The organism is Streptomyces sp. NPDC048590 (genome assembly GCF_043199535.1).
GTDB lineage: Bacteria > Actinomycetota > Actinomycetes > Streptomycetales > Streptomycetaceae > Streptomyces.
On record NZ_JBICWC010000001.1, the window covers coordinates 1 to 57,671 of the forward strand.

The 57,671-nt window shown below is 71.3% G+C and carries 39 protein-coding genes, 2 rRNA genes and 1 pseudogene (1 of these 42 running past the window's edge); 21 read left to right on the top strand and 21 right to left on the bottom strand.

Translation table 11 applies throughout. From position 1 onward, the window contains the following. Positions 1-73: ribosomal RNA gene (locus ACGFNN_RS00005) — 23S ribosomal RNA — on the top strand; the annotation flags it as partial. A gap of 77 nt (positions 74-150) precedes the next feature. Beyond that, positions 151-267: ribosomal RNA gene (rrf, locus tag ACGFNN_RS00010) — 5S ribosomal RNA — on the top strand. A gap of 108 nt (positions 268-375) precedes the next feature. Here the strand turns inward: rrf and ACGFNN_RS00015 are convergent. The 7 genes and pseudogenes from ACGFNN_RS00015 to ACGFNN_RS00045 form a co-directional block, all read right to left on the bottom strand. After that, positions 376-602 (bottom strand): annotated as a pseudogene (locus ACGFNN_RS00015) (IS5/IS1182 family transposase); the annotation flags it as partial. A gap of 39 nt (positions 603-641) precedes the next feature. Next, complete coding sequence (locus ACGFNN_RS00020; protein WP_393551364.1) at positions 642-986, bottom strand: hypothetical protein; 345 nt, start codon at positions 984-986, stop codon at positions 642-644. 134 nt (positions 987-1,120) lie between these two features. Then, the gene (locus tag ACGFNN_RS00025; RefSeq protein ID WP_393551366.1) at positions 1,121-2,431 is read right to left on the bottom strand and encodes a DUF58 domain-containing protein; all 1,311 of its coding nucleotides are present in this window, start codon (positions 2,429-2,431) and stop codon (positions 1,121-1,123) included. Between the two features lie 10 nt (positions 2,432-2,441). After that, positions 2,442-3,461, bottom strand: coding sequence for an AAA family ATPase (locus ACGFNN_RS00030; RefSeq protein ID WP_393551368.1), 1,020 nt, complete (start codon positions 3,459-3,461; stop codon positions 2,442-2,444). Continuing rightward, the gene (locus ACGFNN_RS00035; RefSeq protein ID WP_393551370.1) at positions 3,458-4,687 is read right to left on the bottom strand and encodes a DUF4350 domain-containing protein; all 1,230 of its coding nucleotides are present in this window, start codon (positions 4,685-4,687) and stop codon (positions 3,458-3,460) included. Before ACGFNN_RS00035 ends, ACGFNN_RS00030 begins: the two co-directional genes overlap by 4 nt. Next, a complete protein-coding gene (locus tag ACGFNN_RS00040; RefSeq protein ID WP_393551372.1) occupies positions 4,684-5,376 on the bottom strand; it encodes a DUF4129 domain-containing protein in 693 nt (230 codons plus the stop codon). The genes ACGFNN_RS00035 and ACGFNN_RS00040 overlap by 4 nt, the downstream gene beginning before the upstream one ends. Before the next feature lie 4 nt (positions 5,377-5,380). Further along, on the bottom strand, positions 5,381-6,583 hold the full coding sequence (locus ACGFNN_RS00045) for a glycerophosphoryl diester phosphodiesterase membrane domain-containing protein (RefSeq protein WP_393551373.1): 1,203 nt from the start codon (positions 6,581-6,583) through the stop codon (positions 5,381-5,383). Between the two features lie 140 nt (positions 6,584-6,723). Here ACGFNN_RS00045 and mtnA point away from each other — a divergent pair, with 140 nt between their 5' ends. The 7 genes from mtnA (at position 6,724) to ACGFNN_RS00080 (ending at position 15,353) form a co-directional block, all read left to right on the top strand. Further along, positions 6,724-7,878, top strand: a complete 1,155-nt coding sequence (mtnA, locus tag ACGFNN_RS00050) for an S-methyl-5-thioribose-1-phosphate isomerase (protein WP_393551375.1) — start codon at positions 6,724-6,726, stop codon at positions 7,876-7,878. A 4-nt stretch (positions 7,879-7,882) separates the two neighbouring features. Beyond that, positions 7,883-8,572, top strand: coding sequence for a two-component system response regulator MtrA (gene mtrA, locus ACGFNN_RS00055; protein WP_187282414.1), 690 nt, complete (start codon positions 7,883-7,885; stop codon positions 8,570-8,572). Between the two features lies 1 nt (position 8,573). Further along, entirely contained in the window at positions 8,574-10,607 is a 2,034-nt protein-coding gene (mtrB, locus tag ACGFNN_RS00060; RefSeq protein ID WP_393551377.1) for an MtrAB system histidine kinase MtrB, read from the top strand. Further along, positions 10,597-12,462: an LpqB family beta-propeller domain-containing protein gene (locus ACGFNN_RS00065; protein ID WP_393551379.1), complete on the top strand. Its 1,866-nt coding sequence runs from the start codon at positions 10,597-10,599 to the stop codon at positions 12,460-12,462. Before mtrB ends, ACGFNN_RS00065 begins: the two co-directional genes overlap by 11 nt. Before the next feature lie 200 nt (positions 12,463-12,662). Next, positions 12,663-13,376: a ComF family protein gene (locus ACGFNN_RS00070; RefSeq protein ID WP_393551381.1), complete on the top strand. Its 714-nt coding sequence runs from the start codon at positions 12,663-12,665 to the stop codon at positions 13,374-13,376. A 328-nt stretch (positions 13,377-13,704) separates the two neighbouring features. Beyond that, positions 13,705-14,394: a ribosome hibernation-promoting factor, HPF/YfiA family gene (gene hpf / locus ACGFNN_RS00075; protein ID WP_362672572.1), complete on the top strand. Its 690-nt coding sequence runs from the start codon at positions 13,705-13,707 to the stop codon at positions 14,392-14,394. A 206-nt stretch (positions 14,395-14,600) separates the two neighbouring features. Then, the gene (locus ACGFNN_RS00080; RefSeq protein ID WP_362546951.1) at positions 14,601-15,353 is read left to right on the top strand and encodes a response regulator transcription factor; all 753 of its coding nucleotides are present in this window, start codon (positions 14,601-14,603) and stop codon (positions 15,351-15,353) included. Positions 15,354-15,409: 56 nt separating this feature from the next. Here the strand turns inward: ACGFNN_RS00080 and ACGFNN_RS00085 are convergent, their stop codons facing one another. Both ACGFNN_RS00085 and ACGFNN_RS00090 read right to left on the bottom strand, forming a co-directional pair. Then, on the bottom strand, positions 15,410-16,585 hold the full coding sequence (locus tag ACGFNN_RS00085; RefSeq protein WP_393551384.1) for a winged helix-turn-helix domain-containing protein: 1,176 nt from the start codon (positions 16,583-16,585) through the stop codon (positions 15,410-15,412). Positions 16,586-16,595: 10 nt separating this feature from the next. Beyond that, a complete protein-coding gene (locus ACGFNN_RS00090) occupies positions 16,596-17,183 on the bottom strand; it encodes a GNAT family N-acetyltransferase (protein WP_393551386.1) in 588 nt (195 codons plus the stop codon). 241 nt (positions 17,184-17,424) lie between these two features. Between ACGFNN_RS00090 and secA the strand changes: the two genes are divergently transcribed. Beyond that, positions 17,425-20,244 carry a preprotein translocase subunit SecA gene (gene secA / locus ACGFNN_RS00095; protein WP_393551388.1) on the top strand — a complete coding sequence of 940 codons (2,820 nt, stop codon included), beginning with the start codon at positions 17,425-17,427 and terminating at the stop codon, positions 20,242-20,244. A gap of 562 nt (positions 20,245-20,806) precedes the next feature. Here the strand turns inward: secA and ACGFNN_RS00100 are convergent. After that, a complete protein-coding gene (locus tag ACGFNN_RS00100) occupies positions 20,807-21,223 on the bottom strand; it encodes an Rv3235 family protein (RefSeq protein WP_362546936.1) in 417 nt (138 codons plus the stop codon). Positions 21,224-21,506: 283 nt separating this feature from the next. Here ACGFNN_RS00100 and ACGFNN_RS00105 point away from each other — a divergent pair, with 283 nt between their 5' ends. From ACGFNN_RS00105 to ACGFNN_RS00115, 3 genes are all read left to right on the top strand, one after another. Further along, positions 21,507-22,013, top strand: coding sequence for a DUF6912 family protein (locus ACGFNN_RS00105; RefSeq protein WP_393551390.1), 507 nt, complete (start codon positions 21,507-21,509; stop codon positions 22,011-22,013). An 82-nt stretch (positions 22,014-22,095) separates the two neighbouring features. Beyond that, on the top strand, positions 22,096-22,770 hold the full coding sequence (locus ACGFNN_RS00110; protein WP_393551392.1) for an HAD family hydrolase: 675 nt from the start codon (positions 22,096-22,098) through the stop codon (positions 22,768-22,770). Between the two features lie 465 nt (positions 22,771-23,235). Continuing rightward, positions 23,236-28,266 carry an NAD-glutamate dehydrogenase gene (locus ACGFNN_RS00115; RefSeq protein WP_393551394.1) on the top strand — a complete coding sequence of 1,677 codons (5,031 nt, stop codon included), beginning with the start codon at positions 23,236-23,238 and terminating at the stop codon, positions 28,264-28,266. Between the two features lie 87 nt (positions 28,267-28,353). On the opposite strand, the gene ACGFNN_RS00120 is transcribed toward ACGFNN_RS00115, so the two are convergent. Further along, positions 28,354-29,154 (bottom strand): ABC transporter ATP-binding protein, encoded by an 801-nt coding sequence (locus ACGFNN_RS00120; RefSeq protein WP_393551396.1) that lies wholly within the window; start codon positions 29,152-29,154, stop codon positions 28,354-28,356. Beyond that, positions 29,147-30,088 carry an ABC transporter permease gene (locus ACGFNN_RS00125; protein ID WP_393551398.1) on the bottom strand — a complete coding sequence of 314 codons (942 nt, stop codon included), beginning with the start codon at positions 30,086-30,088 and terminating at the stop codon, positions 29,147-29,149. The genes ACGFNN_RS00120 and ACGFNN_RS00125 overlap by 8 nt, the downstream gene beginning before the upstream one ends. 150 nt (positions 30,089-30,238) lie before the next feature. Between ACGFNN_RS00125 and ACGFNN_RS00130 the strand changes: the two genes are divergently transcribed. Beyond that, positions 30,239-30,844 carry a TetR/AcrR family transcriptional regulator gene (locus ACGFNN_RS00130; RefSeq protein ID WP_362546918.1) on the top strand — a complete coding sequence of 202 codons (606 nt, stop codon included), beginning with the start codon at positions 30,239-30,241 and terminating at the stop codon, positions 30,842-30,844. On the opposite strand, the gene ACGFNN_RS00135 is transcribed toward ACGFNN_RS00130, so the two are convergent. Further along, entirely contained in the window at positions 30,834-34,211 is a 3,378-nt protein-coding gene (locus ACGFNN_RS00135; RefSeq protein WP_393551400.1) for a CDP-glycerol glycerophosphotransferase family protein, read from the bottom strand. The genes ACGFNN_RS00130 and ACGFNN_RS00135 overlap by 11 nt on opposite strands. Positions 34,212-34,310: 99 nt before the next feature. Here ACGFNN_RS00135 and ACGFNN_RS00140 point away from each other — a divergent pair, with 99 nt between their 5' ends. The 6 genes from ACGFNN_RS00140 (at position 34,311) to ACGFNN_RS00165 (ending at position 45,518) form a co-directional block, all read left to right on the top strand. Then, positions 34,311-36,335, top strand: coding sequence for a CDP-glycerol glycerophosphotransferase family protein (locus ACGFNN_RS00140; protein WP_393551402.1), 2,025 nt, complete (start codon positions 34,311-34,313; stop codon positions 36,333-36,335). 74 nt (positions 36,336-36,409) lie between these two features. Further along, on the top strand, positions 36,410-37,120 hold the full coding sequence (locus tag ACGFNN_RS00145) for a methyltransferase domain-containing protein (RefSeq protein ID WP_393551404.1): 711 nt from the start codon (positions 36,410-36,412) through the stop codon (positions 37,118-37,120). An 11-nt stretch (positions 37,121-37,131) separates the two neighbouring features. Further along, complete coding sequence (locus ACGFNN_RS00150; protein WP_393551406.1) at positions 37,132-37,977, top strand: TylF/MycF/NovP-related O-methyltransferase; 846 nt, start codon at positions 37,132-37,134, stop codon at positions 37,975-37,977. Positions 37,978-38,080: 103 nt separating this feature from the next. Next, a complete protein-coding gene (locus ACGFNN_RS00155) occupies positions 38,081-41,533 on the top strand; it encodes a CDP-glycerol glycerophosphotransferase family protein (RefSeq protein WP_393551408.1) in 3,453 nt (1,150 codons plus the stop codon). Continuing rightward, the gene (locus tag ACGFNN_RS00160) at positions 41,530-44,376 is read left to right on the top strand and encodes a CDP-glycerol:glycerophosphate glycerophosphotransferase (RefSeq protein WP_393551410.1); all 2,847 of its coding nucleotides are present in this window, start codon (positions 41,530-41,532) and stop codon (positions 44,374-44,376) included. Before ACGFNN_RS00155 ends, ACGFNN_RS00160 begins: the two co-directional genes overlap by 4 nt. Continuing rightward, positions 44,373-45,518, top strand: a complete 1,146-nt coding sequence (locus tag ACGFNN_RS00165; RefSeq protein ID WP_393551412.1) for a glycosyltransferase — start codon at positions 44,373-44,375, stop codon at positions 45,516-45,518. The genes ACGFNN_RS00160 and ACGFNN_RS00165 overlap by 4 nt, the downstream gene beginning before the upstream one ends. A gap of 19 nt (positions 45,519-45,537) precedes the next feature. On the opposite strand, the gene ACGFNN_RS00170 is transcribed toward ACGFNN_RS00165, so the two are convergent. From ACGFNN_RS00170 to ACGFNN_RS00200, 7 genes are all read right to left on the bottom strand, one after another. Beyond that, positions 45,538-47,763 carry a CDP-glycerol glycerophosphotransferase family protein gene (locus tag ACGFNN_RS00170; protein WP_393551414.1) on the bottom strand — a complete coding sequence of 742 codons (2,226 nt, stop codon included), beginning with the start codon at positions 47,761-47,763 and terminating at the stop codon, positions 45,538-45,540. Between the two features lie 165 nt (positions 47,764-47,928). Then, positions 47,929-48,846, bottom strand: a complete 918-nt coding sequence (locus tag ACGFNN_RS00175) for a carbohydrate ABC transporter permease (RefSeq protein WP_393551416.1) — start codon at positions 48,844-48,846, stop codon at positions 47,929-47,931. Beyond that, entirely contained in the window at positions 48,843-50,222 is a 1,380-nt protein-coding gene (locus ACGFNN_RS00180) for a carbohydrate ABC transporter permease (protein WP_393551418.1), read from the bottom strand. Before ACGFNN_RS00180 ends, ACGFNN_RS00175 begins: the two co-directional genes overlap by 4 nt. Before the next feature lie 4 nt (positions 50,223-50,226). Continuing rightward, a complete protein-coding gene (locus ACGFNN_RS00185; protein ID WP_393551420.1) occupies positions 50,227-51,585 on the bottom strand; it encodes an ABC transporter substrate-binding protein in 1,359 nt (452 codons plus the stop codon). Positions 51,586-51,891: 306 nt separating this feature from the next. Continuing rightward, positions 51,892-52,683, bottom strand: a complete 792-nt coding sequence (locus ACGFNN_RS00190; RefSeq protein WP_393551422.1) for an ABC transporter permease — start codon at positions 52,681-52,683, stop codon at positions 51,892-51,894. After that, complete coding sequence (locus ACGFNN_RS00195; RefSeq protein ID WP_393551424.1) at positions 52,680-53,771, bottom strand: ATP-binding cassette domain-containing protein; 1,092 nt, start codon at positions 53,769-53,771, stop codon at positions 52,680-52,682. The genes ACGFNN_RS00190 and ACGFNN_RS00195 overlap by 4 nt, the downstream gene beginning before the upstream one ends. A gap of 152 nt (positions 53,772-53,923) precedes the next feature. Continuing rightward, a complete protein-coding gene (locus ACGFNN_RS00200; RefSeq protein ID WP_393551426.1) occupies positions 53,924-54,331 on the bottom strand; it encodes a VOC family protein in 408 nt (135 codons plus the stop codon). 126 nt (positions 54,332-54,457) lie between these two features. Between ACGFNN_RS00200 and ACGFNN_RS00205 the strand changes: the two genes are divergently transcribed. Further along, positions 54,458-55,363, top strand: coding sequence for a LysR family transcriptional regulator (locus tag ACGFNN_RS00205; protein ID WP_393551428.1), 906 nt, complete (start codon positions 54,458-54,460; stop codon positions 55,361-55,363). Positions 55,364-55,394: 31 nt separating this feature from the next. Here the strand turns inward: ACGFNN_RS00205 and ACGFNN_RS00210 are convergent, their stop codons facing one another. Beyond that, on the bottom strand, positions 55,395-57,671 hold the 3' portion of the coding sequence (locus tag ACGFNN_RS00210) for an FHA domain-containing protein (protein WP_393551430.1). Its footprint extends 975 nt past the window's final position; only the last 2,277 of its 3,252 coding nucleotides appear in the window; the start codon falls outside the window, past its right edge; it ends in the stop codon at positions 55,395-55,397.

A 57,671-nucleotide genomic window follows, 5' to 3' on the forward strand; every position in this document is an offset into this window, starting at 1 on the left:
GTTGATAGGCCAGATGTGGAAGCCCGGTAACGGGTGGAGCTGACTGGTACTAATAGGCCGAGGGCTTGTCCTCAGTTGCTCGCGTCCACTGTGTTAGTTCTGAAATAACGAACGGCCGTGTTTTTGCCCGGTGTTCAAATTTCATAGTGTTTCGGTGGTCATTGCGTTAGGGAAACGCCCGGTTACATTCCGAACCCGGAAGCTAAGCCTTTCAGCGCCGATGGTACTGCAGGGGGGACCCTGTGGGAGAGTAGGACGCCGCCGAACAATTATTCCGGGAAAGCCCCGTGCCCTTGTGGCACGGGGCTTTTCTGCGTTCACGACCTACCCAGGCCGCCTCCCCGGATCCGCATGATGGTGAGTGCCGACGCAGTGGGCCAAGACGTGCTCGACGCGGGCGCGGACCTGCATGTGGGACTTGTTGTGTTCCGGTGCCTTGCAGTCGTTGCGGTTGCCGGCGAGCGGCCAGCCGACCACGACGACCAGGCGGGTGTCGGCGTCGATGACGACCTGATGGTTGTGTGGTCGCGGGTGAGGACCAGAGTGCCGTCCACGATGAGCACGGTGTTTTTGGAGAGCTGCTTGCGGGGCCGGAGGGTGAGCTCAGCAAGGCTCTGGGGCCGTGATCGCACCCTGCGTGATCATTCCACTGTCTCAGTTTCACCCTGCTCGAACGCGATGCGGCAGCGTTCTACCTGGTCGGCCACCTGCTCCATGTACCAGCGCATGACCTCGTATGGAACAACGCGCTCGTGAGGGCTCCAGACGCGGACTGTCGGCTGCAGGTCCGGGTCCTCGTCCGGGACATGTGTCACCAAGAAGGCAGCGCCGGGCAAGTGGGATGCCGTGGCGTCGGCGTTCGCGGTGCCCGTGGCAGCCGCAGGCACAGCCTCGCTCAGCTCCACGGCCCAAGCGTCGTCGGGCAAGGCGTAGTGGAACAGGACGGCGTAGTGACGACCTGCGTGTTCTTTGAGTTCCCATGGCATCTCGGCAGGCTGCCACAGCTGCCCTGCTTGAGGCTCACGGAGTCCCGGCTCTCTCACCGGGTGCATCCTGGCCAGGGTTTGCGGCACAGCCCTTACCCTGCCCGGCGGTCACACCGACGGATCGGGAGGGCCGATCAGAGGCTGCCGGCAGCCTTGAGAGCGAGGTAGGCGTCGGCCACCGCAGGGGCCAGGGCATCCGGTGACGCGTCGACCACAGTCACACCGAGGCGACGCAGCCGATCCGCTGTCCGCAGACGCTGGGTCCGTGTCTGTGTTGCCGCGGCAGCGTTGTACACCGCGTCCACGGTGCCCCGGGAGCGTGCCATCGCCTCGACGCGCGGGTCGGAGACCGCAGCCACCATCACCGTATGGCGCTTGGTGAGCAAAGGAAGGACGGGCAACAGCCCTTCCTCCACGGGAGCCGCGTCCAGGCTCGTGAACAGGACGACGAGCGAACGTCGGGGCGCGCTCGTCAGCACGGTGGTGCTGAGTCCGCGGGCGTCCGTCTCGACGAGTTCGGGTTCGAGCGTGGCCAGTGTGCCGGTGAGCACCGAGCGGACATCCCCTCCGGTGCCGCCCTGGACGTGGGCTCGAAGGCGGTTGTCGTAGGCGATCAGGCCCACTCGGTCACCCGCTCGGCCGGCCAGGGTCGTGAGCAGAAGTGCGGCGTCGATGGAGGCGTCCAGCCGGGGAACATCGCCGACCCGACCGGCAGACGTGCGACCGGTGTCCAGCACGACAAGGATGTGGCGATCGCGTTCCGGCCGCCAGGTGCGTACAGCCAGGTCCCGGTGTCGTGCGGTTGCCCGCCAGTCGATGGACCGGGTGTCGTCCCCCGGTACGTAGGCGCGGAGGCTGTCGAACTCCGTGCCCGCGCCACGGCTGAGCACACTGGTACGGCCGTCGAGCTCACGCAGCCTGGCTAGCCGGGAAGGCAGGTGCTTACGGCTCGAGAAGGGCGGAAGTGCCCGGACGGTCCAGGGAACGCGATGGCTGCCCTGCCTGGCCGCGAGACCGAGAGGACCGAACGACCGCACAGTGACTCGGTCGGCCTGACGGTCGCCCGTCCGTGAAGGGCGGAGCTGGGTGACCAGACGACGGCGCTCACCCGCCGGAACACCGAACTGGTGACGAGACATGGCTTGCTCACCCTCCGTCGTCCAACTACTGGGCGGCCAGCTGTCGCGAAGGACCGCACGGAGAGGGCGGCGAGAGGGATTGGCGACGGTGAGCCGCACCGTCGCGGCGTCACCGAGTCGAACAGATGTGTCGCCGGATCGGGTGAACTGGAGCGTACGCACTGGTGCAGCCAGGGCGTAGTCGCACAGAATTGCCAGTGCGAGGGGTACATCGATCGCGAGTATGCCGGTCCAACTTGGGACCAGGACACCCACGATGAGTGACCCCAACGCAGCCACCAGGGCGGCCCGTCCGGTGAGGGCCATGGTCACCGCCTCACCGGGGGACAGGGACGTGGGCGAGGGCGGCGGTGATGACGGAGTCTGTGGTGACTCCTTCCATCTCCGCTTCGGGCCGTAGCTGCAGACGGTGCCGGAGCGTGGGCAGGGCGAGGGCTTTCACATCATCCGGGGTGACGTAGTCCCGGCCTGTGAGCCAGGCCCAGGCTCGGGCTGTCGAGAGCAGGGCGGTGGCGCCTCGAGGGGAGGCACCAAGGCTGAGTGAGGGGGAATCACGCGTGGCACGGCAGATATCAACGACATAGGCCGCGATCTCGGGTGACACAGAGGTCTTGGCTACGGCGGCCCGGGCGGCTTCGAGGTCGGCAGGGCCGGCCACGGCCCGGACGCCGGCGGCTGTCAGATCGCGTGGGTCGAAGCCATCCGCGTGACGGGTGAGTATGTCGATCTCGTCCTCCCGCCGGGGCAGAGGCACCGTCAGTTTGAGCAGGAAGCGGTCAAGTTGGGCCTCGGGCAGGGGATAGGTGCCTTCGTACTCGACGGGGTTCTGTGTGGCTGCGACCAAGAAGGGGTCGGGCAGTTCCCGTGGGATTCCGTCGATGGTGACCTGGCGCTCTTCCATGGCCTCCAGCAGGGAGGACTGTGTCTTCGGAGGAGTGCGGTTGATCTCGTCGGCGAGCAGGAGGTTGGTGAAGACCGGACCGGGCTGAAAGGAGAATTCAGTGGTGCGGGCGTCGTAGACGAGCGACCCGGTCACATCGCTCGGCATGAGGTCGGGGGTGAACTGGACACGTTTGGAATCCAGATCCAGGGAGGCGGCAAGTGCCCGGACCAGGAGCGTCTTCGCGACTCCGGGTACGCCTTCCAGGAGGACGTGACCTCGGCAGAGCAGGGCGACCACCAGCCCGGTGACGGCGGGGTCCTGGCCGACCACAGCCTTGGCGATCTCGGCACGCAGTGCTTCCAGAGATGCCCGGGCAGCGGCTGAGTCCATCGAGTCCACAGAGGACCCCGCGGGTGCGGCAGTCGCGGCGGTCTCGGGGGTCGGTGCGCTCATGAGGCGCGTACCTCTCTTTCGAGGGCGTCTAGTTGGTTGGTCAGAAGGACGAGCGCGGCATCATCGGCCGGAGCTGGACCGAAGAGGAGGGAACTGTGGCCGGTGCCCGTGGTGCCGAGTCGGGCGGCGAGCGCGGGGATAAGGGCCTCGGGGGAGTCCGCGTCCCTGGAGGGCAACCCGACGAGAGATGAGAGCCGCGATCGCGCGGCGGAGCGTAGTACCGCAGCGGCGCGCTCACGTGCGTTCGTTCTGCGGTAGAGGCGGGCGCGTCCTTCGGTGGACTCGGAGGCGCGGATGACTACGGGCAGACGCTCCGTGATCAGCGGACCGAGGCGCCTGGCGCGCCAGACGGCGGCCAGCACCGCAGCGAAGGCGAGTTGCAGCGTCCCCCAGATCCAGCCCTGGGGGATGAGGCTGATGAAGCCGCTTCCTTCTTCGGCTTCGTCGCCGCTGCCCCGGCCGTCGCCGCCGGTGGCCGAGGGATCATCGAACGAGGGGAGGTACCAGACGAGATGCGGTCGGGATCCGAGGAGTTGCAACGCCAACGAGGCGTTGCCCTGCTGATCGAGTCGGTCGTTCTGAAGGAGGTCGGGAGAGCCGAGCAGCACGCTGTCACCGGTTCCGGTTCCGGTTCCGGTTCCGGGCAGGACGAGAAGCGTGGAGAGCCCGCGGTCCGGGTAGCAGGCGGTGGCGCCGGGTGCGGCAGTCTTGTAGCGGATGCCGCCTATGTCGACCGATCCGGCGTGGCGTGCCATGGGGAGTTCGCAGAGTGGCCGGCGGGCGGTTACCGCGCCCCGCGATCCCGTCCGGACACCGGGGGCGAGCCGGCTCAGGGAGGAGCCGTCCGGGGCGATGAGGACGGTCCGGTTCGGGGAGTCCGCGGTCGCCGTGCGCAGACGGCGCTGCTGCTGGGCGGTGAGCATGTTGGGGCTCGTCACCAGCAAGGTGGTACCGGGACCCGTCTCGGCGGCGGCCTCGTCGAGGGTCGTGACGATCTCGACGGCCACTCCTCGGTCCTTGAGGAGCTCGGCGACCGCCCGGCTGCCGTGGGGATCCGCGGAGCGTGGATCGAGCCGGCCGTACTGACCGCCCGAGCGGATGGCGGCGAAGGCAACGCCGGCGATCACGATGACGAGGACCGCGAGCAGGGGACCCCTGACGCGGAGCCATGTCTGGTGCGGTGTGAGGGACTGCGACGTTGCGGAGACCTCGGTGGCCGCGGTCATCGTTCCTCTCCTCCGGCCGTTCCCACGGCCAGGAGAGGCCGGGCCGATTCAAGGTCCTCATCGAGGGCGCACAATGCCCGGTACGCGGATTCGTCGGCGGTGCGGCCACCGTACGTGACGTCGTCGAAGAGTCGGGCTGAGGAGCGGAGCCGGTCGGCGTACGCGGGTATCAGGCGGCCCGCCTCCGCTGCCGCCTCGTCCGCGGTGCGGCCGGGACGGGGATCGAGTACGGCCCTGTCCTCCAGGGCGCGGACGAGGGCTCGCATCCGATCCTGGCACGCCTCCGTCCAGCGGCGGGCCGCGGCATGCGCGGCTGCTGCGGCCCGGTGTTCGGCCGCGCTGAGGGCCGTGCCGCCGCGGACGGGTCTTTCCTTCCTGGCCGGGCGCTGCGGGGTGCCGAGTCTCCACCACAGGGCGGCGCCGAGACCGATGACCGCCAGGGCGAGCACGACGAGCCCGGCCGTTCCGCCGGGTGCTGCGTCGGCGGCGCCTGTGAAGAGATCGCCGATCCACTGCCAGAAGCGATCGATGCCGCGTTCGATGAGATTGGGATCGTGCTCGTGGTACCTCGGATCGGCGAGTTCGTCCCGCGCCGCTTCACGGGCGGGGACCCGCGGAGTGTCCACGGGTATGTCCCCGGCCGCTTTGAGGAATCGTGCCGCTGTTGTGGTGCCCCCCGCCCCCGTCACCGCATCAGTTCCCGGGGGCGCCGTAACCGGGCACGCCGGCGGCCCTGGCGAGGTCCAGGTCGAGCGCCTCTCGGCGGATGCGCTGGTCGATGTAGAGCAGTGCCGTCACGCCGGCGGTGAACGGGTAGGCGAGCGTGGAGACGATCACTTCCCCGATGCCCGTCACGATGAGGAACGGCCATCCGAAGCTCGTGGTGTCGCCGTTCAGGATGCCGCTCAGGCCGTCACCGTCCAGCGCGATGGCGGCGGCGCCGAACGGGATGGTGATGATCAGCGTCATGACGATGACCAGCAGGTAGGTGAGGGCGAGGATCCCGAAGGTCCTCCACCAGTTGCCGCTGACCAGCTTGGCGGACCGGCGCAGCGCGGCGAGCACGGACTGGCGTTCCAGCATCAGTGCCGGTGCCGCGAGCGTGAAGCGGATCATCAGCCAGAGAACGACGACCAAGGACGCGAGGGAGCCGAGGAACTCCAGCACCGTCCCCGCAGTCCCGCCGACGGCGAGTCCTGGTACCAGGCCCACAGCCATGATCGCCGCGCTCATGAGGCTCAGCAGAAGGGTCAGCCCCAGCAGGGGAAGGATCCGGGGGCGGGCCTCGGACCAGGTTTCGGAGAGCGTCGCCGGCCGGCCCAGTACGGAGCGGCTGACCACCACGGTGAGTACCGAGGCGGTGAACAGTGTGGCGATCATCGCGATGACCGTGCTGGGCGCGGAGGTGGCCAGTTGCGACTGGAGGGAGTCGGTTGCCTGGCGGATCGCCTCCGCGCCGGTGGCGTTCGGGTCGACGCGCTTCTGTTCGGGCAGGAGGTAGCGCTGCACCAGCACGATCACGATCTGGGCGATCACGGAGACGGTGAGGCTCACTCCGAGCACCGTGCGCCAGTGGGCACGCATGGTGGACACGGAGCCGTCGAGGATCTCACCGACCCCCAGGGGCCGCAGCGGAATGACGCCGGGCTTGGCGGCCATGGGTGCGCGGCCCCAGCCGGGCCCCTGGGGTTGTCCTCCCCAGCCCGGTGGGGGCGGCATGCCCGGTCCCCGGCCGGGTGCGCTCGGAGGGGACCACTGTCCCGGGGGCGGCTGCGCGGGGGACCACTGTCCGGTGGTGCCGCTTCCGTCCACGGGCGGGGAGGGCTTGGGAATGCCTGTCCCCTGGTCGTCGGAGGGGGCGGATCCGGGCGAAGCCCAGCCCGGAGAGTCGTTCATCGTCGCTCCTTCACGGTCCTGCCCGCTCATCGGGGCGGGCAGGTTGCCAGCCATCGTGCCACGCGCCGGTTCCGCGCGGGCCTGGCACTCCATCTCCTTCCTGCCTACCTGTGGGGCGGTTCAACGGGCAGACTGGGCGGATGGCTGATCAGGACCTGCGAAAGCCGATGGACAGCGTGCCCCCGGACCTCTCCGTACTCCGATGGGACGAGTCGCCGGGAGGACCCGCGGTGGTGCTCCTCGACCAGACGCGGCTGCCTTCGGAAGAAGCCGAGCTGGTGTGCGCCGATGTGCCGGCGCTGGTGCGGGCGATCCGGATGCTGGCGGTTCGCGGTGCGCCTCTGCTGGGCATCGCCGGGGGGTACGGCGTCGCGCTCGCGGCCGCGCGGGGGGAGGACGTCGGGGCCGCGGCGGAGCTGCTGGAGCAGGCGCGGCCCACCGCTGTGAATCTCGGCTACGGGGCCCGCCGGGTGGCCGGGGCCTACCGTGCCGCGGTGGACGGCGGGTCCGATCCGGACGCCGCGGCCGCTGCTGCCCTGGCCGAAGCCAGGGAGCTGCACAGGGCGGACGCGGCGGGCAGTGAACGCATGGCACGGTACGGGCTGCAGCTGCTCACGGAGCTGCTGCCCGGAGGCGGCCGCGGCGGGCACCGGCTGCTCACCCACTGCAACACGGGTGCGCTCGTGTCCGGCGGCGCGGGTACGGCGTTCGCGGTCGCCCTGAGGGCGCACCGGGAGGGCGGGCTGCGGCATCTGTGGGTGGACGAGACCCGGCCTCTTCTCCAGGGTGCCCGGCTGACGGCCTACGAGGCCGGGCGGCACGGGATGCCTTACAGCGTGCTCGCGGACAGCGCGGCCGGTTCGTTGTTCGCGGCGGGTGAGGTGGACGCCGTGCTGATCGGGGCGGACCGTATCGCTGCGGACGGCTCGGTGGCCAACAAGGTGGGGAGCTATCCCCTGGCGGTGCTCGCGAAGTACCACCATGTGCCCTTCGTGGTGGTTGCACCGACGACCACGGTCGATCTGGAGACGGTGGACGGGGCATCGATCGTCGTGGAGCAGCGCCCCGCGAGCGAAGTGACGGAGATCACATCCACGCCGGGTGCTCCGGTCGGGCACGGTGGGGGCCGTACGGTCGTCGCACCCCTTGGAGCCAAGGCGTACAACCCCGCATTCGACATCACGCCGCCCGAACTGGTCACGGCGATCGTCACGGAGGAGGGTGTCATTTCCCCGGTCACGGGGGTCGGACTGGCCGAGCTGTGTGCCAGGTCATCGCAGGTAACGATTAGCTAATGGGATGATGTCGTTTATGAAGGGACGCGTCCTTGTCGTCGACGACGACACCGCACTGGCCGAGATGCTCGGCATCGTGTTGCGTGGAGAAGGTTTCGAGCCGTCGTTCGTAGCGGACGGCGACAAGGCACTGGCCGCATTTCGTGAGGCCAAGCCGGATCTGGTGCTGCTGGATCTCATGCTGCCCGGACGGGACGGCATCGAGGTCTGCCGGCTGATCAGGGCCGAGTCGGGTGTGCCGATCGTCATGCTCACTGCCAAGAGCGACACGGTGGATGTGGTGGTGGGCCTCGAATCCGGGGCCGACGACTACATCGTCAAGCCGTTCAAGCCGAAGGAGCTGGTCGCCCGGATCAGGGCGCGTCTGCGCCGGTCCGAGGAGCCTGCGCCGGAGCAGCTGACCATCGGGGATCTGGTCATCGACGTGGCCGGGCACTCGGTGAAGCGGGAGGGGCAGTCCATCGCCCTGACCCCGCTGGAGTTCGACCTGCTGGTCGCTCTCGCCCGCAAGCCGTGGCAGGTCTTCACCCGCGAGGTGCTGCTCGAGCAGGTGTGGGGCTACCGCCACGCCGCCGACACACGCCTGGTGAACGTCCACGTCCAGCGGCTTCGCTCGAAGGTGGAGAAGGACCCGGAGCGGCCGGAGATCGTCGTGACGGTCCGAGGTGTCGGCTACAAGGCCGGACCGAGCTGACATGACCCTGGGCAGCGCTGCTCCGCCACCCGGGGGGACCGGGGCCCGTGCGGAGCGGGCTGCCGGTCCGGCCCGGAAGCCGTCCCGTCTCGGTCGCCTGCCGCGGGGTGCCCGGTTGTTCCATGACCGGACGCCCGGCGGCCCTGTGCCGCGGCTGCTGATGCGCTGGATCCGTGGGCCGCTGCTGCCCGCCGTCCGGCTGTGGCGACGGAACCTGCAGTTGCGCGTCGTCGCGGGCACCCTCCTGATGTCGATCGCCGTGGTGCTGCTCCTGGGCTTCGTCGTGATCAACCAGGTCCGCAACGGCCTGCTCGAGGCCAAGGGGAACGCCGCCCAGACGCAGGCCGCAGGCGGTTTCGCCGTGGCCCAGGCGAATGCCAACGCGCCACTGGTCCCCGGGGACCAGACCGAGGAGGGCGCCGACGGCATGACCGCCAACACCTCCTGGCGCACCGAGCTCGTCGACCAGCTGGCCAGTGGCGGGACCAACGCGTTCAACGTGGTCGCGCTCAGCGACGACTCCGTGGGACAGGGCACCAGCCGTGCCCCGCGTGGCTCGGGCAGCGTGGAGGCGTCGAGCATCCCTCAGCGTCTGCGCGACGACGTGGCGCAGGGTGCGGGGGCCTTCCAGACGTACTCGTTGATCCGCTACTCGTACGGCAAGGATCCGGAGCCCGGGCTGGTCGTGGGCAAGCGGCTCTACGACGTCGACCACAATCCGTACGAGCTGTACTACCTCTTCCCGCTCACACAGGAGGAGAAGTCCCTCACCCTGGTCACGACGACGCTGGCCACCGCCGGCCTCTTCGTGGTCGTGCTGCTCGGAGCCATCGCCTGGTTCGTGGTGCGGCAGGTCGTGACACCTGTGCGGATGGCCGCGGGGATCGCCGAGAGGCTTTCCGCGGGCAGGCTCCAGGAACGCATGAAGGTCACCGGGGAGGACGACATCGCTCGTCTCGGTGAAGCCTTCAACAAGATGGCACAGAACCTGCAGCTGAAGATCCAGCAGCTGGAGGAGCTCTCCCGCATGCAGCGCCGTTTCGTCTCGGACGTCAGCCATGAGCTGCGCACCCCGCTGACGACCGTGCGGATGGCCGCCGATGTCATCCACGAGGCCCGGGTCGACTTCGACCCCGTGACGGCCCGGTCCGCGGAACTTCTCGGGGACCAGTTGGACCGCTTCGAGTCACTCCTCTCCGACCTGCTGGAGATCAGCAGGTTCGACGCCGGGGCAGCCGCGCTGGAAGCCGAACCGATAGATCTGCGGACAGTCGTCCGGCGGGTCATCGGCGGAGCCGAGCCGCTCGCCGAGCGGAAGGGCACCAGGATTCTGGTGGTGGGCGACGAGCAGCCCGTGGTCGCGGAGGCCGACGCGCGACGTGTGGAGCGGGTCCTGCGCAATCTGGTCGTCAACGCCGTCGAGCACGGCGAGGGCAGGGACGTCGTCGTGCGGATGGGGGTCGCCCAGGGGGCTGTGGCCGTCGCTGTCCGGGACTACGGCGTGGGACTCAAACCGGGGGAGGCGACCCGGGTGTTCAACCGTTTCTGGCGGGCGGATCCGGCACGGGCGCGTACCACCGGCGGTACTGGCCTGGGACTGTCGATCGCGGTCGAGGACGCCCGGCTGCACGGTGGCTGGCTGCAGGCCTGGGGTGAGCCGGGAGGCGGTTCGCAGTTCCGGCTGACTCTGCCGCGTACCGCGGACGAGCCCCTGCGCGGGTCGCCGATACCGCTCGAGCCCGAGGACTCCCGACGCAACAGGGAGGAACGCGAGCGGGCGGAGACCGGGGCGCCGGCGGCGCCGGCTTCCCTCGGGGCGACTGTGCCGAACCAGGCGGGTTCCGCCGGGCGTCCGCCCCTCACGGTGCCGTCCCACAGCCCGGCGGGCCCCCGGACCCCGGCGTCGGTGCACCCTGCCGCGCTGCCGGGCAACGGAGCCCGGGTGGTTTCGCGACCGGCCCCGGACCGTCAGGCCGGAGGCGCCGTCCCCCAGACGCAGGACCCGGAGCAGGAGGACACCACTCGTGGACACTGACCGCCGTCGGGGCGGCCCCGGCCGGGCGGTGCGGTTGTCCGCCCTGCTCGGCTGCGGCGTCGTGGTGCTCGCCGGGTGCGGAGCGATGCCGGTCACCGGTGACGTGAAGCCGGTCGAGGCCTCGCAGCCCGGTGATTCCCAGGTCCAGGTGTACGCCGTTCCGCCGAGGGAGGGCGCCGCGCCCATCGAGGTCGTCGACGGCTTCCTGGAGTCCATGACCAGCGACGACCCCGATTTCCGGACGACTCGCCAGTACCTGACCGCGGACGCCGCCCGCAGTTGGCAGCCGGGCCGGGGCACCACCGTGCTCTCGAAGGCCCCCAACCGCAACGGGCCCACGATCCGGGACAAGGGACGAGGGACCAGCGAGACGACCTACACGCTGACCGGTGAGCAGGTGGCCGCTGTCGACGAGCAGAGTTCGTACCGTCCCCTGGCCCCGTCGGAGTACTCGCAGGTGCTGCACCTGGTCAGGGAGAAGGCCGCGGACGGCAAGCTGGAGTGGCGCATCGACGTCGTGCCGGACGGGCTGGTGCTCGGACAGTCCGACTTCAAGCGGCTCTACCGCTCCGTGAACAAGTACTACTTCGCAGCCGGGCGGGAGGACGAGGAGCCCGCGCTGGTGACCGATCCCGTCTATGTCCGGAACCGGACGGATCCGGTGACCCGGATGGACACGGCCACCCAGACGGTCCGGACCCTGCTCGAGGGCCCGTCGAACTGGCTGCGCCCGGTCGTGGATTCCAGCTTCCCGGCGGGTACGGCGCTGAGGCGCGGGGTCACCTCGCTGGCTCCGGACGACCAGAACGTCCTCAAGGTGCCCCTCAACGAGAAGGCCGAGAGAGCCGGGCAGGACGCCTGCCGGAAGATGGCGGCCCAGGTGCTCTTCACGCTGCGGGACCTGACCTCGGCCCGGGTCGGCCAGGTCGAGCTCCAGGGGAAGCGGGGGCCGCTGTGCTCCCTCGGGGCGGACGAGGCCGAGGAGTTCTCGGCCGACAACGGTTCGGACGGCCCCGACAGCCAGTACTTCGTCGACGGCAAGGGCCATGTCCAGCGACTCCTGGGGAGCAACAAGGGCGGCGGGGATCCGGAGCCGGTGACCGGTCCGCTCGGAAGCGGGCCGGTGGCCATGGGCGCGGTGGGCGTGGCGCGGGACGAGCAGCAGGCCGCCGCCGTCTCCGTGAACCAGCAGCAGCTCTACGTGTCCTCCCTGACCGAGGAGAGCGAGCTCGCGGCACCCGTGGTGACCAGTCGCGGGAAGAGGGCGGAGGACCGGTTGTCCGCGCCGAGCTGGGACGGACGGGGAGATCTCTGGGTCGCCGACCGTGACCCGGCGGACCCCAGGCTGCTGCGTCTGGCGGACGGTGTCGGTACGCCCCAGGAGGTCTCGGTCCCGGGCCTCGACGGCGGGCGGATCGAAGGGATCCGGCTGGCGGCCGACGGGGTGAGGATCGCCCTGCGGGTGTCGAAGGACGGACGGAGCACGCTGAGCATCGGCAGGGTCGAGCGTCACGGCTCAGGGGAGTCCGAGAAGGTCTCGGTGGTGGACCTGCGGCAGGCGGCTCCTCAGCTGTCCGACGTGACCGCTGTCTCCTGGTCGGGTCGGAGCCGTCTCGTGGTCGTGGGCAAGGAGGAGGGCGGAGTGCAGCAGGTGCGCTACGTGCAGACCGACGGATCGACCTCGTCCTCGGGAATCCTGCCGGGCATCAACCAGGTGACCGCGATCGCCGCGGCGGACGACGAGCAGTTGCCGCTGATGGCGGACACCGAAGGCGACGGGATAGTGAAGCTCTCCCCCGGCAACAACTGGCAGACGGTCCTCAAGGAGGGGTCCTCGCTGGTCTACCCCGGCTGACGTCCCGGCTGACCGGCGGTTCCGCTCCGGCCACCGAGCCGCGCCGGGGTAGGCCGGACGGTGGCTCGTACGGTCCTGAGGTGTCGCACGTCCGCGCTCCGGGGGCAGGTGGGGCCGGCTCTCCCGGCCTGCCGGCTCGCCTCTCCGCCGGGTTTTCCACAGGGGTGGCCGGTCGGGGGCCTCAGGGGCAGAGTGAAGGTGTGCGGGGCTGGTGGCGTGAGATCACGGGGCTGGTGCTGCCGGCCGTGTGCGGCGGCTGCGGCAGCCCACGTGTGGAGCTGTGTGCCCGGTGTGCGGCCGACCTGGCAGGTCCTCCCTGTCGGGTGAGACCCGCGCCCGAACCCAGGGGTCTTCCCGCGGTCCACGCGGTGGCGCCCTACGAGAACGCCGTACGCGCGATGCTGCTGGCCCACAAGGAACGAGGGGCACTGGGGCTCGCCCAGGCCCTCGGCGGGGCACTGGCGGCCTCCGTACGCGCCGGGCAGGGCCGTATGGACGCCGGGGTTCCGTTGCTGCTGGTCCCGGCCCCCTCGGCGCGACGGGCGACCTCGGGTCGGGGCCATGATCCGGTCCGGCGGACGGCCGTAGTGGCCGCGGCGGTCCTGCGCCGGTCCGGCACTCCGGCGCGGGTGGCGGCGGTGCTGAGGCAGCGCAGGGGCGTCGCCGACCAGGCCGGGCTCGGAGGCCGGGAGCGGCAGATGAATCTGGCCGGTGCCCTCGACGTGGTGGACGGTGCCCGGGGGCTGCTCCGGGGCGGGCGGATCGTTCTTGTCGACGACCTGATCACGACCGGGTCCTCGCTGGCCGAGGCAGCGCGGGCGGTGCGCGCCACGGTGCCGGGCGAGGGGGCGGAAGGGATCCGGGCGGCCGTTATCGCGGCATCACCGTCCGCTTTCGAATCAAACCGGAGCTGACAGAAAACTTTCATCTTTGCAGGTGGTGAGCGGGTAAAGGGCCCCGATCGGAGGTACGCGTGAGTAGCGGGTGCCGACACGGCGGTGGGCAGGCTATGTTCGGTGGAGAGGAGCGGTGAATTCCGCACTTCGATGAATGCGCCACCAGGTTTCGGGCAGGTAACTCACCGCACGCCGGAAGCAGGGAAATCGGTGGGGTGGAAACCCCGCCGACGGGGGAGGAGGAGGTGACAGTCACCGAGTCCGCGGCTCCGGCGATCACCGGAGCCAGGTGCAAAAGGGAGATGCTCCGCCGCCGAAGCGGAGCGATCCGGGAACGGAGTTCTGCGTGGACATCGTCGTCAAGGGCCGCAAGACCGAGGTGCCCGAGCGGTTCCGCAAGCACGTGGCCGAGAAACTGAAGCTGGACAAGATCCAGAAGTTCGACGGCAAGGTGATCAGCCTCGACGTCGAGGTGTCCAAGGAGCCGAATCCCCGTCAGGCCGACCGTGCGGCTCGGGTGGAGATCACGCTCCGCTCGCGTGGTCCGGTCATCAGGGCGGAAGCGGCAGCAGGCGACCCGTACGCAGCGCTGGATCTGGCGACAGACAAGCTCGACACGCAGCTGCGCAAGGAACACGACAAGCGCTACAGCAGGCGCGGCAGCGGAAGGCTGTCCGCGGCGGAGGTCGGGGAGGTCGTCCCGGACGCCGCCTCGTTCAACGGCGACGGGGAGCTGATCCCCGAGGAGCCGGAGAACGCCGTGCCGACCACGAGGATCGGCTCGCTCGAGGTACAGGGCGAAGGGCCGCTCGTGATGCGCGAGAAGACGCATGTCGCGGCGCCGATGACGCTCGACCAGGCGCTCTACGAGATGGAGTTGGTCGGTCACGACTTCTATCTGTTCGTCGACTCCGAGACGAAGGAGCCCAGTGTCGTCTACCGGAGGCACGCCTATGACTACGGCGTCATCCACCTGAGGACCGACCCGCTGGCCTCGGACGAGGCGGGCGGCGCGGGCGGTGCGCTCGGCGGCTGACGCCACCCGTTCGCAAGCCGGTACACGGCCGGTACACGGTGCCCCTGGGCGTGTTCGCACGCTCCAGGGGCACCGTGTGCGACCGCAGGGGCACCGATTCGGCGGTCAGGCATGAAAGCATGGCGTCCCAGGCCAATCAGTGCTCTGTGCGCTGCCGTTGGCGGACAGCCTGTGACCGCAGGCAGTGGCCTTCAGGGGGAGGAACGATGGCGGACACCTTCGGACCCGTGCGCGCGACGAACGATGCCGGCAACACCGCTGGTGCGGATTCCGCCGTGGACGACGGCGGATCCCGTGGGGAGCCCATCCGGGTGCTCGTCGTGGACGACCACGCGCTCTTCCGCCGAGGGCTCGAGATCGTCCTCGCCCAGGAGGAGGACATCCAGGTCGTCGGTGAGGCCGGGGACGGGGCGGAGGCGGTCGACAAGGCCGCGGACCTGCTCCCCGACATCGTGCTGATGGACGTACGGATGCCCAAGCGGGGCGGCATCGAGGCCTGCACGTCCATCAAGGAGGTGGCCCCCAGCGCGAAGATCATCATGCTGACGATCAGCGACGAGGAGGCCGACCTCTACGAGGCGATCAAGGCGGGCGCGACCGGCTATCTGCTCAAGGAGATCTCGACCGACGAGGTGGCCACCGCCATCCGCGCGGTGGCGGACGGGCAGTCCCAGATCAGCCCCTCGATGGCGTCCAAACTGCTCACCGAGTTCAAGTCGATGATCCAGCGCACCGACGAGCGCAGGCTCGTGCCCGCGCCGCGGCTCACCGAGCGAGAGCTGGAAGTGCTCAAACTCGTGGCCACGGGCATGAACAACCGTGATATCGCCAAGGAATTGTTCATTTCCGAGAACACGGTGAAGAACCACGTCCGCAACATCCTGGAGAAGCTGCAACTGCACTCCAGGATGGAGGCCGTGGTCTATGCCATGAGGGAGAAGATCCTCGAGATCCGGTAAGGGCTGTCCTGTAGCCCTCGGCGGGGTCACAAGGACAGCCCCCGACGGGGCGGCCTTCAGGCGAGGGCGCGGGCGATCTCCGCGGTGAGCGGCCCGCGCAGCTCGGGTGCGTCGACGCGTTCGAGCCGCACATCGGTGCAGCCGACCCAGGACGCCGCCTCCGCGAGGGCCTGAGCCATCGGCGTCAGCGACTTCGGGCCGTCGAGCGAGACCTGGCGGGCGACCAGCGTGGTGCCCTCCCTGGCCGGATCGACCCGGCCGCGCAGCCGGCCTCCGGCCAGCAGAGGCATGGCGAAGTATCCGTGGATCCGCTTGGGCCGGGGGACGTAGGCCTCCAGGCGGTGGGTGAAGCCGAAGATCCGCTCCGTGCGGGCGCGTTCCCAGATCAGTGAGTCGAACGGCGACAACAGGGTCGTGCGGTGGCGTCCGCGCGGCTCGGAGGCCAGGGCCTCGGGATCCGCCCAGGCGGGCTTCGCCCAGCCCCGCACCGAGACCGGGACCAGCCCGGAGTCCGCGACGACGGCGTCGAACTGCTCAGCCTTGAGGCGGTGGTAGTCGGCGATGTCGGCGCGGGTCCCCACCCCCAGCGACCTGCCCGCCAGCGCGACCAGCCGCCGGAGGCACTCGGCGTCTTCCATGTCGTCGTGGAGGTGGGCGTCGGGGATCGCACGTTCCGCCAGGTCGTAGACCCGCTTCCAGCCACGCCGCTCGGTGCACACCACCTCGCCGTACATCAGGGCGCGCTCGACGGCGACCTTGGAGGCCGACCAGTCCCACCACTCGCCGCCGTTCTTCGCGCCGCCGAGCTCGGTCGCGGTGAGAGGGCCTTCGGAGCGCAGCTGCGCGACGACCTTGTCGTACGCACCGGCGGGCAGGTCGTGGTTCCAGTGCGGACGCGCGCGGTAGGCGCGGCGGCGGAACGCGAAGTGCGGCCACTCCTCGACCGGCAGGATGCAGGCGGCGTGCGACCAGTACTCGAACGAGCGGCCGCCCGACCAGTACGCCTCGTCAACCGTGCGCCGGCCCAGCGCGCCGAGCCGGGCGTACGGCACGAGTTCGTGCGACCTGGCCAGGACGGAGATGGTGTCGAGCTGGACCGCACCGAGATGACGCAGCACGCCGTGCACCCCGCCCTTGCGGTCGGGCGCGCCGAGGAGCCCTTGGGCGCGCAGGGCGATCCGGCGGGCCTGGTCGGCGGAGATCTCCAGAACGGGTGGCTGCGCAGACGTCATGGGCGAAACCCTAGGGCGTGCCACTGACACCGGGCGCCGGCCGGCGGGGGTGGGTGCCGGGCAGCCCGAGGTCGCCGGGGAGCAGGGCGCCGGTCCAGGTGTCACGCCGTATCCCCTTGTTGAACAGTGCGGCCCGCTGGTCACCCTCCATGCGGAAGCCCGCGCGCAGGGCCACCGCCCGGGAGGGGGAGTTCCCGATCTCCGCACGCCACTCCAGGCGGTCGGCGCCGAGGCGGGTGAAGGCCCACCGGGCGGCGGCGATCAACGCCTCCGTCGTGAATCCGGCGCCGCGGTGCTCCTTCGCCGTCCAGTAGCCGACCTCGTAGGTGCCCAGGGTCCTGCGGTTGACGCCGAGCGCGCCGACGAGCTGCCCGGCGTCCTTGAGCAGGACGGCGAAGTTGTACATGGAATCGTCCTGCCAGCCGCCGGGGGACAGCTTCTCGGTGAAGAGCTCGGCGTCGGTACGGGTGTACGGGGACGGAACAACCGTCCAGCGCTGGATGTCGGGATCCTGGCAGGCGGTGTACAGCCCGTCCGTGTCCTGTGCAGCGAAGGGCCGCATGAGCAGGCGTTCGGTGGTGAGGGTCGTCGGTTCCATGAGGGGATTCTGGCGAGCCCGCGCCGGGGGAGCGAGCACTTTTCGGTGCTCCCCGGCACCTTCCGAGCGCTCCGGACGTTGTCCAGGGAGGGTACGGAGGGGAGAACGCGGCAGCAGCCCTCCCGGCGTGGTGGTGTCCTCGCTTACGATGGCCGTTGCGGTGGGGCCCACCTGCCGTGCCCGCGCCAGAGTCCATCACACGACCCAGTGCCAGGCCCGACCGGCAAGGAGACCAGCCTCAGTGTCCGTCTTCCACAAGCTCATGCGTGCAGGCGAAGGAAAGATCCTGCGCAAACTGCACCGCATCGCGGACCAGGTCAGCTCCATCGAAGAGGACTTCGTCAACCTCTCCGACGCCGAGCTGCGGGCGCTCACCGACGAGTACAAGGAACGGTACGCGGACGGCGAGAGCCTGGACGACCTGCTCCCCGAAGCATTCGCGACGGTCCGTGAGGCCGCGAAGCGAGTCCTCGGACAGCGCCACTACGACGTACAGATCATGGGCGGTGCCGCCCTGCACCTCGGTTACGTGGCGGAGATGAAGACCGGTGAGGGCAAGACCCTCGTCGGCACCCTGCCCGCGTATCTCAACGCGCTGTCCGGCAAGGGCGTGCACCTGATCACGGTCAACGACTACCTGGCCGAGCGCGACTCCGAGATGATGGGCCGGGTGCACAAGTTCCTCGGTCTCGAGGTCGGTTGCATCATCGCCAACATGACCCCGGCGCAGCGCCGCGAGCAGTACGCCTGCGACATCACGTACGGCACGAACAACGAGTTCGGGTTCGACTACCTCCGCGACAACATGGCGTGGTCCAAGGACGAGCTCGTCCAGCGCGGCCACAACTTCGCCGTGGTCGACGAGGTCGACTCGATCCTCGTGGACGAGGCGCGTACGCCGCTGATCATCTCCGGCCCCGCCGACCAGGCCACCAAGTGGTACGGCGACTTCGCCAAGCTGGTCACGCGCCTCACCCGGGGTGAGGCGGGCAACCCGCTGAAGGGCATCGAGGAGACCGGCGACTACGAGGTCGACGAGAAGAAGCGCACCGTCGCCATCCACGAGCCCGGTGTCGCCAAGGTCGAGGACTGGCTGGGGATCGACAACCTCTACGAGTCGGTGAACACCCCGCTCGTGGGCTACCTCAACAACGCGATCAAGGCCAAGGAACTCTTCAAGAAGGACAAGGACTACGTCGTCATCGACGGCGAAGTCATGATCGTCGACGAGCACACCGGCCGTATCCTCGCCGGCCGCCGCTACAACGAGGGCATGCACCAGGCCATCGAGGCGAAGGAAGGGGTGGACATCAAGGACGAGAACCAGACGCTCGCCACGATCACCCTGCAGAACTTCTTCCGCCTGTACGACAAGCTCTCCGGCATGACCGGTACGGCGATGACCGAGGCGGCGGAGTTCCACCAGATCTACAAGCTCGGCGTCGTGCCGATCCCGACCAACCGGCCGATGGTCCGGGCCGACCAGTCGGACCTGATCTACCGCACCGAGGTCGCGAAGTTCGCGGCGGTCGTCGACGACATCGCGGAGAAGCACGAGAAGGGGCAGCCGATCCTGGTCGGCACCACCTCGGTCGAGAAGTCCGAGTACCTCTCCCAGCAGCTCTCCAAGCGCGGTGTCCAGCACGAGGTCCTCAACGCCAAGCAGCACGACCGGGAGGCGACCATCGTCGCCCAGGCCGGGCGCAAGGGCGCGGTCACGGTCGCCACGAACATGGCCGGCCGAGGCACGGACATCAAGCTCGGCGGCAACCCGGACGACCTCGCCGAGGCCGAGCTGCGGCAGCGCGGTCTCGACCCCGTCGACCACGTCGAGCAGTGGGCGGCCGCGCTGCCCGCCGCTCTGGAGAAGGCCGAGCAGGCCGTCAGGGCGGAGTTCGAAGAGGTCAAGGAGCTCGGCGGGCTGTACGTGCTGGGGACCGAGCGGCACGAGTCGCGCCGCATCGACAACCAGCTGCGTGGTCGTTCCGGTCGTCAGGGTGACCCGGGCGAGTCCCGTTTCTACCTGTCGCTGGGCGACGACCTGATGCGGCTGTTCAAGGCGCAGATGGTCGAGCGCGTCATGTCGATGGCCAACGTCCCGGACGACGTCCCGATCGAGAACAAGATGGTGACCCGGGCGATCGCGTCCGCGCAGTCGCAGGTGGAGCAGCAGAACTTCGAGACGCGTAAGAACGTCCTGAAGTACGACGAGGTGCTCAACCGGCAGCGCGAGGTGATCTACGGCGAGCGCCGTCGCGTCCTGGAGGGTGAGGATCTGCAGGACCAGATCCGTCACTTCATGGACGACACGATCGACGACTACATCCGCCAGGAGACGGCGGAGGGCTTCGCGGAGGAGTGGGACCTCGACCGGCTGTGGGGCGCATTCAAGCAGCTCTACCCGGTGAAGGTCACGGTCGACGAGCTGGAGGAAGCCGCCGGCGATCTCGCCGGGGTCACGGCCGACTTCATCGCCGAGTCGGTCAAGGACGACATCCACGAGCAGTACGCGGAGCGTGAGAAGACGCTCGGCTCCGACATCATGCGTGAGCTGGAGCGGCGTGTGGTGCTGTCGGTCCTGGACCGCAAGTGGCGTGAGCACCTCTACGAGATGGACTACCTCCAGGAGGGCATCGGCCTCCGTGCCATGGCGCAGAAGGACCCGCTGGTCGAGTACCAGCGTGAGGGCTTCGACATGTTCAACGCCATGATGGAGGGCATCAAGGAGGAGTCCGTCGGCTACCTGTTCAACCTGGAGGTCCAGGTCGAGCAGCAGGTCGAGGAGGTCCCGGTGGCCGAGGGCGAGCCGGCTTCCCTGCAGAAGCAGGACGCCCAGGTCGCGGCCGGCGCGGGGCGCCCGGAGATCCGTGCCAAGGGCCTGGACGCTCCGCAGCGTCCCGACCGGCTGCACTTCTCGGCACCCACGGTGGACGGCGAGGGCGGTGTCGTCGAGGGAGACTTCTCCAACGGTGACGGCGCGCGCCCCGAGGGCGACGGCATGACGCGTGCGGAGCGCCGTAAGGCGCAGAAGAGCACGGGCGGTCGCCGCCGGAAGAAGTAGCGCCCGGCGCATGAGGTGAAGCGTCCTGGCCCTGACACCACTCGGTGTCAGGGCCAGGACGCTTTTCCGGTCGTGCGGCGCCGCGCGGGCGCCTGCCGCCCGGGTTGTGCGGGGCTGTGTCGGCCTCTGCGGGCCTGGGCGGGGCGGACGGTCGAACTGGCCGGTGACAGGCGCCCCGGGCCGCTGGAGTGTCCTCGTACGGCTCTGGTGAGGGCTTCCTCCGATCGGGAGGGAACCTCACCACCGCCCGGGGCGGCCGGCGGACAGCACCCCCGGCCCGGCTGGGCGCGGCGCCCTGCCGGGGACCACCGGGACCGGTCCGCCCGTCCCGCCCGTCCATGCGGAGGGTCCCGCCCCGTCCAGGCGAAGAACTGGCGGGACGCACGGCCGGTGCCGCTCAGGGGCCGCGAAGGGGGCTGCCGCTCCGGACCACCCCGTGCCCTGCCCGAGTGCCCGCACGGCCGCCGCGGAGGGGGATGTCCGGGATCACCGGGATCTCCTCCGGCCTGCCGTTCCGTCGTGGACCGCTGCTGACCGCTGCTGACCGCCGCCTACCGGCCCGCTACCGGTGCGCCGGCAGCCGTTCGCCGCCGAGGTCGACGGCGGCGCACCGCCAGCGCAGGTCCGCTCCCTGCTCCAGGCGGAAGGCCATCGCGCTGACCCGGTCGCCCGTCGCGATGCTGGCGAAGGCCTCGACCACGCCGGTGGCGGGCTGGGTGCAGTGGCAGGCGCGTACGACCGGGCGCCTGCCGCCCGGGCCGAGCGGGGTGTCGGGTGCCAGCTCCGCGAGCTGGTCGTAGGCCTCCCCGATGGTGTGGCCGAGCATCCAGTGGACCGGGCGCTGTCCGCTGAGTACAGCGAGCAGGCGTTCGGCGAACCACTGGTGCGGCCGCAGGGGCCGCCGGTGCCGCTGCGCAGGTACGGTGCCCGGCCTGGTGCGGTCACGTCGTCCGGCCGGCCTCGTCCTGTCCGTGCTCATGCTCATCGCCCCCGTGGCTGATGTCCGGAGCCCGGTCGATACCGGGCGGTAACTTCTGCTGGGGATCTTCTACGGGTCCGGTACTCGGAGCCGCAAGCGGCGATGGGGCCGATGGGGGCGGCCGTGGAGATCACCTATCCGGGTGCCGGACCCCGTGGCCGCACGGCGGAGGCGGGGGTGACGGCCGTCGCCCGGTGGACGTGGGAGGGCCTCACGGCGACCCCGAAGGAGGGATGTCGCACGTATCCTGAGGACGTCCTCGACTACGAAAGCGGTCCCAGTCATGCGTGTGTACGTCCCCCTGACCCTTTCCGGTCTTGCCGCGGCGCACGGAGCGGGCGAGGTGGGACCGGGGCCCCTGACCGCCTACGCGGTGACGCCCGGTCTGCGCGAGTGGTACGTCTCCGACGACATCGAGGAACTGGAGTACGCGGCGCTCAGCCGCGCCGCCTCCGCCTCGCTGCGCATGATCGCGGGAAGGCCCGATGAGGCCCGGCGGCGGGTCGTCGTGGCCGTCGACGTGCCGGACGGGGCGGCGGTCGCCGAACCCGGCCAGGTCCTGGATGCCTCCTCGCTGGGCGAGGTCCGCATCAGGGGCGCGGTCGCGCTGGCCGAGGCCGCCGCCGTGCACGTGGACGCCGACGACGCGGAGAAGGACGTCGCCGCGGCGGCCGCGGCGCTCGGGGCCGCGGACCTCGGTGACGACGACGCCCAGTTCACCGTGGACGGAGCGGACGACCACGAGCTGCTCTGGTTCGGCATCCAGGAGATCCCCGGCCTGATCGGCTGAGCGGGAGCCGCCGCCGCGCGCTCGGAGCCCGGTGGGGCGGCCGTCCCGGGATGCTGTCGTACCGGGCGAGTATTTTCTACTCATGGCGACATCCGGCAAGAAGCACCGCACCCACCTGGTCTGGGACTGGAACGGCACCCTGCTCGACGACATCCACGCGGTGCTCGGGGCCTCGAACGCCGCCTTCGCGGAGGTCGACCTGCCGCCGCTCACGCTGGAGCAGTACCGCGAGACGTACTGCGTGCCGATACCCAGGTTCTACGAGCGCCTCCTGGGCCGTGTGCCGACGGACGCCGAGTGGGAGCGGATGGACGGCCTCTTCCACCGCCACTACACCGAGCAGCGGGCGGCCTGCGGGCTGACCGAGGGGGTCGAGGAACTGCTCGTCCGGTGGGGGACCGGCGGCAGGAGCCAGTCGCTGCTCAGCATGTACGGCCATGACCACCTGGTCCCCGTGGTGCGCGGCTACGGCATCGAGCGCCACTTCGTCCGCGTCGACGGCCGTACCGGGCCGTCCGGTGGCAGCAAGGCGCACCACATGGCCCGGCACTTCGAGGCGCTCGGGGACATAGCCCCCGACTCCGCGGTGGTCATCGGTGACGCGGTGGACGACGCCGTCGCCGCTGCGCATGTCGGTGCGCGTGCGGTGCTCTACACAGGGGGCTCGCACAGCCGTGCCAGCCTGGAGGCCGCGGGTGTCCCCGTGGTGGACACTCTGGCCGAGGCCGTGGCGCTGGCCGAACTGATGGCGGACTGACCGACCGCGACCGTTCGCGCGACGCGGCAGGGGCGCGCGGCAGGGGCCGGCCGGCGTGGACCGGCGGGGTGACGGGCCTGGACCCGCACTGACCGGGCCTGCCCGTCCGTGCGTCCTTATGCGCGGGAACGCCCTCGTGCGATGTCCAGAGTGTCAAAGTTCTGGGGCATCTTTTGTACATATGCGGCCCATGACGGTTGTGGGTGCGGGAGGGATAGCCTGGTGCGGTGATCAGCGCGATACGCCTGGGGGGCAGCGAAGCCCCCGGCCTGCGCCCGGAGTGCCACAGCACCCGGGCGATGCGTGATCTCCGCACACCGGCCCGTCTGCCGAAAACGGCCGATGTGGTCCCGGGAATCTCCCCAGGCGGCATAGCGTCGACCCAGACCGGAAACCCCGCGTCGTGGCGGTACGCCGTCTTTCTCACCTACGTCACGCAACGGCGCGCGACAGGAGCCAGAGGACATGCAGACCAAGCTGGACGAAGCCAAGGCCGAGCTGCTCGCACGGGCGGCCCGGGTAGCTGACAACGGTCCGGGCGGTGGTGTCGGCGGGCCGGGAGGCGGCCTCCGGGTGCACCTCGCCGACGGCACGGGAGCCGAGGACGGCACCGGGTCCGGACCGGACGGGCGACCGGTGCGGGACACGCTGCTCGCCTACCTCCAGCGCTACTACCTGCACACCGCCCCGGAGGACGTGACGGACCGCGACCCGGTCGACGTCTTCGGTGCCGCTTCCTCCCACTACCGTCTGGCCGAGAACCGCCCCCAGGGCACCGCGAACGTCCGGGTGCACACCCCGACCGTCGAGGAGAACGGCTGGACGAGCAGCCACTCCGTCGTCGAGGTCGTCACCGACGACATGCCCTTCCTGGTCGATTCGGTCACCAACGAGCTGTCCCGGCAGGGCCGGGGCATCCACCTCGTGATCCACCCGCAGGTCATCGTCCGGCGTGATGTGGCCGGGAAGCTGATCGAGGTGTTCGGCGACGACCCCGCCAGGAACAACGGGTCGAAGCGCGCCGGGGGCGGCAAGAGCGTCCCCGCGGAGCTGCCGCACGACGCCCTGATCGAGTCGTGGATCCACGTCGAGATCGACCGGGAGACGGACCGCGCGGACCTGAAGCAGATCACCGCCGATCTGCTCCGCGTCCTGTCCGACGTACGGGAGACCGTCGAGGACTGGGACAAGATGCGCGACGCCGCCCTGCGGATCGCCGACGACCTCCCGGCCGAGCCGCTCGACGAGCTGGCCGGGGAGGAGGTCGAGGAGGCGCGTGAGCTGCTGCGCTGGCTCGCCGCCGACCACTTCACCTTCCTCGGCTACCGCGAGTACGAGCTCCGCGACTCCGACGCGCTGACCGCGGTCCCCGGAACCGGTCTGGGAATCCTGCGCTCCGATCCGAAGCACAGTGAGGACGAGGCCCACCCGGTGAGCCCGTCCTTCGACCGGCTGCCCGCCGACGTCCGGGCCAAGGCCAGGGAGCACAAGCTCCTCGTCCTGACGAAGGCCAACAGCAGGGCGACCGTGCACCGCCCGAGCTACCTCGACTACGTCGGGGTGAAGAAGTTCGACGCCGAGGGCAACGTCGTCGGCGAGCGCCGGTTCCTCGGCCTGTTCTCCTCCGCCGCGTACACCGAGTCGGTGCGCCGGGTGCCGGTGGTGCGCCGCAAGGTGGCCGAGGTGCTGGAGGGCGCGGGTTTCACTCCCAACAGCCACGACGGCCGCGACCTGCTCCAGATCCTGGAGACCTACCCGCGCGACGAGCTCTTCCAGACCCCCGTCGACCAGCTGAGGTCGATCGTCACCTCCGTGCTGTACCTCCAGGAGCGCCGCCGGCTGCGGCTCTACCTGCGCCAGGACGAGTACGGGCGCTACTACTCCGCCCTCGTCTACCTCCCGCGCGACCGGTACACGACCGGTGTGCGGCTGCGCCTGATCGACATCCTCAAGGAGGAACTGGGCGGCACCAGCGTCGACTTCACCGCCTGGAACACGGAGTCGATCCTCTCCCGGCTGCACTTCGTCGTCCGGGTCCCGGCGGGCACCGAGCTGCCGCACCTCACCGACGCCGACGCGGACCGCATCGAGGCACGCCTCGTCGAGGCCGCCCGCTCCTGGGCCGACGGCTTCCAGGAGGCGCTGAACGCCGAGTGCGGCGAGGAGCGCGCCGCCGAACTGATGCGGCGTTACGCGCAGTCCTTCCCCGAGGGGTACAAGGCGGACCACTCGCCCCGCGCCGCGGTGGCCGACCTGGTCCACATCGAGGAGCTCAGGAGCGAGCGGAAGGACTTCGCGCTCAGCCTCTACGAGCCGGTCGGCGCCCGTCCCGACGAGCGGCGGTTCAAGATCTACCGGACCGGGGAGCAGGTCTCGCTCTCCGCGGTCCTCCCCGCTCTCCAGCGGCTCGGGGTCGAGGTCGTCGACGAGCGCCCCTACGAGCTGCGCTGCTCGGACCGTACGCACGCCTGGGTCTACGACTTCGGGCTGCGCCTGCCGAAGAAGGCGACGGGCGCCGGTGATTACCTCGCCGACGACGCCCGTCACCGCTTCCAGGAGGCGTTCGCCGCCATCTGGACCGGTGAGGCCGAGAACGACGGCTTCAACTCGCTCGTCCTGGGCGCCGGGCTCGACTGGCGCCAGGCCATGGTGCTGCGCGCCTACGCGAAGTACCTCCGCCAGGCGGGTTCGACGTTCAGCCAGGACTACATGGAGGACACCCTCCGCAACAACGTCCACACCACGCGGCTGCTGGTCTCGCTCTTCGAGGCCCGGATGTCGCCGACGCGGCAGAAGGCCGGAACGGAGCTGACGGACGGACTGCTGGAGGAGCTGGACGGGGCGCTCGACCAGGTGGCCTCGCTGGACGAGGACCGGATCCTGCGGTCCTTCCTCACGGTCATCAAGGCGACGCTGCGGACGAACTACTTCCAGCTGGCCGACGACCACGAGCCGCACAACTACGTCTCCATGAAGTTCGACCCGCAGGCGATCCCGGACCTTCCGGCGCCCCGCCCGGCGTTCGAGATCTGGGTCTACTCGCCGCGCGTCGAGGGTGTCCACCTGCGGTTCGGCAAGGTCGCCCGCGGCGGCCTGCGCTGGTCGGACCGGAAGGAGGACTTCCGTACGGAGATCCTCGGCCTGGTCAAGGCGCAGATGGTCAAGAACACCGTGATCGTGCCGGTCGGCGCCAAGGGCGGGTTCGTCGCCAAGCAGCTCCCGGACCCGGCGGTCGACCGTGACGCCTGGCTCGCCGAGGGCATCGCCTGCTACCGGATCTTCATCTCGGCGCTCCTCGACATCACCGACAACATGGTGACGGGCGAGGTCGTGCACCCCGCGGACGTCGTCCGGCACGACGAGGACGACACCTACCTCGTCGTCGCCGCCGACAAGGGCACCGCCAGCTTCTCCGACATCGCGAACGACGTGGCGGTCGCCTACGGCTTCTGGCTGGGCGACGCCTTCGCGTCCGGTGGCTCGGCGGGCTACGACCACAAGGGCATGGGCATCACCGCCCGCGGTGCCTGGGAGTCGGTGAAGCGCCACTTCCGCGAGCTGGGTCACGACACCCAGACCGAGGACTTCACCGTCGTCGGCGTCGGCGACATGTCCGGCGACGTCTTCGGCAACGGGATGCTGCTCTCCGAGCACATCCGGCTGGTCGCCGCCTTCGACCACCGGCACATCTTCATCGACCCGAACCCGGACGCGGCGACCTCGTACGCGGAGCGGCGCCGGCTCTTCGACCTGCCGCGCAGCTCCTGGGAGGACTACGACAAGGACCTGCTGTCCCCGGGCGGCGGGATCCACCCGCGTTCCGCCAAGTCGATCCCGGTCAACGCGCACATGCGCGCGGCACTCGGGATCGACTCCAAGGTCACCAAGATGACCCCCGCCGAGTTGATGCAGAACATCCTCAAGGCGTCGGTCGACCTGGTGTGGAACGGCGGCATCGGCACGTACATCAAGTCGGAGTCCGAGTCGAACGCCGACGTCGGTGACAAGGCGAACGACGCGATCCGGGTCAACGGCGGGGAGCTGCGGGCGCGGGTCGTGGGCGAGGGCGGCAACCTCGGCGCCACCCAGCTCGGCCGGATCGAGTTCGCCCGGGCCGGGGGCCGCATCAACACCGACGCGATCGACAACAGCGCCGGTGTGGACACCTCCGACCACGAGGTGAACATCAAGATCCTGCTCAACGGCCTGGTCCGCGACGGTGACATGACCGTGAAGCAGCGCAACAAGGTGCTCGCGGAGATGACCGACGAGGTCGGCCGGCTGGTGCTGCGCAACAACTACGCGCAGAACACCGCGCTCGCCAACGCCTGCGCCCAGGCCCCGTCGCTCCTCCACGCGCACCAGCGCTTCATGCGCAGGCTCGGCCGCGACGGACACCTGGACCGGGCACTGGAGTTCCTGCCGAACGACCGCCAGATCCGGGAGCTGCTCAACCACGGCAAGGGGCTCAGCCAGCCCGAACTGGCGGTGCTGCTCGCCTACACGAAGATCACGGCGGCCGAGGATCTGATCTCCACCAGCCTGCCGGACGACGCCCATCTGCAGTCGCTGGTGCACGCCTACTTCCCGAAGCAGCTGAGCGAGCGGTTCCCCGAGGCGGTCGACGGGCACGCGCTGCGTCGCGAGATCATCACGACGGTGCTGGTCAACGACACGGTCAACACCGGTGGTTCGACGTTCCTGCACCGGCTGCGCGAGGAGACCGGGGCGTCGCTGGAGGAGATCGTGCGGGCCCAGTTCGCCGCGCGTGAGATCTTCGGTCTGTCCGCCGTCTGGGACGCCGTGGAGGCGCTGGACAACACGGTCGCGGCCGATGTGCAGACGAGGATCCGGCTGCACTCGCGGCGCCTCGTCGAGCGCGGTTCGCGCTGGCTGCTCGGCAACCGGCCCCAGCCGGTGGCGATCTCGGAGACCATCGGGTTCTTCCGCGAGGGCGTCGAGCGCGTCTGGGACGAGCTGCCGAAGCTGCTCAAGGGCGCCGACATCGAGTGGTACCGATCGATCTTCGACGAGCTCACCTCTGCGGGCGTCCCGGAGGAGCTGGCCGTGCGGGTGGCCGGCTTCTCGTCCGCCTTCCCGGCGCTGGACATCGTCGCGATCGCCGACCGTACGGGCAAGGACCCGCTGGCCGTCGCCGAGGTGTACTACGACCTCGCGGACCGGCTGGGGATCACCCAGCTGATGGACCGGATCATCGAGCTGCCGCGGGCCGACCGGTGGCAGTCCATGGCCCGCGCGTCCATCCGGGAGGACCTGTACGCCGCGCACGCCGCGCTCACCGGGGACGTGCTGGCCGTCGGCAACGGGGCGTCCTCGCCCGAGCAGCGGTTCAAGGACTGGGAGGAGAAGAACGCCGCCATCCTGGCGCGTTCGCGCTCCACCCTGGAGGAGATCCGGGGCTCGGAGTCCTTCGACCTGGCGAACCTCTCGGTGGCCATGAGGACGATGAGGACCCTGCTTCGCACGCACGCCTGATGCGGAGCGGCCCCTCGGGACAGTCCCGGGGGGCCGCGCGACACGCCGTCCGCCGGACGGGCCTTCCCGGCCCGTCCGGCGGACGTGTCATTTCCTGGGCTTCTTCGGCTTGGCCGGCCCGGTGAACTGCTCGTACGCGGCCACGACCTCCTCGGCCGGGCCGTCCATCCGCAGGACGCCCGCCTCGAGCCAGATCGCCCGGTCGCAGGTCTCGGTGATCGACCTGTTGCTGTGGCTCACCAGGAAGACCGTGCCGGCCTCCTGGCGGAGTTCCTTGATGCGGTCCTTGCTGCGCCGCTGGAACTTCGCGTCGCCGGTGGACAGCGCCTCGTCGATCAGCAGGACGTCGTGGCTCTTGGCGGCGGCGATGGAGAAGCGCAGCCGGGCACCCATGCCCGAGGAGTACGTCCGCATGGGCAGCGTGATGAAGTCGCCCTTCTCGTTGATCCCCGAGAAGTCGACGATGTCCTGGTAGCGCTCACGGATCTGGCGTCGGGACATTCCCATGGCCAGCCCGCCAAGCACGACGTTGCGCTCCCCGGTGAGATCGCTCATCAGGGCCGCGTTCACCCCGAGGAGTGAGGGCTGGCCCTGGGTGTGGACGCGGCCCTGGGACGGCGGCAGCAGCCCGGCGATGGCCTTGAGGAGCGTCGACTTGCCGGAACCGTTGGAGCCGATCAGCCCGATCGCCTCGCCCTTGTACGCGGCGAAGCTGACGCCCTTCACGGCGTGCACCTTGCGCGCCCCGCGCGGCTGGCGGCGCGAGACGATGCGGTTCAGAGCGGACGTGGCGCTGCCCCGGCCGGTGCGCGCGCCGTTGACGGTGTAGGTGATGTGGACGTCGTCGACGACGACGGTGGGTACACGGGTGTCGGCGATGTCAGCCACGTCCGTACCTCTCCTCGGCCTTCCAGAAGTAGACGAACCCGCCGATGCCGCAGACCAGGGCCCAGCCCGTCGCGATCGCCCACACGTGCGGGGGCAGCTGGGCGCCGGTGAAGCTGTCGATCAGGGCGTAGCGCATCAGGTCGATGTAGACCGCCGCCGGATTGCACTCCAGTGCCAGTAGTACGAGCCGGGGCACCCGGTCCGCCGTGAGCAGGGTGTCCAGGCTCCACATCACGCCGGAGGCGTACATCCAGGTGCGCAGGAGGAACGGCGTCAGCTGGGCGATGTCCGGGGTCTTCGCGGCGAGCCGCGCCATGACCATCGAGACACCGGTGTTGAAGAGCGCCTGCAGGGCGAGGGCGGGTACGGCCAGGAGCCAGGACGGCTGCGGGTACTGGCCGAACACCAGCAGGATCAGGAAGAGGGCGCCCAGCGAGAAGAGCAGCTGCTGGAGCTGCTGGATGGCGAGGGCGATCGGCAGGGAGGCCCGGGGGAAGTGCAGTGCCCGGACGAGCCCGGTGTTGCCGCTGATGGCCCGGGTCCCGGCGGTGATGGAGCTGGAGGTGAAGGTCCAGATGAACACGCCGGTGACAAGGAAGGGCACGTAGTCGGGGACTCCGTGCTTGGTGTTCATCAGGACACCGAAGATGAAGTAGTAGACCGTCGCGTTGAGCAGCGGGGTCATGATCTGCCAGATCTGGCCGAGCTTCGCCTGGCTGTACTGGGCGGTGAGCTTGGCGGTGGCGAACGCGGTGATGAAGTGCCTGCGCCCCCACAGCTGCCGGACGTACTCGCCCAGCGTCGGCCTGGCCCCGCTGACGGTCAGCCCGTGGCGCTCGGCGAGTGCGGCGAGCTCGCCGGGCGCGTACACGGGGAGGAGGGCAGGGGGAGGGGTGTCCACCGAGGCCGGCGGGGCTGCTGTCTGGCTCACCACGGTCGCTTTCGACGAGGGGCGGGGGGAATCAACGGCGTACGGTCCCGGCGAGTGGGGATGGGACGGCACCGTATCGTCGCAACGCCGACAGTAGGATGTTTGTGCGTCGCAACGCAACCGTTTCGTCGTTACGGACTATCATTCGGGGTCATGACCACCGAAGGGCGAACCGGGCGCCGCACCCCGGCAGGTGCCGCGGTGCTGCGGGAGGACGTGACCGACGCGATCCGCGGCGCCGTCTTCGAGGAGCTGGCCGCCGTCGGATTCGCCCGGATGTCCATCGAGGGCATCGCCCGGCGCGCCGGAGTCGGGAAGACCGCCGTCTACCGCCGGTGGAAGTCCAAGCTCCACCTCGTCCTGGACCTGGTCTCCGCACTGGCCGCCCAGGGCATGCCGGCCCCCGCCACCGGTTCGCTGTACGGGGACGTACGCGCCGTGCTGGAGCTGGCGTCGTACGCCCTGCGTCACCCGGTGGCCTCACAGGTGATCCCGGACCTCCTCGTCGAGGCGGCCCGCAACCCGGAGATCTCCGACGCCATCAAGGCCGCGCTGCTCGACCAGCAGCAGGGCGTGGCCGCCGTGGTCGTGCGGGAGGCGGTCGCACGCGGCGAACTGCCCGAGGGCAGCGATCCCGACCGCGCGCTGGACCTCATCGTCGGACCGCTCTACTGGCGCCTGGTCGTGGTCCGGGGCGATCTGCCCAAGGGGTATCTGGACGACCTCGCGGCATCGGCGGTCCGGGCGCTCAAGGAGTGATCCCGCCCGGGGGAGCGGACTCCCCGGCGAGCAGACGGTCCACGACCCTGGCGGCTGCCCGCCCGTCCGCGGGGCCGCAGCAGTCCTGGCGGAAGGTCTCGTAGGCCTCCGCGTGCAGCCCCGCGGACGCCTGGGCGTCACGCAGGGCGTGGGCCACCTCCTCGGTGGTGACCAGCAGCGGGCCGGGGGCCATGGTCTCGAAGTCCAGGCAGAAGCCGCGCACGGTGTCCCGATAGTGCTCCAGGTCATGGGTGTGGAAGAGCATCGGCCTGCCGGTGTGCGCGAACCCGAAGGCCAGGCCGGAATAGTCCGTGACCAGCACGTCCGCGACGAGCAGCAGCTCCGTGGCGTCGGGGTGCGCCGACACGTCCCGCAGGGCGGGATCCGGCGGGACGGTGCCCGTCACCCGTGGGTGCCGGCGGACCAGCACGGTGGTACGCCCGTCCAGCGACCGGGCCAGCGCGGCCAGATCGAGCGCGGGGTCCCAGCGGTGCCGGGGCCAGGGGCTGCCCGGCGTGCTCGCCGCAGGATGGGCGAGGTGGTCGCGGTAGGTCGGCGCGTAGAGCACCACACGGTTTCCGTCCGGGACGCCCAGGGCCCGGCGTACGCGTTCGGCCGTCTTCTCCCGTCCGGGAGCGAGGAGCAGGTCGTCCGCGGGACAGCCCGCCTCCAGCACCTCGCCGGTGAACCCCAGCGACCGGCGCAGATGCGGGGTGGCGTACGCACTGGGTGACACCAGGACCGACCACTGCGCGGACCTGTGGGCCAGCGTGGCGAGGTGCTGGTGGTCGGCGTACAGGGTGCCGGTGAGATCGAGGCCGAACCGGCCCAGCGGTGCGCCGTGCCAGGTCTGGACGACGGTCTGGCCGGGGCGGCGCTCGAACCAGGCGGGCAGTTGCCCGGCCGCGACGATCCGGCGCGCCCGCGCCAGCGCCTCGTACCAGGCGGCGCTGTGCGCCACGACGGGTACGGCGGTGGACGGTACGCCGGCCGCGGCGCCCGTGGAGCCGTCGGTGACCCAGAGGTGCTCGGCCTCGGTGTTCCGCCGCACGAGTTCCGCGTGCACCGCGCGCGTGGAGCCGTCCCCCGTGTAGAGCACGACGTCCCGGAGAGGCAGCCGCCGTGCGGCCGGATGGCACACCGTCCTCAGGCGGGCCTGGTGGTAGGCGCCGCGCTCCCCCTCGGCGAGGGCGGGCGCGCGGTGCAGGGCAAGCCGGTCGCCGTGACGGACACCGAGGTGGAAGGCGGCCTTCTCGTCCTGCCCCGGCAGACCGGCGGCGAGCGCCGTACTCACGCGTACCGGCCGGCCGCCCAGCAGGACGTCCCAGACACCCTCCCGGGGAGGCCGCGCGAGTACGGCGGTGAACCGGCCCTCGCGCCGCTCCAGCGGGACGGCCACCGTCTCGCCGAGTACGTCGTGGCGCAGGACGAGCGGGCCCGATCCGGCTCCGGCGATGTACGGGGAGCCGTCGGGGCCGGTGCCCGCCGTGTCCACGTACGGCTCGCAGTCCAGGTCGACCACCAGGTTGCCCGCCGGGTCGGCGAAGGCGGGCGGGGCGAGGCCCGGAGCGGCGGCCAGCGGCACCCGGCCCCCGTCCTCGGCCGCGAGCTCGGCCCGCCACCGGCCGCCTGCCCCGGAAGCACCGGGACCGGACTCCCCGGCGAGCGCGGCGAGCGGGATCCGGGCCCCGAAACCGCTCTCCCCGGCCCCCTGCGTCGGACGCACCGGGCAGACGTGCTCGGCCGCACCGTCGCGGCTCAGCACGACTGCGGTGGGCCGGCTGTCCCCGTACAGCCGGCCGGTGAGCTCCAGGCCGCCGGGCCCGGTGCGGTGCCCGGTGGCCAGCGCCGGCAGCCCGGTCACGGTCAGGACCAGCCGGCCGTCCCGGTGGCCGAGCACCGCGCGCCGCCCCCCGCCCAGGTCGTGGACGGTGGTCCGTGCGGCGGCGGCCTCCACGGCGCGCAGCGCCGCCCGCCGGACCACGCCGTGCCCGGCCACCACCACGCCCACCAGCCAGGCGCCCGTGCCCAGCCGGGCCGGGTCGAGCACCATCTCGAAGCCCGCGTGGCCGTAGTCGTGCAGCTCCTGCCCGGAGTCGGCCGTGGCCCGGTCGGTCCGGACCGTGCGCACCGGCACGGTCCGCAGCCGTCTGCCTCCGGCCTCGCGCACGAGACCCGCCTTCAGTGAGTGCCGGGGGGCGGACGCCGGAAGGTTGCGGATGTAGGCGTACCCGCGCAGCCGGAGCGTGCCGTCCTCGCCCCAGGACGACCCGGTCACCCGCGCCACGGCGGGCAGGTCGCCTTTGACGAGGCGTGCCGTGGTGCCCGTGAGTCCGGGGTAGGTGGCGCGCCGCCGTCCAGGCGGGCCGGACACGGTGAACGTGCCGGCCCCGTTGGCCCGGGCGAACTCCAGGACCGCCAGCAGATCGTCCGCCCTGCGCTCCCGCACCAGCTGCCACCGGACGCGTTCGGCGGCAGGCAGCCCCTCCAGGGCCCTGTCGCCCGCGCGGTCCAGGAAGGCCCCCGCGTCCGTCATGAACGCGGCGCGGTACTCGGGCCCGCCCATCGGCAGCCCTTCGAGGAAGTACACGAAGTCGTCGCGCAGACACGAGATGTCGTAGCGCAGCCGCTGACCCTCGCCGCGGTCCGCGAGGAAGGCGCTGACCTGTTCGCAGGCCGCGATCCGGTCGCGCACGCCCCGGACGTCCGTGCGCCGCCGGGTGATCGAGCCTTCACGCACCCGCCAGTGGTAGATGTGCTCGTGCAGTACGTCCACCGTCCGGGCGAGGTGGTGCGCCGGGATCATCACCGGGGTGTCCTCGTAGAGCTTGCCCACGGGGAAGGTGAAGGCGTGCGCGTCCCAGAACGAGCGGCGGAAGACCTTGTTCCAGGCGACGCGGTCGGCCAGCAGCCGGGGATCGCGGGAGATGTGGGTGCGAAGGCTGTCGGTGGTCAGCCAGCGGTACTGCCAGGCCTGCCGTGTCCCCTCCTCGTCGAGCCGTCGCACATTGCCCGTCACGAGATCCGAACCGGTCGACTCCAGGGAGGCCACCATCCGTTCGTAGGCGTCGGGGACGACGACGTCGTCGCTGTCGGCGAACGCCAGGTACGGCACCCCGGGAGTGGTGCGGGCGACACCCGCGTTACGGGCCGCGCTCAGACCCGCGTTGGGCTGGTGGACACAGCGGAAGCGGCTGTCGCGGGCGGCGAAGTCCTCGGCGATCCGGCGGCTCCCGTCCGTCGAGCCGTCGTCGACGAGGACGACCTCGATGTCGCTCAGGGACTGTGCGGCCAGCGAGGCGAGGCACTCCTCCAGGTAGTCCTCGACGTTGTGCACGGGGACGACGACACTGAGGAGCGGCTTCATGCACAGCTCAACCCGGGGGAGCCCCACGGGTCACGCCGTTACCCCGAACGGGTGAAGATCATCAAGGGTGCCCCGAGGGCGGCACTACGCTCGGCTGCCATGCTCCTCAGTGTCGTCGTGCCCGCCCACAGCGCCCAGGGGTACCTGCGCGGGTGCCTGGAGTCCGTGACCGGGCAGGCGCCGGGGCGCGGCGGGCCGTCGGACCTGGAAGTGATCGTCGTCGGCACGGACGCCCCCGGCGGCGCCCCTGACCTCGCCATCGCCCGTGAGTGCGCCGAGCGCGACACCCGGCTGCGCGTCTCGGTCCTCGAAGGCCCCTGGGACACCGGCGCCGCCAGGAACGCCGGCGCCGACGGCGCGCGCGGCGCCTATCTGCTCTTCCTCGACGCCGACGACCTGCTCCTGGCGGGCGCGGTGGCCGGTATCCGCGCCCGTCTGACCGGGGAACGGCCCGACGTGCTCACGCTGGGCCACGAGCGGGCCGACTGGTGGGGCCGGACCCTGCCGGACGACGGCCTCCCGGCCGCCGGGAACCAGCTCGTCCGCCGTGCCTTCCGTGAGGCGCACGGTCTCGGCTTCACCGAGGGCCCTTTCGGCCATGTCGTGCCCGTCCACTGGGCGGTCCTCCTGGCCGAGGACGCGGGCACCCACGCCTCGCTCGACCGGATCTGCGTCCGCCACCGGGTGCGCCGCCCCGCCGGTCCACCCGGCCGGGAGCACTTCGCCGTCATCGGGGCGTACCAGCAACTGGCCGCTGGAGCCGGCGGCGACCGGCGGGTCCAGGACGCGCGCGGAGCCCACCTGCTGGCCGTGCTCGGCGACCCCGGCCGTGTCGCGCCCGCCGACCGCGCCGCCTTCTTCCGGGCGGCGGGACTCCCCGGCACGTACACCGCGCACCGGCTCCGGGAGGCGGCCCGCGCCGGGCGTACGCGGGCCGGGGTGGCCGCTCGCGCGGGCCACAAGTCCCTGCGCGCACGGGCGATGAGAGCCGTCTACCGCGCCGACCTGCGCCGTCCGCTCGATCCCCGCCTCGCCGTCTACGGCGCGTACTGGAACAGGGGCTTCGCCTGCAACCCCGCCGCGATCTACACCAAGGCGCGTGAGATCGCCCCGGAGATCCACGGGGTGTGGGTCGTGTCCTCGCGGCACCGCGACCGGATGCCGCCGGGAGTGCCGTACGTCATCGAGGGCTCCCGCGCCTACTGGCGGACCATGGCCACGGCGACGTACCTCGTCAACAACACCAGTTTTCCCGGCGGCTTCACCAAGCGCCCCGGGCAGATCTACCTCCAGACCCACCACGGAACCCCCCTGAAGACCATGGGCCTCGACCAGTTGCCCTACCCCGCGCTCACCAACGGGGTCAGCTTCGAGCGGATCGCCGCCCACACCGACCAGTGGGACTACAGCCTCTCCGCCAACCCGCACAGCACCGAGACCTGGGACCGGGTCTACCCCTCCTCCTACGAGCACCTGCCGTACGGCTACCCGCGCAACGACGCGCTCCGCACGGCGACCGCCGAGCGGACGGGCAAGATCCGAGCGGAACTCGGCATCGCGCCCGGCGCGACCGTGCTCCTCTACGCGCCGACCCATCGCGACTACCGCAAGGGGTACGTCCCCCGCCTCGACCCCGAGGAGCTCGTCGCCGGCCTCGGCCCCGGACACGTACTCCTCGTGCGCGCCCACTACTTCTACGGCCGCACGGCGGACGTGTCCCCCGGAGAGGGGGTCGTGGACGTCACCGGACACCCGAGCGTGGAGGAACTCTGCCTGGCGTCGGACGCGTTGATCACCGACTACTCGTCGCTGATGTTCGACTACGCCTGTCTGGACCGCCCGGTCATCACCTACGCACCCGACTGGGAGGCCTACCGCGCCTCCCGCGGCACCTACTTCGACCTGCTGTCCGGACGCCCCGGCGACACCCCGGGCGCGGTGGCCACCACGCAGCGGGAACTCCTCGACGTGCTGCGCTCCGGGGCCTGGAGGGCGCCCGGGGCCGAGGCGCTGCGCGCCGCCTTCCGCCGCCGCTTCTGCCCCTGGGACGACGGGCGGGCGGCGGAGCGGGTGGTGCGGCGGGTGTTCCGGGGGGAGGCGGTCCGACCGCCGGGTCACCCGTAAGGGGCGCTCCCTCCGTGGGCCGCCGTCGTTGTGCTGGGCGGCACGAGCGCATTCGGCAACGTGGGGAGAACATGATGCACCGGTCCGCCTACGAGCAGATGCGGCTCTGCGTCGACGAGTACCTGCCCAAGGACCGCAGGCACCGCGTCGTGGACCTCGGTTCGCGGATCTCCGGGAAGCAGAAACGGACCCACCGCGGGCTCCTGGCGGACCACGACATCGACTACTTCGGGGTCGACGTCCTCGACGGCCCCAACGTCGACGCGGTCATGACCCGCCCCTACCGGATCCCCGTGAAGTCGCGCAGCGCCGATGTGGTGCTGTCCGGCCAGGCGTTCGAGCACATCCCGTTCTTCTGGGTGTCGATGATGGAGATCGCCAGGGTGCTCAAGCCCGGTGGCCACGCCTTCGTCACCGCGCCCTCACGGGGCCACGCCCACGACGCACAGGACTGCTGGCGCTACTACCCCGACGGTTTCCGGGCGATGGCCGCCCACTCCGGGCTCGAACTCCGCGAGGCGTACACCGACTTCCCGCCCACCAAGGGCATCTGGCACGACTACCGGGGTATCGACGCCAAGGCCGCCTACTGGGGTGACTCCGTCGGGGTCTTCCGCAGGCCGTCGAGCTACCCCCGGCTGAGGATGTTCGCCGTGCGGGAGACGGCGGTGTGGTGGGCGAACCGGGTCGGCGGCGTCGACCGGGTGCCCCTGCCGCGTCCGCTGGACGGCCGCGAGCTGTGCGGACGCCCCGGCAGCTCCGCGGCGGCATCAACCACAGGTTGACGAAAGATGACATGAGACGCAAAGCGCGCGTACTGTCCCGCCCCATGGCTTGGCGCAACGCCGTCAACGGCGTCCTTCAGCAACTCACCGGATACCAGCTCAGGCGCGCGACCCTGCCCGCACCCCGCCCCGCCCCCGTCGCCGCCGAGCGGCCGGTGAAGCCGGTCGCGAAGAAGCCGCCGCAGCTCCCCGCGGACTACGACGACGAGGCGAAGGACATCATCCGTGCGGTGAAGCCGTACACGATGACCTCCCCGGAGCGGCTCAACGCGTTCGTCCTCGCGACCCGGCACATCGTCAAGCACAAGATCCCGGGCGACATCGTCGAGTGCGGGGTCTGGCGCGGAGGCTCCATGCAGGCCTGCGCCAAGACCCTGCTGTCGCTCGGTGAGACCGATCGTGACCTGCACCTCTTCGACACGTACGAGGGCATGACACCGCCCACCGAGGAGGACCTGCGCCGGGACGGCAGGCCCGCGCGGGAGCTGCTCGACGCCCAGGGCAAGGACCGGCCCATCTGGGCCGTGGCCTCCCTGGAGGACGTACGGGCCGGCTTCGAGCAGGTGCCGTACCCGAAGGAGCGCATCCACTACGTGCGCGGCAAGGTCGAGGACACCGTCCCCGAGCAGGCGCCCGAGCAGATCGCCATCCTCCGCCTGGACACCGACTGGTACGCCTCCACCAAGCACGAACTCACCCACCTGTACGGGCGCCTGGTGAGCGGCGGGGTGCTGCTGATCGACGACTACGGCTACTGGCAGGGGTCGCGGCAGGCCGTCGACGAGTTCCTCGAGGAGACCGGCGAGCAGCTGTTGCTGCTGCGCATGGACGAGGGCCGCATCGCCGTCAAACCCTGAGCGGAACAAGGTCGTTGCCAGCCCCGTGCCTCACCGGCACGGGGCTCGTTCCACAGGGCAGAGGAAGTCCGTTCGTCCGTCCGGAAGGATCGTGCGCAGCGTCATGCCACCCCGTCTCACCGTCGTCGTCCCGCTCTACAACGTCGAGGAGTACCTCGGCGCCTGCCTGGACTCGCTCGCCGGGCAGACCATGGCCGACCTGGAAGTCGTCATGGTCGACGACGGTTCGACCGACGGCAGCGCCGGTGTGGCGCTGGAGTACACCCGGCGTGACCCGCGCTTCCGCCTCGTCCGGCAGGAGAACGCCGGGCTCGGGGCGGCACGCAACGCCGGGACCGGGCACGCCCATCCCGAGGCCGAGTTCCTGGCGTTCGTCGACAGCGACGACATCGTGCCCGAGGGCGCCTTCGCCCGGATGCTGGGCGAACTCGACGCCTCCGGATCGGACTTCGCGACGGGCAACGTCCTCAGGCTCCGGGTGAACGGAGCGCTCGAGCAGTCCCCGATGTTCCGCCGGCCGATGGAGAAGCACCGCAGGGCCACCCATGTCACCCGGGACTGGATCCTGCTCGGCGACCGCATCGCCTGCAACAAGGTCTTCCGCAGGTCGTTCTGGGACGAGCACGGCTTCGCCTTCCCGACCGGGGTCCTCTACGAGGACATCGCCGTGGTCCTGCCGGCCCACTTCCTCGCCCGGAGCGTGGACGTGGTGGAGGAGCCCGTCTACCACTGGCGGGACCGCGACGGTTCGATCACCACCCGGCGCGCGGTGGCCAAGGGCATCCGCGACCGGGTGACGGCGGTCTCCACCGTCAGCCGGTTCCTCGCGGAGCGCGGCATGACGGACGCCAGACGCCGCTACGACGAGCACGCCCTCTCCGGGGACCTGTGGCTGTTCATCGAGGCACTCCCGGACGGCGGCCCGGAGTTCCACGAGGCCTTCCTCACCCACGCCAACGCCTTCGCCGACACCGTCGACCCCGCGGTCCTCGGCGCGCTGCCGCTGCACCTGAGGGTCAAGTGGCAGCTCGTCAGGGAGCGGAGGACCGCCGAGCTGCTCGCCCTGCTGGCCCACGAGTCCACGGACCGCGACACCTTCCACGTCCGCGGGAGGCTGCGGCCGCGGGCCCAGTACCCCGGGATCGAGGCCCCGCTCCCGCGCGCCGTCACCGCGCTGTCCGACACCGACCTTCCGGTGCACGCGCACCTCACCGAGGCCGTCTGGCGCGACGGACTGCTCCACCTCAAGGGGTACGCCTACGTCCGCAACGCCCCCGGCCGGTCGGCCGGCACCGGCTGGCTGCGGTCCGGGCGCAGACTGATCCCGCTCCGGCTGCGGAGGACGCTCACCGACGACGCCGCTGCCGGGTCCGGACGCTCGCTGCACCGCTACGAGCGCTCCGGCTTCGAGACCACCGTCGACCCGCGCCGCCTCCTCACCGGGGCCACGGCGAAGGGGGCGCGGACCGTCTGGAAGCTGGAGTCCCTCGTCGTCGGCGCCGGCCGCCCGCGCCGGGGACCGATGCGCCTCCTCGGCAACCCCGCGCCGCCCGCCGTGCGGTACGCCGACGAACGCACGCGGATCGTCCCGCTCCTGTCGGGGAACAAGCTGGAGCTGCGCGCCGAACGCGTCGACGCCGTCGTCGCGGGCCACGGCCCCGCACCGAGCGGGGACGCGCTCCGGATCACGGTGCGCGTCCTGGGCGCCGGCACCCCCACCGCCCTGCGTGTGCAGGAGTGGCGGTCCAAGGAGGCCAGGGAGTTCCCGCTCACCGCAGACGAAGGCGTGGACGGCCGTACGTTCTCCGCCGAGGTGCCGCTGGGGACCTTCCACGGGACCGACGGCGACTGGGGCGTCCAACTGGTCGGCGGTGCACGCCGGATGACGGTCGCCGCCCGGCCCGAGACGGACGCCGTGCGCTACCCGCTCCCCGGCGGCCGTGAGGTCTACGCCGCCGCCAACCCCTCCGGGGACCTGGTGCTCACCGACCGGGACGTGCGTCCCGTCGTGACCCGCGCGGCATGGGCGGACGGCGGCGTCCTCGCCCTGGAGTGGACCTTCCCCACGCCGCCCGGCCGGGAGCTCGAACTCGTACTGCGCCACAGCGGGCACCAGGAGGAGAACACCTTCGCCGTGGAGCGCTCGGACCCGGTGCACCACGCCGAGCTGTCACCAGGGGCCGTGGACGGGGCCGGCGGCACGGTGCCGCTCGCCGAGGGGCGCTGGTACCCCTTCCTGCGCGAGCCCGGTGAGACGGACCCGGAGCGCTACCTCCCGCTGCGACTGACCCCGCAGCTCCACTCGGTCCTCCCGCTGCACCATGAGTCGGGCGGGCGTCGCCTCACCCTGGAGCGGCGCTTCCACGACCGGCTCTGCCTGATGTCCTCCAGCGCCCTCCCGGCCCGCGAGCGGGGTGCGTACGGGCAGCGCCGGCTGCGCGAGCGGTACGCGGACGCACGGGGCGACGGGCTGCGTGACGCCGTGCTGTACTCCAGCTTCGACGGGCGCCAGTACTCCGACTCGCCCCGCGCCGTCCACGAGGAGCTGGTCCGGCGCGGCGGCGACACCGAGCACCTCTGGGTCGTACGCGACCAGCAGGCCGTCGTACCCGCCGGGGCGCGCGCCGTGGCCCTGCACGGTGCCGAGTGGCACGAGGCCCTGGCCCGCAGCCGGTGGATCGTCACCAACACCCATCTGCCGGAGTGGTTCGAGCGCCGCGAGGGGCAGTTCGTCGTCCAGACCTGGCACGGCACGCCGCTCAAGCGGATCGGCCGGGACCTGGCGGGCACCCCCTTCGCGGACGCCGCGTACATGGCGTCCATGCCCCGGCGGGCGGCCCAGTGGAGCGTGCTCGTCTCGCCGAACAGCTTCTCCACCCCTGTCCTGCGGCGCGCCTTCGGATACGAGGGCGAGGTCCTCGCGTGCGGCTACCCGCGCAACGACCTGCTCCACGCGGCGGACCGGGCGAAGGTGGCCGACACGGTCCGGCGGTCGCTCGGCGTGCCCGACGGCAAACGGGTCGTCCTGTACGCCCCCACCTGGCGCGAGGACCTGCCGAAGCGCAGCGGCCTGTACGGGCTCGACCTCCAGCTCGACCTGGAGCAGGCCCGTCGGGCGCTCGGCGACGACCACGTCCTGCTGGTGCGCCGCCACTACCTCGTCGGCGGGAGCGTCCCTTCGAGCGACTTCGTCCGTGACGTCTCGCGCCACCCCGACGTGACCCGGCTGATGCTGATCAGCGATGTGCTGGTCACCGACTACTCCTCGCTGATGTTCGACTTCGCCCAGACCGGCCGGCCCATGCTCTTCCACACCTACGACCTGGAGCACTACCGCGACACCCTGCGCGGATTCTGCTTCGACTTCGAGAAACGGGCGCCCGGCCCGCTGATCACCGACTCGGCCGCGGTCGTCGAGGCGCTGCGCGACCCCGGGGCCGCGACGGCCGGCCACCGGGAGGCGTACGACGCGTTCCGCGAGTCGTTCTGCGACCTCGACGACGGGACGGCGGCCGTCCGGGTCGTGGACCGGATGCTGAAGGGCGCCCAGGCATGAGCACACCCGAGTTCAGCTGTGTGATCCCCGCCGGAGAGGGCGGCGCGCAGGTGCTGACCGCCTCCCTGGAGTCCGTGCTCGCCCAGAGCCTGGGCGCGGTCGAGGCGCTGGTGGTCCTTCCGGCCGACGCCCCTGACGCCCTGCGGGCGGCGGCCGCCTCGCTCGCCGGCCGTTCCCCGGACCGGGTCCGGGTGCTCGACCCCGGGACCGGGTCCGTCGCCGCCGGGCGCAATGCCGGTCTGGACGCGGCGCGCGGCCGTTACGTCCTGGTGCTCGACACCGGGGAGCGCCTCCAGGAGCACGCCTGCCGCAACCTCTGGGAGGCAGGGGCCCGCACCCGTGCCGACCTGATCGCCGGGCGCTGGAGCCGGCTCACCGGCGACGGGACCAAGGAGCGGGAGCCCTCCTGGCAGCACCCGCTCTTCCTCAGCTCGCGGACCGTCGGCCGGTTCACCGAGGCACCCGAACTGGCGGTGCACGACGCCCTGGTGACCGGGTTCTGCCTCCGGCGCGCGGCGCTGGAGCGGCACGCCCTGCGTTACGACGAGGACCTCACCCGGAGCGAGATCCTGTTCGGTCCGCTGGCGGCGGCCGTGGTCGGCCGGATCGCGCTGGTACGCCGCCGGATCGTCTCCGGGCGGGCCGCCCCGGACGCCGGCCGGGACCTCGCCGGGCTGGTCGAGGCGCACCGGCGGGTGTGCCATGTGCTGGTGGCGCAGGGCCTCGGCGACCTGCGCGAGGAGCGGGAGCGAGCGTTCCTGCGGGACCACCTGGTGCCGCTGGTGCGCTCCTTCCCCGAACTGCCCGCCGCCGTACGCGAACGCGTCGCGGCGACGGCGGCCAGGGTGCTGCCCGGCAGCGTCCCGGAGGCCGCACTGCTGACCCTGCCGCCCGTGGAACGCGTCGGCGTCCGGCTGCTGGAGGGCGGTGAGGCGGACCGGCTGCTCGCGGCCGCCTACGCGCTGCGCCGGAGGGGAGTGGTGGCGGCGCCGCTCGTCGAGGGGGAGGACGGCAGGACGTACTGGCCGGGCGGGCGGGAGCCGGTGCTGGACGTCACCGAACTCGGCCACCAGTACCGCTCGTTCGGTGAGCTGAAGCTCATGAACCGGCTCACCCGGTACGAGGCGGACGCCACCGGTGTCGCGCTCGCGGGCCGCCTGGTCCTGCCGGGCCACAGCAGGCCCGACCCGGAGGCCACCCTCACCGCGCATCTGGAGTTCCGCGTACGGGACGGTGCCCGGTCGTTCCGGACCCCGGTCACCACGCTCCGGCCCGACGCCACCGGGATCAGCTGGTCCGTCCGGGCCGGGCTCACCCGGCTACTGCGCCCCTACGGGCTCCGCGACACCGTGTGGGACGTGCGGATGGTCCTCGACGACGGGGGGACCCGCTCGGTGACGGACCTCTTCGCCCCCCACGACATGGTCGGCCCGGCCGACCGCTCTCCCGCCCTTCCCCGGCTCGGGCGGACGACCGGTGACACCTGGCAGCCCTACGTCACCCTCAGGGACCATCTGGCGCTGCGGCTGGAGGCCCGCCGACGCCCGGCCCGCACCGCCCGCCGGCTGGTCCACTACGCGACCCACTTCCGCCCCGCCCGCCGGGTAAGGCTCCTGGCGCGAGCCCTGAGGAAGCGGGCGGACAGGTACCGCTCCCGGGGGTTCAAGACCTCGGTCTACCGCTCGTGGCTGCTGAGGCTGCCGGTGCGCAAGGGGTCAGTGGTCTTCGAGAGCCACATGGGCACGTGCTACGGCGACAGTCCCCGGGCCGTGTACGAGGAGGTGCGCGCACGGGGGCTCCGGCTGCGCTGCGTCTGGTCCTACGCGGATTCCCCGGACGGCTTCCCGAAGGACACCCGGCGGGTGCGCCGCTGGTCCTGGCGCTATCTCTGGGCCCTGGCCCGTGCGGAGTACTGGGTCGACAACCAGGGGTTCCCGCAGAACCTCGACAAGCCCTCCGGCACCACCTACCTCCAGACGTGGCACGGCTCGGCCTACAAGCGCATGGGCTTCGACGAGACCCGGGTCCGGATGCAGAACGCCCCGCAGCGCGAACGGCTCCGGGCGGCCGTCGGCCGCTTCGACCACTTCCTCGTACGCTCCGAGCACGACGAGCGGACCCTGGCCCGCGCCTACCGGCTTCCGGAGCGGGCGCTGCTGCGCACCGGCTACCCCCGCAACGACCGGCTGGTCGCCGCGCGGGCCCGGGACGAGGCGGAGGGCCGGCTGCCCCGTCCGCCGCTCGCGGCGGAGCTCGGCCTGCCCGACCACCGCAAGGTGGTGCTGTACGCGCCGACGTTCCGGGGCGGACCGGGGAAGCGCAAGAGGCAGCGGCTCCTGCTGGACGCGGCGCGTTTCGCCGAACGCTTCGGCGACACGTACACCCTGCTGGTGCGTGCCCACTACCTGGAGGCGGCGAGCCTGCCCGCCTGCCCGCCCGGGACGGTCGTCGACGTCTCGGACCACCACGACGCGGGTGAGCTGCTCGAACTCGCCGACGTCCTGGTCACCGACTACTCCTCGATCATGTTCGACTTCGCGCTCCTGGACCGCCCGGTCGTGCTCTTCGCCCCCGACCTCGACACCTACTCCGCCGAGCGGGGCAGCTACTTCGACCTCCGCGAGAAGGCGCCCGGCCCGGTGACGGCGACGGAGGAGGAGCTCTTCGGCGTGCTGGCGCGGCTGAAGACCGCGGACACCGGATTCCAGGAGCGCCGTGCCGCGTTCGCCGAGGAGTTCGGGGCCTTCGACCGCGGGGACGCCTCCCGGAGGGTCGTCGACACCGTCTTCGCCCGGCACACCGTCCCGTCCCGTACCGAGTCCACCGGGGAGGCCGGCCGATGAGCCGCAGCCGTGACGTCTTCATCGTCTCCAACAGCACCGACGAACTGGGCGGGGTGACCGGCTGGATGCACCGGACCGCCCAGCTGTTCCAGGAGGCGGGCCACCGGGTGCACACCATCGGCATCCACGCGGCCGAGCGGAAGATGGCCCTGCCCGACGCCGGTTACCCCGTCACCGCCCTCCATCCCGCGCACCCTCCGACCCCCTGGGCGCCAAAGGGGGTGCGTGACCGCTTCCGGATCCCCGCGCGGCGTGCCGAGGCCCGCCGGGCCGCGGACAAGCGCCGGGCCGTCGGGCGGCTCTCGGAGATCTTCCGGGAGGCCGGGCCGGGCGGGGTCGTGATCGTCAGCCAGGTCTGGGCGATGGAGTGGGTCGGAGAGGCGGACACCGGGGACCTGCGGGTCGTCGGGATGAGCCACGAGTCCTACGACTACTCCCGCGCGAGCCACCGGTACCGCTGGATCAGGAACCACTACCCGTCGCTGGAGCGCTGGCTCGTCCTCACCGAGGAGGACGCCGACAAGTGGGCGGGCGACGGGATGAACAACGTCGGCTTCATGCCCAACGCCCTGGCACATCTCCCCTCGGTGCCCTCACCCCGCCGGGAGAAGTCGGTCGCCAGCATCGGCCGGCTCACCGACCAGAAGGGCATCGACATGCTCCTGGACGTCTGGGCACTGGTCGCCCCGCTCCGTCCCGACTGGCGGCTGGACGTCTACGGGACGGGCGAGGACGAGGCGGAGCTGAGGGCACGGTGCACGGGGCTGGGGCTCGACGGGAGCGTCGAGTGGCGGGGGCGTACGGACGACGTGCCCGGTGCGCTCGCCGCCTCGTCCGTCTTCGTCCAGTCCTCACGGGGTGAGGGTTTTCCGCTCGCGCTGCTGGAGGCCATGGCCAGCGGGGTGCCCTGTGCGGCCTTCGACTGCGCGCCGGGGGTCCGCGAGATCGTCCGCGACGGTGAGGACGGGCTGCTCGCGCCCGCCGGGGACATCGGGGCGCTCGCCGACCGGCTGCTCCGGCTCACCGGGAACCCCCGGATGCGGGACACGATGGGGGACAGGGCGCGGGCCAACGTCCAGAGGTTCTCCGAGGCGGAGATCATGGGCCGCTGGGAGGAACTCTTCGCCTTCCTGGAGCTCTGACCGGGCGGGCCTCGCGGCCTCACCCGTCGGTGAACTCCCGCACCGGCACCTGACGGGGCACCCCGGTGGCGCCGCGGCCCGTCAGCGGGGCGGCCCCCGGAAGATCCGGGGTCTCGCCGAGGAAGACCCGGCGCACCACCCGCTCGGCCGCGTGCCCGTCGTCGTAGGGGCAGAAACGGGCCCGGAACGCGGCCCGCCGCTGCGCGGAGCGCGGCCCACGCCAGTGGTCGGTGGTGAAGATCTCGTGCAGCTCCTCCTGGTCCCGGGCCACCGCCCCGGGCGGGAAGGACGCGGGGTCGAAGTACATGCCGCGGGCTGCCTCGTACGCCTGCTGGTCCTCCAGGTGCAGGACCACCGGGCGGTCGAGGTTGACGTAGTCGAACATCAGGGACGAGTAGTCCGTGATCAGCCCGTCGGAGGCGAGACAGAGCTCCTCCACGGACGGATGGCCGCTGACGTCGATGATCCCCGGGTGCCGAGCGTGCCCGGAAGCCGGTACGTCCAGGTAGTGGGCCCGTGCCAGCACCACGAAGCGAGGGCCCAGGACCCGGAGCAGCTGTTCCAGGTCCAGGGGGTGCCGCTGTGCGCGCCGGTAGTCGCGGTGGGTCGGGGCGTAGAGCAGGGCGGTGCTGCCCTCGGGGACGCCCAGCAGCGTGCGCAGGCGCGCGGTCCCGGCGGGGTCGGCACGGTGGAAGACGTCGTTGCGCGGGCTGCCGTACTCCAGCGTGGTGCAGCCGGACGGGTAGGTGCGTTCCCACACCAGCGTCGAGTGCTGGTTCGCCGAGAGCGAGTAGTCCCACTTGTCGACGTTGCGCATCAGCTGCGCGAAGTCCATGTTCCCGGCGGCGGCCGGGTACTGGAGCAGGTCGGTCCCCATGGTCTTCAGCGGTGTCCCGTGGTGGGTCTGCAGCAGCACCTGACCGCGTCTCTTCACCAGTCTGCGGTCGAAGTTCACGTTGTTCACGAGGTACTTCGAGCGGGCCAGCGCCGTCCAGTAGGCGGCCGTTCCCGGGTGCAGCACACGCGTCCCCTCCGGGACGGTGTGCGCGTCCTGCGGGCGGCAGATCCAGGCCGTCCGCAGCCCCGGCACCAGCGTCCTGGCGGCGGCCTCCAGCGCGGCCGGGCTGCAGGTGTAGCCGCGGTGCCAGTAGGCGGCGAACACGGCGTCCCGGCCGCGCACGGGCAGGCGTAGCTGGACGCGGTAGTGCGCCTGGAGGACCGCCGCGCGTACCGCACGGCGGGTGGCCGCGACGGCGCGCCCGACGCGCCCGCCCAGCCGCTGCGCCGCCCACAGCGCCCGGTAGGTCCGGTGCGCGCCGAGCCGGAGGAGCGAGTGCCGCAGCCGGGTGCGGCGGGGCACGGAGGCACCGGGGGTGCGGTAGCGGCGGCAGTGCGCGCGGGCGCGGCGGAAGAAACGGGCCCTGCTCCCGCGCGGCAGCCGGCCCCGGGAGGTGAAGAGGGTGGAGAAGTGGTCGAGCATCCTGCGGAATATCACCGGGCGCCAGACAGAGAGTTCGGGGCGCGCGTCGATGAACGCGAAGACACGGTCGTACTGGTCGAAGACGTCGAAGTGGCGGTGCGTGGTGGTGGAGAGGATGTTGCCGCGGCGCCGCTGGCGGTACTCGACGCAGACCGTGTCCAGGACGGCGATCGACCCGGCCGCCATGAGGACGGGATAGGTCCAGGGGGTGTCCTCGTAGTACCCGGGCGGGAAGGTGAAGCCCTCGGCCTCGACGAACGCCCTGCGGTAGGCCTTGTTCCACACGACCATGAGGATCTTGAGCAGTTCCGGCCGGTCGGCCAGCCGGAAGGAGTCCGGCCCGGCCTCGGCGAGGTGGTGGGAGAGGACGTTGCGCACGCTCTCGCCCGACCAGTAGGTGCGGGCGTAGTCGTAGACCAGGACATCGGGGCCGCCGGTTGCCTCCAGCCGGTCGGCGATGGTCTGGAGCGCCTCCGGGGCGAAGGTGTCGTCGCCGTCGAGGAAGAGGAGGTAGTCCCCGGTGGCGCGGGCGATCCCGGCGTTGCGGGCGGGCCCCAGGCCGGAGTTTTCCGGCAGGTGGACGACGGTGACCCGGGCGTCGCGCTCGGCGTACTCGTCGGCGATCGAACCGCAGGAGTCCGGGGAGCAGTCGTCGACCACGACGACCTCGTGGTCCTTGAAGGACTGGTTCAGCACGGAGTCGAGACACGCGTGCAGATAGGCCTGCACCCGGTACGCGGGCACGATGACACTGAACCGGGGCACAACACATCCAGGGGGCGCTCGCGAGACGGGTAGGTGGCCCGCAAACGGCTGATGGAGTGACGTGGTTACGCGGCGCGTGGCATTCGGGCGAAATACCAGGTAGGGCGGCCCGATCGAGAGTGAACGGGCCGCCCTTGTGTTGACGAACAGGTGTGCGTGAGAGTTCTACTTCACGGCGCCCGCCATCACTCCGGAGACGAACTGCCGCTGGAAGGCGAAGAACACGGCCAGCGGGATGACCATCGACACGAAGGCGCCGGGTGCCAGCACGTCGATGTTGTTGCCGAATTGCCGTACCTGCTGCTGCAGGGCGACGGTGATCGGCGGGGAGTCGGCGCCCGCGAAGATCAGGGCGACGAGCATGTCGTTCCACACCCAGAGGAACTGGAAGATCCCCAGCGACGCGATGGCGGGACCGCCGAGGGGCATCACGACCCGGGTGAACAGCCGGATCTCACCGGCGCCGTCGAGCCGTGCCGCCTCCAGCAGTTCACGCGGGATCTCCGCGAAGAAGTTCCGCAGCAGGAAGATCGCGAACGGCAGGCCGAACGCCGTGTGGAACATGATCACGCCGAAGGTGGTCTCGAAGATCCCGATGGCGCCGAAGAGTTCGGACACCGGGATGAGCGCCACCTGTACGGGGACCACCAGCAGCCCCACGACCGCCAGGAACCACCAGTCGCGTCCGGGGAAGTCCATCCAGGCGAAGGCGTAGCCGGCGAAGGAGCCGATCACCACGACCAGGAGGGTGGACGGCACCGTGATCAGTACCGTGCTGAACAGGGATCCGGTGATGGCGGAGTTGTCCAGCAGCCGCTGGTAGTTGTCGAAGGTCAGCTCGGAGGGTGCGGTGAAGACCTTCCACCATCCCGACGCCGCGATGTCCTCGGGGCCGCGCAGCGAGGACAGCAGCAGTCCGATGGTCGGCATCAGCCAGAACAGCCCGGCCAGGACGAGGAAGACCCGCATGGCGCCGCCGCCGGCCCGGGCGGCTATCCGCGCGCCGAGCGACCGCTCCGGAACGGCGGCGGGTCCGGCCGCGGGTGTCTCCTCGGCCCGTGCTGCCTCGGTCGTGGTCGTCATCGGCGGCCCTCCTTCCGGATCCGGCGGACGTTGAAGAACATCACCGGGATCACCAGCAGCAGCAGGAGCACGGCGATCGCGCTGCCGACCCCGAGGTCCGCGTCCGTGCCGAACGAGGTGCGGTACAGCTGGAGGGCCAGGACGTTGGCGTCGTCCTGCGAGGAGCCCGGGGCGATGATGAAGACCAGGTCGAAGATCTTCAGCACGTTGATCATCAGCGTGACCAGGACCACCGCCAGCACCGGGGCGAGCATCGGCACGGTGATCCGGCGGAACACCTGCCACTCGTTTGCGCCGTCCACCCGTGCAGCTTCGAGGAGTTCACGGGGCAGGCCCGCCAGACCGGCCGCGATCAGCACCATCGCGAATCCGGCCCACATCCAGACGTAGCTCCCGATGATCCCCGGTGTCACCAGGGACGGGCCGAGCCAGTCGACGCCGTTGTACGGCTCGCGGAAGTTCTCCGCGGGCAGCCGCAGCAGGGCACCGTCCGCCGCCGCGGGCAGGGTGAACACCCCGTCGGCCCCCGCCTGGGCGGAGGCGACGACCTTGCCGTCCTTGACCGCCTCGACGGTGAGACCCTTGAGCCCGAGCTCCTTCGGGTCGACGACGTTGGGTTTCCCGCCGCCCCCCTTGGTGAAGTCGAGCCAGGCCGTTCCGGTGATCCCGTCGCCGGAGGCGGTGGCCGCCTTCGCGGGTTCCGCGTCGCCGGGCATCTTCGCCGGGACGACGCCCACCAGCGGCAGACTCACGGGTGTCCCCGCCCGCACGGTCTCCTTCGTCACGAAGGAGCCGCCACCGCCGGCCTTCAGCGGATGGACGGGCAGCGGATGCGCCTTCGGGAAGCCCGAGGACTCGGCGAAGGTGTCGTGCACACCCACCGCCACGGCGTTGGCGACCCCACGCTCGGGGGCCTGTTCGTAGACCAGCCGGAAGATGATGCCGGCGGCCAGCATCGAGATCGCCATCGGCATGAAGACGATCAGCTTGAACGCCGTGCCCCAGCGGATCCGCTCGGTGAGGACCGCGAAGATCAGCCCCAGCACGGTCGCGACCGTCGGCGCGACGACGACCCAGATCGCGTTGTTCTTCACCGCGGTCCGGATGGTGTCGTCGGTGAACAGCTCCCGGTAGTTGTCGAGGCCGGCGAAGGAGGTGCCCGACTGGTCGAGGAACGACCGGTAGACGGAGTACACGATCGGATAGACGACCAGTGCGCCGAGCAGGACCAGGGCCGGCAGCAGGAAGGCCACCGCGACGGTTCTCCGGGTGCCGGTCACGCCGCGGTGCGGGCGCCCGCCCGCACCGGCGCCCGTGCCGGGACGCTTGTCGGCGGGGGGCGCGCTGTCCGCGCCCCCCGCGGTCGCTGTCGTCATCGCGTCAGCTCGTGTACGCCTTGGCGGCGGCGGACTCCAGCGCGGACTGGGTCCCCGCGACGTCCTTCGGGTTCTTCAGGAAGTCCTGGAGGATCTTCCACTCGCCCTTGCCGGGCGTCCCGCCGAACGACTGGGGGGCCTGGTCGGACATGTCGAAGCGGACGTCGTCGCCCGCCGCGATCAGCGCCTCGGCGATCTTGCGCTGCACGTCGTTCGGGTACGCCGCCGTGTCCAGGGACTTGTTCGGGGAGATGAAGCCGCCGGCCTCGGCCCAGATCTTCGCCGCGTCGGTCGAGGCGAGCCAGGTCAGCAGCGCCTGGGCGCCCTTGCCGTCCTTGAGCGCCACGGCCGCGTCGCCGCCCGTCACCACGGGGGAGTCCGCACCGACCGCGGGGAACGGGAACACCTTGGCGTCCGTCCCGATCTTCGCCTCGGTCTGCGCGATGTTGATGGAGACGAAGTCGCCCTCGAAGACCATCGCGCCCTTGGGCTGGTCGCCGCCGGTGAAGGTCTGGGTGACCGAGACCGGGAACTCGGTCTGGAGCGCGCCGTCGGCGCCGCCGGAGATCAGTTCCGGCTTGCCGAAGAGCTCGGCGAGGGTGGTCAGCGCGTCCTTGACCGAGGGATCGGTCCACTTGATCTCGTGCTTCGCGAGCTGGTCGTACTTCTCCGGGCCTGCCTGGGAGAGGTAGATGTTCTCGAACCAGTCCGTGAGCGTCCAGCCGTCCGCGCCGCCCACCGAGACCGGGGTGACCCCGGAGGCGGAGACCGTCTCGGCCGTCGCCAGGAAGTCCTTCCAGGTCTTCGGCTCGCTCGCGCCGGCGTTCTCGAAGGCCTTGGTGTTGTACCAGACCAGGGACTTGTTGGCCGCCTTGAAGTACACGCCGTACTGGGTGCCGTCGACCGAGCCGAGGTCCTGCCAGACCTGCGCGTAGTTCTGGCCGAGCTGCGCCCTCGCCTCGTTGCCGACCGGCTTGGCCCACTTCTTGGCCACGGCCTGCTGGATGGCCCCCACCTGCGGGATCATCGCGACGTCCGGCGGCTGCCCGCCGGCGATCTTCGTACCGAGGAAGTTGACGATCGGGTCCTGGGCCGGGACGAAGGTGACCGTGGCGCCCGTGCGCTTCTCGAACTCGTCCAGCACCTTGGTGAAGTTGGCCTGCTCGGGTCCGGTCCAGACGGCGGCCACGGATATCTTCTCGCCGTCCAGCTTCGGCAGGGAGACGCTCGACGGCCGGTCGTCCTTCTTGCCCGGATCCGTGCTCGGCTCGTCCTCCCCGTCACCACTGCACCCCGCGAGGGCCAGTGCCCCGATCGCGGTGAACACCACTGCGGCCCTACGCATGGATACGGTTCTGCGCATTCCCTGCCCCGTCTCTCCGGCGCGCGCATGTACGTGGACCGGCACCAACGGTCGGACCCTGCGGTGCCGCTCACGTCTCACGTCGCGCGGTTCACGTCGTCCGTGCGCACAGTCCTATGCCCGGCGTCCTGGGGCCGCAATACCGCCGCCACGGTCAACTGGACGATCGTGATCGGCTCGTGACGTCATGTCAGTCCAAGCTCCGGGCCGCCGGGCAGCTGCCCCCTGGGCGGCCGGCAGTCCCCCTGAGGGGCCGGACGGAGCTCCCCGGTTCCCCGCGGGCCCCGTCCGGCCGCCGTCCGGCGGCTATCCCTGGTGGCGGTTGAACTTCGAGGTCGCCCAGAAGTACCCGAGGACCGTGAGGCCCAGGCACCAGGCGACGGCCAGCCAGCCGTTGTGACCGATCCCGGTGCCCAGGAGCAGGCCCCGCAGGGTCTCGATGGCGGGCGTGAAGGGCTGGTACTCGGCGATCGGCCGGAACCAGCCGGGCATCGAGTCGACCGGGGTGAACGCGCTGGAGAGCAGGGGCAGCAGGATGAGCGGCATCGCGTTGTTCCCGGCCGCCTCCGCGTTCGGGCTGACCAGCCCCATGCCGACCGCGATCCAGGTCAGCGCCAGGGCGAAGAGGGCGAGCAGACCGAACGCGGCCAGCCATTCCAGGGCCGTGGCGCCGGATGAGCGGAAGCCGATGGCCACACCCACCGCACCCACCAGGACGACGCTGGCGACCGACTGCAGGACGCTGCCTACGACGTGCCCCACGAGCACCGAGGGGCGGTGGATCGCCATCGTGCGGAAGCGGGCGATGATGCCCTCCGTCATGTCGGTGGACACCGCCACCGCGGTCCCGATCACCGTGCTGCCGATCGTCATCAGCAGCAGCCCCGGCACCACGTAGGCGATGTACGCCGAACGGTCCGGCCGGCCGCCGATCCCCGCGCTCATCACGTCGCCGAACACGAAGACGAACAGCAGGAGCAGCATGACCGGGGTGAGGAGCAGGTTGAGGGTCATGGAGGGGTAGCGGCGGGCGTGCAGGAGGTTGCGCCGCAGCATGGTCGAGGAGTCGCGTACGGCGAGGGTGAGGGTGCTGCTCATCGGGAGGTCTCCTCGGGTCGGCGGAGCGGCTGGGCGGCGTGCGTACGGGGGGACCGGTCGCCGGCCGCCGGCCCGGCACCGGTGGCGGCGAGGGGGGCCGTACCGGTGCGGGTGTCCGTGTCGGCGACGGCATCCGCGTCGGTTGCGGTGAGCGAGAGGAAGACGTCGTCGAGATCGGGTGTGTGGACGGTGAGTTCGTCCGCCTCGATCGCCTCGGCGTCCAGCCAGTCCAGGATGGCGCGCAGCTCTCGCTGGCTGCCCCCGCTCGGGATCTGGAGCGTGAGCGCCTCGTCGTCGGCCCCGGCCTCGCGCAGCACGGCGGCCGCGGCGCGGTAGGCGCCGGGGTCGGTGAAGCGGAGGCGGACGTGTCCGCCGGGAACCAGGCGCTTCAGCTCCTCGGCGCTCCCTTCGGCGGCGATCCTTCCGCCGTGCAGTACGGCGATGCGGTCGGCGAGCTCGTCGGCCTCCTCCAGGTACTGGGTGGTGAGGAAGACGGTGACACCGCCGGTGACGAGCTCTCGGATGATCTGCCACATGCTGTGGCGTGAGCGCGGGTCCAGGCCGGTGGTGGGCTCGTCGAGGAAGATCACTCGCGGGCTGCCGACGAGGGTCATGGCGATGTCGAGCCGGCGTCTCATGCCGCCGGAGTAGCTCGCGGCCGGCTTCTTCGCCGCCTCCACGAGGTCGAACCGTGCGAGCAGCTCGTCGGCGACCCGCCTTCCCTCCTGCTTGGACAGGTGGTGCAGGTCCGCCATGAGGAGCATGTTCTCCTCGCCGGTGATCAGCCCGTCGACCGCGGAGAACTGCCCGGTTACGCCGATGAGCGCGCGCACCGCCTGCGGGTCCGTGGCCAGGTCGTGGCCGCCGACACGCAGGTCCCCGCCGTCGGCGGTGACGAGCGTGGAGAGGATCTTCACGGCGGTCGTCTTTCCCGCGCCGTTGGGTCCGAGCAGGGCGAACACCGAACCGGTCGGGATGCTCAGGTCGATGCCGTCCAGGACGACCTTGTCGCCGTAGGACTTGCGCAGACCGACAGCCGACACGGCGGCGGGTGATGGTGCCCCGTCGCCCATTTTGGACGTGGGCATGACAGGAAGATGCATGGGTGGGGTCCTCTCCTCAAGAGGTTGAAGTGGTACGGAGGAACTGCCGGACCCGGGGAACTGGGTGCCGGGCTGCGTCTCGCTGGTCGTGAACGTGCGTGGTGGCGTCCGGGGCGGGCGGAGCTGCCCGCCGGCCGTCAGGCGCCCGAAGGGGGAATCCATTCGACGAGCTGGATCACCACACCGTTCGGATCGGTGAGCCGCAGCACCTGCTCGCCCCAGGGCTCCTGGCGCAGGGGAGTCGTGATCCGGGCGCCCTCCCGCCGGAGCCGCTCGTGCTCGGCGGCGAGGCCGGTGACCGTGAAGGACACCGCTCCCTCGGCGCGGGCGGCGGGCTGCTGCCCCTCCGTACCCGAATCGGAGGGAGACCCGGCTTCGGTCCCGCGTCGCAGGACCACCAGGTCGGTGGCCGCGTCGTCGCGCGAGAGGTGGACGACCCCCTCGGCCACCAGGACCTCCCTGAATCCCAGATGTGTGGTGAAGAACCGGCTCGACGCACCGGGATCGTCGACGGCCAGCAGCACCGCCGACGCGATGATGTTCATGTTCCGTGCCCCTTCCGCTCGTTCGGCTGCCGTCAGGACAAGCATCGGCACTGGGAATGCCCAGATCAACGACGTATCGTGCAGGGACGGTTAACCCAGAGGTTCACGGATCGGCGGGGGGCGGGCGTGGAGCTGCGGGAGATAGAGATCTTCCTGGCCCTGGCGGAGGAGCTGCACTTCGGCCGGACGGCGGAGCGTCTGCACGTCACACCGGCGCGGGTCAGCCAGGCCATCAAGAAGCAGGAGCGCGCCATCGGCGCGGAGCTGTTCAGACGCACCAGCCGGAGCGTCCAGCTCACCCCGATCGGTGCCGAGCTGAGGGACGGGCTCGCGGCGGGCTACCGGCAGATCCAGGACGCGCTCTCCACGGCGGCCGAGGCGGGGCGGGCCCTCACCGGTGAGCTCAGGATCGGCTATTCCTCGGCCTGGTGCGGCAGTCTCGTCGTGGCGGCCGCCGACACCTTCCGCTCCCGCCACCCCCAGTGCCTGATCGAACTCACCGATCTGCAACTCGCCGACCCGGTGCGTCGGTTGCGGCAGGGAACGCTCGACCTCACCCTCCTCGAGATGCCGATCGACGAACCCGACCTCGTCAAAGGCCCCGTTGTCTTCACCGAACCCAGGGCCCTGGTGGTCCCCGCGAACCATCCGTTCGCCCGGCGGGAGAGCGTCTCCCTGGAGGACCTAGCCGACACACCGCTGATCGCCATCACCGATCAGCCCTCGTACTTCATCGACCTGCACTACCCCCGGCGTACCCCCCGCGGCAGGGTGATCCCGCGCGGGCCCGCGGGGGCCGCCTGGCAGGAGATCCTCGCCCTCGTGGCCGCGGGCAAGGGCGTGTCCCCCACCTGCGCACGCGCCGCGGACTACTACTCGCGCCCCGACCTCGCCTATGTCCCGTTCAGCGACGCCCCGCCGGTGGAGTACGGCTTCCTCTGGTCGGCGACGGGCAACACCGCCAAGGTGCGCGCGTTCGTCGAGACCGCCCTGGAGACCGCACGGGCCCAGGAGACGTCCCACCCCTCCTGACGGGGCGGTGCGGACCCGCCCGGCCCGAGGTTCAGGGGATCAGCGGCGGGAGCGGCTCCGCGTTGACCGAACGCGCCGCCCGCTCCAGAGCACTGGCCAGCAACGCCAGGTCCGTCGGCCCGTTGCCCAGCTCGCGGACCGGACGGCGGGCCGGAGGATCACCCATCCGCTCCCACTCCAGCGGTACGACGGTGGGGCGCAGGGTCGCCGTACGCGGGATGCGGCCGGTGACCCTGCCGCCCTGGAACGGCGTCACCCGGCCGTCCGGATGCCCCAGCCGCCCGCGGCCCGGTGCCGGCTCGTCCGGCGACGGGGGGACGACGGGCGGGTCGAGCACGATCCGCAGCCTCGCCCCCCGGGCGAGCTCGGTGTCCTCGGTGCGGTCCGGACGGGCGGAGGAGGCCACCAGATGGACCCCCAGGCGCCCGCCCTCCCTGGCCACGGCCTCCAGCACCCTGACGACCGAACCCGCCGAGGGGCGGCCGGGGCTGCCGAGCGCGGGGGCCACCAGGGCGTCGAAGTCGTCGGCCAGGACGACGAGTCTGGGGAGGGGCGAGGGGCCGGGATCCGGCTGCCGCGCCGAGGCGGGCCGCAGCCGCAGGGTGCCGCTCGCGGGCGACTCGATGTCGCCGCGCTGCTCGGCGGCGCTCACCGGGCGCCGGCCGGTCAGCACCGCCGACTCCTCGTGGCGCGCGTGCCATTCGGCGAAGTCGAGCGTGCCCAGCAGCTCCGCGCGGCGCTTCAGCTCGCCGCCCAGCGCCTGGGCGAACTCCCGCATCCGGACGGGATCGGAGGCCACCAGGTGGGAGAAGACGTGCGGCAGCTCCGTACAGGGACGCAGCCCGTCGCCCCGCTCCCCGTGCTCGCCGCCCGCCCCGTCCACGAGGAGGATGCCGAGCCGGTCGGGGCGCGCGGCGGAGGCCAGCGAGGCGGCCACGGCGCGCAGCAGCTCCGTGCGGCCGCTGCCCGCGGGCCCCTCGATCAGCAGGTGCGGCCCCTCTTCGGCCAGATCGACGGAGAGCGGGCCCCTGGGACCCGCGCCGAGCACGATCACGGGCCGTCCCGAGTGACCGCCGGACGCTCCTCCGGCCCCCGGCTCCGCCGGAGCTTCCCGCCGCTGCGCCCCGATACGGGGTGTGTTGCCGGGGGCGTACCCGGAGCTCCCCGAGCCGGAGTTGGTCGGTCCGCCGCCCGGGGCAGGAGTGTGCCCGGCGTCCGGTGAGTCGCGGGGCGCGCCGATCCGGGGCCCGGTGTTGAGGGTGCGCCCCGAGCTCGTCGTGTCCAGGTCGGCGGCTCCGGGCGCGGGCGCGCGCACCGTCGCCCCCGGCTGCTCCTCGGCGGTGGAGGCCCAGCGGGCCATCAGCGAGGCCGGGGTGGCCCTGGCGAGGCCCAGCTCGTCCAGCAGGCGGGCGGACGGCGGAAGGGCGGCCGCCACGGGACGGCCGGACAGCGCAGTCGCCCCTTCGTCGCGAAGGGGTGCGAGGGCACGGCCGAACCGTTCGGCCCAGGGAGCGGAGACGGCGTCCACCGAGGCGACGGAGCCATGGCCCGCGGTCCGGCCACCCGCCGTCCGCAGCAGCCGCAGGGCGGTCGCCACGTCCCCGCTGAGCATCGCGACCGCGCCGCACTCGCGGAAGGCGATCGAGGCCCGGCACGCGGCGTCGTACGTCGCGTCGACCGGGGAGGTGGGGGAGGCGGCCGGGGTCTCGGCCAGGCAGATCAGGTGGATCCCCGCGGCCGCTCCGGCCCCCGCCAGGGCGGCCGTGGTCTCGCGCAGCGCGGCGGAGCCGGGATCGCCGTCGACGATCACCACGGTCCTGGGGCCGGTGTGGTGCCCGGCGGCCTCGGCCACCGAGGTCCGGTCGGCACTGGCCCAGCCGGGGCCCAGCGGGCCGTCGTCCATGCGCCGCGTCAGCTCGGCGGCGCGGGCGGCGGCCTGATCACGGTCGAACGCGAGGAGCAGACGGCAGTCCTGTCCGTGCAGGGGCCGCAGATGGGGCAGCCAGCCGAGCCAGGACCACTCCCGACGGCGCTCCTCCGGGCTCCGGGCCCGGTCCGCGCTGATCAGGACGATCTCCAGGCCGAAGGGTGAGTGCAGCGCGGCGAGCTGGGCCACCGTCGAGCGGGCGAGCCCGGACAGCCGGTCCCGGGGGCCGGCGAGACCGAGTGCCCCGGCCTCCCGCAGCCCCACGGTCACGGGCACCGCGGGCAGTCCGGCCCGCTCCGTCGTCCCGAGCCGGACCACCAGGGCCTCGGGGTGCGAGGCGTCGCGCTCCCACAGGCGGGGGCCGGGGCCGAGGGCCGTCAG

Coding starts and splice junctions, on each gene's coding strand:
- ACGFNN_RS00160 (WP_393551410.1), top strand. CDS start 41,530: ATGAGCACACCCGAGTTCAGCTGTGTGATCCCCGCCGGAGAGGGCGGC.
- ACGFNN_RS00105 (WP_393551390.1), top strand. CDS start 21,507: ATGCGTGTGTACGTCCCCCTGACCCTTTCCGGTCTTGCCGCGGCGCAC.
- ACGFNN_RS00110 (WP_393551392.1), top strand. CDS start 22,096: ATGGCGACATCCGGCAAGAAGCACCGCACCCACCTGGTCTGGGACTGG.
- ACGFNN_RS00030 (WP_393551368.1), bottom strand. CDS start 3,461: ATGAGCGCACCGACCCCCGAGACCGCCGCGACTGCCGCACCCGCGGGG.
- ACGFNN_RS00140 (WP_393551402.1), top strand. CDS start 34,311: ATGCTCCTCAGTGTCGTCGTGCCCGCCCACAGCGCCCAGGGGTACCTG.
- ACGFNN_RS00175 (WP_393551416.1), bottom strand. CDS start 48,846: ATGACGACCACGACCGAGGCAGCACGGGCCGAGGAGACACCCGCGGCC.
- ACGFNN_RS00150 (WP_393551406.1), top strand. CDS start 37,132: ATGAGACGCAAAGCGCGCGTACTGTCCCGCCCCATGGCTTGGCGCAAC.
- ACGFNN_RS00195 (WP_393551424.1), bottom strand. CDS start 53,771: ATGCCCACGTCCAAAATGGGCGACGGGGCACCATCACCCGCCGCCGTG.
- ACGFNN_RS00180 (WP_393551418.1), bottom strand. CDS start 50,222: ATGACGACAGCGACCGCGGGGGGCGCGGACAGCGCGCCCCCCGCCGAC.
- mtrB (WP_393551377.1), top strand. CDS start 8,574: ATGACCCTGGGCAGCGCTGCTCCGCCACCCGGGGGGACCGGGGCCCGT.
- ACGFNN_RS00155 (WP_393551408.1), top strand. CDS start 38,081: ATGCCACCCCGTCTCACCGTCGTCGTCCCGCTCTACAACGTCGAGGAG.
- ACGFNN_RS00020 (WP_393551364.1), bottom strand. CDS start 986: ATGCCATGGGAACTCAAAGAACACGCAGGTCGTCACTACGCCGTCCTG.
- mtnA (WP_393551375.1), top strand. CDS start 6,724: ATGGCTGATCAGGACCTGCGAAAGCCGATGGACAGCGTGCCCCCGGAC.
- ACGFNN_RS00085 (WP_393551384.1), bottom strand. CDS start 16,585: ATGACGTCTGCGCAGCCACCCGTTCTGGAGATCTCCGCCGACCAGGCC.
- ACGFNN_RS00115 (WP_393551394.1), top strand. CDS start 23,236: ATGCAGACCAAGCTGGACGAAGCCAAGGCCGAGCTGCTCGCACGGGCG.
- ACGFNN_RS00185 (WP_393551420.1), bottom strand. CDS start 51,585: ATGCGCAGAACCGTATCCATGCGTAGGGCCGCAGTGGTGTTCACCGCG.
- ACGFNN_RS00130 (WP_362546918.1), top strand. CDS start 30,239: ATGACCACCGAAGGGCGAACCGGGCGCCGCACCCCGGCAGGTGCCGCG.
- ACGFNN_RS00100 (WP_362546936.1), bottom strand. CDS start 21,223: ATGAGCACGGACAGGACGAGGCCGGCCGGACGACGTGACCGCACCAGG.
- ACGFNN_RS00190 (WP_393551422.1), bottom strand. CDS start 52,683: ATGAGCAGCACCCTCACCCTCGCCGTACGCGACTCCTCGACCATGCTG.
- ACGFNN_RS00135 (WP_393551400.1), bottom strand. CDS start 34,211: ATGAAGCCGCTCCTCAGTGTCGTCGTCCCCGTGCACAACGTCGAGGAC.
- ACGFNN_RS00045 (WP_393551373.1), bottom strand. CDS start 6,583: ATGAACGACTCTCCGGGCTGGGCTTCGCCCGGATCCGCCCCCTCCGAC.
- ACGFNN_RS00090 (WP_393551386.1), bottom strand. CDS start 17,183: ATGGAACCGACGACCCTCACCACCGAACGCCTGCTCATGCGGCCCTTC.
- ACGFNN_RS00035 (WP_393551370.1), bottom strand. CDS start 4,687: ATGACCGCGGCCACCGAGGTCTCCGCAACGTCGCAGTCCCTCACACCG.
- mtrA (WP_187282414.1), top strand. CDS start 7,883: ATGATGTCGTTTATGAAGGGACGCGTCCTTGTCGTCGACGACGACACC.
- ACGFNN_RS00200 (WP_393551426.1), bottom strand. CDS start 54,331: ATGAACATCATCGCGTCGGCGGTGCTGCTGGCCGTCGACGATCCCGGT.
- ACGFNN_RS00165 (WP_393551412.1), top strand. CDS start 44,373: ATGAGCCGCAGCCGTGACGTCTTCATCGTCTCCAACAGCACCGACGAA.
- ACGFNN_RS00145 (WP_393551404.1), top strand. CDS start 36,410: ATGCACCGGTCCGCCTACGAGCAGATGCGGCTCTGCGTCGACGAGTAC.
- ACGFNN_RS00025 (WP_393551366.1), bottom strand. CDS start 2,431: ATGGCCCTCACCGGACGGGCCGCCCTGGTGGCTGCGTTGGGGTCACTC.
- ACGFNN_RS00080 (WP_362546951.1), top strand. CDS start 14,601: ATGGCGGACACCTTCGGACCCGTGCGCGCGACGAACGATGCCGGCAAC.